54 protein-coding genes (2 of these 54 only partly in view) are annotated in these 55,507 nt (G+C 65.1%); 23 read left to right on the top strand and 31 right to left on the bottom strand.

Translation table 11 applies throughout. From position 1 onward, the window contains the following. From G9C89_RS12220 to G9C89_RS12205, 4 genes are all read right to left on the bottom strand, one after another. Positions 1 to 127, bottom strand: the 5' portion of a protein-coding gene (locus tag G9C89_RS12220) for a DUF1328 domain-containing protein (protein ID WP_013789335.1). It extends 38 nt beyond the left edge of the window; 127 of the gene's 165 nt are visible here — the first part of the coding sequence; it begins with the start codon at positions 125 to 127; its stop codon lies beyond the left edge, outside the window. Beyond that, complete coding sequence (locus G9C89_RS12215) at positions 121 to 411, bottom strand: hypothetical protein (protein ID WP_172148231.1); 291 nt, start codon at positions 409 to 411, stop codon at positions 121 to 123. Before G9C89_RS12215 ends, G9C89_RS12220 begins: the two co-directional genes overlap by 7 nt. Before the next feature lie 2 nt (positions 412 to 413). Then, positions 414 to 854, bottom strand: a complete 441-nt coding sequence (locus tag G9C89_RS12210) for a hypothetical protein (protein WP_172148229.1) — start codon at positions 852 to 854, stop codon at positions 414 to 416. Positions 855 to 1,013: 159 nt separating this feature from the next. Further along, the gene (locus tag G9C89_RS12205) at positions 1,014 to 1,850 is read right to left on the bottom strand and encodes a BON domain-containing protein (RefSeq protein ID WP_172148227.1); all 837 of its coding nucleotides are present in this window, start codon (positions 1,848 to 1,850) and stop codon (positions 1,014 to 1,016) included. Positions 1,851 to 2,082: 232 nt separating this feature from the next. On the opposite strand from G9C89_RS12205, the gene algB reads away from it, so the two are divergent. After that, positions 2,083 to 3,426, top strand: a complete 1,344-nt coding sequence (algB, locus tag G9C89_RS12200) for a sigma-54-dependent response regulator transcription factor AlgB (RefSeq protein ID WP_172148225.1) — start codon at positions 2,083 to 2,085, stop codon at positions 3,424 to 3,426. After that, a complete protein-coding gene (locus tag G9C89_RS12195; RefSeq protein WP_315852813.1) occupies positions 3,423 to 5,198 on the top strand; it encodes an ATP-binding protein in 1,776 nt (591 codons plus the stop codon). Before algB ends, G9C89_RS12195 begins: the two co-directional genes overlap by 4 nt. An 8-nt stretch (positions 5,199 to 5,206) precedes the next feature. On the opposite strand, the gene G9C89_RS12190 is transcribed toward G9C89_RS12195, so the two are convergent. Together G9C89_RS12190 and G9C89_RS12185 are read right to left on the bottom strand one after the other, a co-directional pair. Then, positions 5,207 to 5,983 (bottom strand): N-acetylmuramoyl-L-alanine amidase, encoded by a 777-nt coding sequence (locus tag G9C89_RS12190; RefSeq protein ID WP_172148223.1) that lies wholly within the window; start codon positions 5,981 to 5,983, stop codon positions 5,207 to 5,209. Next, the gene (locus G9C89_RS12185; protein ID WP_172148221.1) at positions 5,980 to 6,573 is read right to left on the bottom strand and encodes a MarC family protein; all 594 of its coding nucleotides are present in this window, start codon (positions 6,571 to 6,573) and stop codon (positions 5,980 to 5,982) included. The genes G9C89_RS12190 and G9C89_RS12185 overlap by 4 nt, the downstream gene beginning before the upstream one ends. 237 nt (positions 6,574 to 6,810) lie before the next feature. Here G9C89_RS12185 and G9C89_RS12180 point away from each other — a divergent pair, with 237 nt between their 5' ends. Beyond that, entirely contained in the window at positions 6,811 to 8,229 is a 1,419-nt protein-coding gene (locus G9C89_RS12180; RefSeq protein WP_172148219.1) for a DASH family cryptochrome, read from the top strand. An 8-nt stretch (positions 8,230 to 8,237) separates the two neighbouring features. Here the strand turns inward: G9C89_RS12180 and G9C89_RS12175 are convergent, their stop codons facing one another. The 5 genes from G9C89_RS12175 to G9C89_RS12155 form a co-directional block, all read right to left on the bottom strand. Next, on the bottom strand, positions 8,238 to 10,109 hold the full coding sequence (locus G9C89_RS12175; RefSeq protein WP_172148217.1) for a GGDEF domain-containing protein: 1,872 nt from the start codon (positions 10,107 to 10,109) through the stop codon (positions 8,238 to 8,240). Continuing rightward, complete coding sequence (locus G9C89_RS12170; protein ID WP_172148206.1) at positions 10,106 to 10,987, bottom strand: endonuclease/exonuclease/phosphatase family protein; 882 nt, start codon at positions 10,985 to 10,987, stop codon at positions 10,106 to 10,108. Before G9C89_RS12170 ends, G9C89_RS12175 begins: the two co-directional genes overlap by 4 nt. A gap of 22 nt (positions 10,988 to 11,009) precedes the next feature. Further along, complete coding sequence (locus G9C89_RS12165) at positions 11,010 to 11,636, bottom strand: thiol:disulfide interchange protein DsbA/DsbL (protein WP_172148204.1); 627 nt, start codon at positions 11,634 to 11,636, stop codon at positions 11,010 to 11,012. Positions 11,637 to 11,959: 323 nt separating this feature from the next. Continuing rightward, on the bottom strand, positions 11,960 to 12,565 hold the full coding sequence (locus G9C89_RS12160; RefSeq protein ID WP_172148202.1) for a c-type cytochrome: 606 nt from the start codon (positions 12,563 to 12,565) through the stop codon (positions 11,960 to 11,962). A 46-nt stretch (positions 12,566 to 12,611) separates the two neighbouring features. After that, on the bottom strand, positions 12,612 to 12,902 hold the full coding sequence (locus G9C89_RS12155; RefSeq protein WP_172148200.1) for a c-type cytochrome: 291 nt from the start codon (positions 12,900 to 12,902) through the stop codon (positions 12,612 to 12,614). 249 nt (positions 12,903 to 13,151) lie between these two features. Between G9C89_RS12155 and yihA the strand changes: the two genes are divergently transcribed. Beyond that, a complete protein-coding gene (gene yihA, locus G9C89_RS12150) occupies positions 13,152 to 13,805 on the top strand; it encodes a ribosome biogenesis GTP-binding protein YihA/YsxC (RefSeq protein ID WP_172148198.1) in 654 nt (217 codons plus the stop codon). A gap of 318 nt (positions 13,806 to 14,123) precedes the next feature. On the opposite strand, the gene polA is transcribed toward yihA, so the two are convergent. After that, a complete protein-coding gene (gene polA / locus G9C89_RS12145; protein ID WP_172148196.1) occupies positions 14,124 to 16,937 on the bottom strand; it encodes a DNA polymerase I in 2,814 nt (937 codons plus the stop codon). A gap of 74 nt (positions 16,938 to 17,011) precedes the next feature. On the opposite strand from polA, the gene G9C89_RS12140 reads away from it, so the two are divergent. Further along, positions 17,012 to 17,296 carry a DUF2782 domain-containing protein gene (locus G9C89_RS12140; protein ID WP_172148194.1) on the top strand — a complete coding sequence of 95 codons (285 nt, stop codon included), beginning with the start codon at positions 17,012 to 17,014 and terminating at the stop codon, positions 17,294 to 17,296. A 30-nt stretch (positions 17,297 to 17,326) separates the two neighbouring features. Continuing rightward, the gene (locus G9C89_RS12135; RefSeq protein ID WP_172148192.1) at positions 17,327 to 18,277 is read left to right on the top strand and encodes a homoserine kinase; all 951 of its coding nucleotides are present in this window, start codon (positions 17,327 to 17,329) and stop codon (positions 18,275 to 18,277) included. A gap of 19 nt (positions 18,278 to 18,296) precedes the next feature. On the opposite strand, the gene G9C89_RS12130 is transcribed toward G9C89_RS12135, so the two are convergent. Further along, the gene (locus G9C89_RS12130; protein WP_172148190.1) at positions 18,297 to 18,983 is read right to left on the bottom strand and encodes a TSCPD domain-containing protein; all 687 of its coding nucleotides are present in this window, start codon (positions 18,981 to 18,983) and stop codon (positions 18,297 to 18,299) included. 53 nt (positions 18,984 to 19,036) lie between these two features. Next, on the bottom strand, positions 19,037 to 21,178 hold the full coding sequence (locus tag G9C89_RS12125; protein WP_172148188.1) for an adenosylcobalamin-dependent ribonucleoside-diphosphate reductase: 2,142 nt from the start codon (positions 21,176 to 21,178) through the stop codon (positions 19,037 to 19,039). A 469-nt stretch (positions 21,179 to 21,647) separates the two neighbouring features. Between G9C89_RS12125 and G9C89_RS12120 the strand changes: the two genes are divergently transcribed. Then, positions 21,648 to 22,985 carry a ferredoxin reductase family protein gene (locus G9C89_RS12120; RefSeq protein ID WP_172148178.1) on the top strand — a complete coding sequence of 446 codons (1,338 nt, stop codon included), beginning with the start codon at positions 21,648 to 21,650 and terminating at the stop codon, positions 22,983 to 22,985. Between the two features lie 201 nt (positions 22,986 to 23,186). On the opposite strand, the gene G9C89_RS12115 is transcribed toward G9C89_RS12120, so the two are convergent. Beyond that, complete coding sequence (locus tag G9C89_RS12115; RefSeq protein WP_172148174.1) at positions 23,187 to 23,906, bottom strand: class I SAM-dependent methyltransferase; 720 nt, start codon at positions 23,904 to 23,906, stop codon at positions 23,187 to 23,189. A 294-nt stretch (positions 23,907 to 24,200) separates the two neighbouring features. Beyond that, positions 24,201 to 25,160, bottom strand: a complete 960-nt coding sequence (gene znuA / locus G9C89_RS12110; RefSeq protein ID WP_172148173.1) for a zinc ABC transporter substrate-binding protein ZnuA — start codon at positions 25,158 to 25,160, stop codon at positions 24,201 to 24,203. Between the two features lie 66 nt (positions 25,161 to 25,226). On the opposite strand from znuA, the gene G9C89_RS12105 reads away from it, so the two are divergent. The 7 genes from G9C89_RS12105 to G9C89_RS12075 all read left to right on the top strand — a co-directional run bounded on the left by G9C89_RS12105 (position 25,227) and on the right by G9C89_RS12075 (position 31,070). After that, complete coding sequence (locus G9C89_RS12105; RefSeq protein WP_172148171.1) at positions 25,227 to 25,712, top strand: Fur family transcriptional regulator; 486 nt, start codon at positions 25,227 to 25,229, stop codon at positions 25,710 to 25,712. Then, entirely contained in the window at positions 25,709 to 26,515 is an 807-nt protein-coding gene (gene znuC, locus G9C89_RS12100; RefSeq protein WP_172148169.1) for a zinc ABC transporter ATP-binding protein ZnuC, read from the top strand. Before G9C89_RS12105 ends, znuC begins: the two co-directional genes overlap by 4 nt. Further along, positions 26,508 to 27,296, top strand: coding sequence for a zinc ABC transporter permease subunit ZnuB (znuB, locus tag G9C89_RS12095; protein WP_172148167.1), 789 nt, complete (start codon positions 26,508 to 26,510; stop codon positions 27,294 to 27,296). Before znuC ends, znuB begins: the two co-directional genes overlap by 8 nt. Positions 27,297 to 27,515: 219 nt before the next feature. Beyond that, on the top strand, positions 27,516 to 28,349 hold the full coding sequence (locus tag G9C89_RS12090) for a hypothetical protein (protein WP_172148165.1): 834 nt from the start codon (positions 27,516 to 27,518) through the stop codon (positions 28,347 to 28,349). A gap of 171 nt (positions 28,350 to 28,520) precedes the next feature. Continuing rightward, entirely contained in the window at positions 28,521 to 29,528 is a 1,008-nt protein-coding gene (locus tag G9C89_RS12085) for a methionine ABC transporter ATP-binding protein (RefSeq protein ID WP_172148163.1), read from the top strand. After that, positions 29,528 to 30,214 (top strand): methionine ABC transporter permease, encoded by a 687-nt coding sequence (locus G9C89_RS12080; RefSeq protein ID WP_172148161.1) that lies wholly within the window; start codon positions 29,528 to 29,530, stop codon positions 30,212 to 30,214. The genes G9C89_RS12085 and G9C89_RS12080 overlap by 1 nt, the downstream gene beginning before the upstream one ends. Positions 30,215 to 30,293: 79 nt before the next feature. Continuing rightward, positions 30,294 to 31,070, top strand: a complete 777-nt coding sequence (locus G9C89_RS12075; RefSeq protein ID WP_172148159.1) for a MetQ/NlpA family ABC transporter substrate-binding protein — start codon at positions 30,294 to 30,296, stop codon at positions 31,068 to 31,070. Positions 31,071 to 31,249: 179 nt separating this feature from the next. On the opposite strand, the gene G9C89_RS12070 is transcribed toward G9C89_RS12075, so the two are convergent. Then, entirely contained in the window at positions 31,250 to 32,113 is an 864-nt protein-coding gene (locus tag G9C89_RS12070; protein WP_172148157.1) for a LysR substrate-binding domain-containing protein, read from the bottom strand. 110 nt (positions 32,114 to 32,223) lie between these two features. On the opposite strand from G9C89_RS12070, the gene G9C89_RS12065 reads away from it, so the two are divergent. Next, complete coding sequence (locus tag G9C89_RS12065; protein ID WP_172148155.1) at positions 32,224 to 32,649, top strand: VOC family protein; 426 nt, start codon at positions 32,224 to 32,226, stop codon at positions 32,647 to 32,649. A 23-nt stretch (positions 32,650 to 32,672) separates the two neighbouring features. On the opposite strand, the gene G9C89_RS12060 is transcribed toward G9C89_RS12065, so the two are convergent. The 5 genes from G9C89_RS12060 to G9C89_RS12040 form a co-directional block, all read right to left on the bottom strand. Further along, the gene (locus G9C89_RS12060; protein WP_172148153.1) at positions 32,673 to 33,308 is read right to left on the bottom strand and encodes an SCO family protein; all 636 of its coding nucleotides are present in this window, start codon (positions 33,306 to 33,308) and stop codon (positions 32,673 to 32,675) included. An 11-nt stretch (positions 33,309 to 33,319) separates the two neighbouring features. Further along, complete coding sequence (gene cyoE / locus G9C89_RS12055; RefSeq protein WP_172148151.1) at positions 33,320 to 34,219, bottom strand: heme o synthase; 900 nt, start codon at positions 34,217 to 34,219, stop codon at positions 33,320 to 33,322. 97 nt (positions 34,220 to 34,316) lie between these two features. Then, positions 34,317 to 35,411 (bottom strand): COX15/CtaA family protein, encoded by a 1,095-nt coding sequence (locus G9C89_RS12050; protein WP_172148149.1) that lies wholly within the window; start codon positions 35,409 to 35,411, stop codon positions 34,317 to 34,319. Positions 35,412 to 35,460: 49 nt separating this feature from the next. Beyond that, on the bottom strand, positions 35,461 to 36,045 hold the full coding sequence (locus G9C89_RS12045; RefSeq protein ID WP_172148148.1) for a hypothetical protein: 585 nt from the start codon (positions 36,043 to 36,045) through the stop codon (positions 35,461 to 35,463). Beyond that, positions 36,020 to 36,751 carry an SURF1 family protein gene (locus G9C89_RS12040; protein WP_172148349.1) on the bottom strand — a complete coding sequence of 244 codons (732 nt, stop codon included), beginning with the start codon at positions 36,749 to 36,751 and terminating at the stop codon, positions 36,020 to 36,022. The genes G9C89_RS12045 and G9C89_RS12040 overlap by 26 nt, the downstream gene beginning before the upstream one ends. A gap of 75 nt (positions 36,752 to 36,826) precedes the next feature. Between G9C89_RS12040 and G9C89_RS12035 the strand changes: the two genes are divergently transcribed. Further along, positions 36,827 to 37,030, top strand: a complete 204-nt coding sequence (locus G9C89_RS12035; protein ID WP_090500813.1) for a twin transmembrane helix small protein — start codon at positions 36,827 to 36,829, stop codon at positions 37,028 to 37,030. Positions 37,031 to 37,048: 18 nt separating this feature from the next. On the opposite strand, the gene G9C89_RS12030 is transcribed toward G9C89_RS12035, so the two are convergent. From G9C89_RS12030 to coxB, 4 genes are all read right to left on the bottom strand, one after another. Beyond that, the gene (locus G9C89_RS12030) at positions 37,049 to 37,936 is read right to left on the bottom strand and encodes a cytochrome c oxidase subunit 3 (protein WP_172148147.1); all 888 of its coding nucleotides are present in this window, start codon (positions 37,934 to 37,936) and stop codon (positions 37,049 to 37,051) included. A gap of 11 nt (positions 37,937 to 37,947) precedes the next feature. Beyond that, on the bottom strand, positions 37,948 to 38,499 hold the full coding sequence (locus G9C89_RS12025) for a cytochrome c oxidase assembly protein (protein ID WP_172148146.1): 552 nt from the start codon (positions 38,497 to 38,499) through the stop codon (positions 37,948 to 37,950). A gap of 82 nt (positions 38,500 to 38,581) precedes the next feature. Beyond that, positions 38,582 to 40,174, bottom strand: a complete 1,593-nt coding sequence (gene ctaD / locus G9C89_RS12020; RefSeq protein WP_172148145.1) for a cytochrome c oxidase subunit I — start codon at positions 40,172 to 40,174, stop codon at positions 38,582 to 38,584. Between the two features lie 4 nt (positions 40,175 to 40,178). Continuing rightward, on the bottom strand, positions 40,179 to 41,303 hold the full coding sequence (gene coxB / locus G9C89_RS12015) for a cytochrome c oxidase subunit II (protein WP_172148144.1): 1,125 nt from the start codon (positions 41,301 to 41,303) through the stop codon (positions 40,179 to 40,181). Positions 41,304 to 41,656: 353 nt separating this feature from the next. Between coxB and G9C89_RS12010 the strand changes: the two genes are divergently transcribed. Next, positions 41,657 to 42,313, top strand: a complete 657-nt coding sequence (locus G9C89_RS12010; protein WP_172148143.1) for a hypothetical protein — start codon at positions 41,657 to 41,659, stop codon at positions 42,311 to 42,313. 124 nt (positions 42,314 to 42,437) lie between these two features. On the opposite strand, the gene G9C89_RS12005 is transcribed toward G9C89_RS12010, so the two are convergent. The 4 genes from G9C89_RS12005 to G9C89_RS11990 form a co-directional block, all read right to left on the bottom strand. After that, positions 42,438 to 43,151: a carbonic anhydrase gene (locus G9C89_RS12005; RefSeq protein WP_172148142.1), complete on the bottom strand. Its 714-nt coding sequence runs from the start codon at positions 43,149 to 43,151 to the stop codon at positions 42,438 to 42,440. Between the two features lie 326 nt (positions 43,152 to 43,477). Then, positions 43,478 to 45,142, bottom strand: a complete 1,665-nt coding sequence (gene pgi / locus G9C89_RS12000; protein WP_172148141.1) for a glucose-6-phosphate isomerase — start codon at positions 45,140 to 45,142, stop codon at positions 43,478 to 43,480. Between the two features lie 32 nt (positions 45,143 to 45,174). Next, positions 45,175 to 46,116: a carbohydrate kinase family protein gene (locus G9C89_RS11995; RefSeq protein ID WP_172148139.1), complete on the bottom strand. Its 942-nt coding sequence runs from the start codon at positions 46,114 to 46,116 to the stop codon at positions 45,175 to 45,177. Positions 46,117 to 46,440: 324 nt separating this feature from the next. Next, a complete protein-coding gene (locus G9C89_RS11990; protein ID WP_172148137.1) occupies positions 46,441 to 48,030 on the bottom strand; it encodes a carbohydrate porin in 1,590 nt (529 codons plus the stop codon). A 167-nt stretch (positions 48,031 to 48,197) separates the two neighbouring features. On the opposite strand from G9C89_RS11990, the gene G9C89_RS11985 reads away from it, so the two are divergent. The 6 genes from G9C89_RS11985 (at position 48,198) to G9C89_RS11960 (ending at position 55,057) form a co-directional block, all read left to right on the top strand. Then, on the top strand, positions 48,198 to 49,472 hold the full coding sequence (locus G9C89_RS11985; RefSeq protein WP_172148135.1) for an ABC transporter substrate-binding protein: 1,275 nt from the start codon (positions 48,198 to 48,200) through the stop codon (positions 49,470 to 49,472). Between the two features lie 17 nt (positions 49,473 to 49,489). Then, a complete protein-coding gene (locus G9C89_RS11980; protein ID WP_172148133.1) occupies positions 49,490 to 50,455 on the top strand; it encodes a carbohydrate ABC transporter permease in 966 nt (321 codons plus the stop codon). After that, positions 50,455 to 51,297, top strand: coding sequence for a carbohydrate ABC transporter permease (locus G9C89_RS11975; protein ID WP_172148131.1), 843 nt, complete (start codon positions 50,455 to 50,457; stop codon positions 51,295 to 51,297). Before G9C89_RS11980 ends, G9C89_RS11975 begins: the two co-directional genes overlap by 1 nt. 25 nt (positions 51,298 to 51,322) lie before the next feature. Next, entirely contained in the window at positions 51,323 to 52,456 is a 1,134-nt protein-coding gene (locus G9C89_RS11970) for an ABC transporter ATP-binding protein (protein ID WP_172148129.1), read from the top strand. Positions 52,457 to 52,485: 29 nt separating this feature from the next. Continuing rightward, positions 52,486 to 53,967 (top strand): glycoside hydrolase family 32 protein, encoded by a 1,482-nt coding sequence (locus G9C89_RS11965; RefSeq protein WP_172148127.1) that lies wholly within the window; start codon positions 52,486 to 52,488, stop codon positions 53,965 to 53,967. A 97-nt stretch (positions 53,968 to 54,064) separates the two neighbouring features. Then, positions 54,065 to 55,057: a LacI family DNA-binding transcriptional regulator gene (locus G9C89_RS11960; protein ID WP_172148114.1), complete on the top strand. Its 993-nt coding sequence runs from the start codon at positions 54,065 to 54,067 to the stop codon at positions 55,055 to 55,057. A gap of 116 nt (positions 55,058 to 55,173) precedes the next feature. On the opposite strand, the gene G9C89_RS11955 is transcribed toward G9C89_RS11960, so the two are convergent. Next, on the bottom strand, positions 55,174 to 55,507 hold the end of the coding sequence (locus G9C89_RS11955) for a PA0069 family radical SAM protein (RefSeq protein WP_172148113.1). 728 nt of this gene lie beyond the right edge of the window; only the last 334 of its 1,062 coding nucleotides appear in the window; its start codon lies beyond the right edge, outside the window — the gene reads right to left on this strand; its stop codon occupies positions 55,174 to 55,176.

The raw sequence follows: 55,507 nt of genomic DNA, 5'->3' as shown, positions 1-55,507 counted from the left end.
TGAACATCACCAGGAACACCACGAACAGAATCTTCGCGATACCCGTGGCAGTGCCGGCGATACCACCGAAACCCAGTACGGCAGCGACGATGGCGATGATCAGAAAAGTTATGGCCCAGCTCAACATGGCGTTTCTCCTTGGTGCGTGAGGTCTCGCAGTATTTGACTCGAATTCAATAGTCGACGTTCCAGCTCGGGCATTGCCAGTGCCTGGCCAGCGCTGCCTGGCCCGCCGCCCCGTGCGCCGCACGGCTGACGCGGCTCGACATCCACCTTCGCGCGACTGCCCCACAGCGATTGGCCGGCCAGCACCGTACCGCCGAGCATCACGCCGGACAGAGCCAGCAAAACAACCAGCAGCAGGACGATCGCGCAAAAGGCCGCCTTGCTCGCCTGCAGCGCCATGAACATGCCTAGAAGACCCAGCCGGCGTGACGCGCAGGGTCGCTCCAGACCGGCGCCAGGCTATCGCTGCTGATCTGCTGCACCCGCCGGACCGCCGTCATACCACCCGGCGCGGCGCCTGTCGGTAGGGCTGGAGTCGTCAGCACGGCACGGGGCGCAGTCACATCGGTCTCCCGACTCAGCACCAGCCCAATCAGCGCCAGCAGCAACGCGCTGCCAACCAGCAAGCACTTATCGCTTAACGCGAGATCGAAATGACGGCGACTCATCCTGAAACTCCTCCCAGGCTTGTCTGGGTTGTCCGGTGCCCGGCCGGCATGGATGCTGGCGCTGGGTGCTTGCAGCCTGACTATTGCAGCGGACGTGCGCAGTAGGCATGCCATCCATACAGAAAATAAAATCATTAAAATCAACAAGATAAAAATAAATTCAGCAACGATTACGAGCATCCGCACGATCCCTCGCCGGCCGCCGGGCGTTTTGCACGACGGTCGGGGAGAAACATCCCTGTGGCGCCAACCGGCCAGGTCGACGGCCCGAGTTCACCCCTGCGTTCGGCCGGCGCACAACCCGGACAGAACCGGGCGCTCACGCCCGGCGGGCAACCTTTAGTCCGTGATGCTCAGGTCCGCGGCTTCCACCGCCTTTACGCCGCGGATGCTGCGTGCGGTCTCGATGGCCAGTTGCTTCTCGGCCTCGCTCTTCACGCTGCCACCGAGCGTGACCTGACCGGCCTTGGTCGCCACCGAGATATTCAGGCCGTCGACGTTGCGGTTGTAGAGCAGGCTGGATTTGACCTTGCTGCTGATCCAGGCATCGCTGATCGCCGCCCCGGTATCACTCGCGACGTTCTGTGCTTTGCCCGCAGTAGTGTCGGTGGCGCTGACGCTCAGCTGGTTATGCACCTGGCGTACGCCCTCGGTATTGGCCGCCAGGCGCCCGGCCAGTTCCTTGGCCGCCGCCGTCTGGGCGCTGCCACTGAGGGTCACCACACCGTTGTCGCTGGTCACCTTGATGTCCAGGCCTTCGGTGTTGCGGTTCCACAGCAGCTTGGATTTCACCGTGGCGACCAGGGTGGCGTCATCGAAACGCTGCGCCAGGGTCGGTTCGCTGCTGACCGCCGGTTCGATCTGCGGATCGACTTTCAGCTGGTTATCGACCTTGTTCACCCCTTCGATGCCCAATGCGACCTGTTCGGCCAGATCGCGCTCGACAGCGCTTTCCACGCTGCCGGTGAGCCGCGCGCTGCCGTTCTCGACATCCACATCGATCTTGAACGGGCTGAGGTGGCGGTTGAGGGCGAACGCCGTCCAGATCGAGCCTTCCTGGCGGGCTTCAGTGAGCTGGCTGCTCAGGTCGCCCTGCTCGGCGTAGGCCGCCAGGGGCATGAAGGCGAACAGACCGGCGGTCGCGGTGGCCAGGGCCAGAGTTTTCAACTGATGCATGGCAGTACTCCTGTCGAATCCACTTAAGAGCCGCCTGTGGCAGCTCGGTATGAGTGGACTCTTGCAGAGCCTGTGCCAGCCCATTGATTTAAATTTAACCGTTATATATCAATGCCTTATTAAATATAACCAAAAGTCCAAGCATGCACTTTGCAAGATCGCCGCATACTGGTCATGCAACTTGCACGAAATCGCCGGGACTAATCCTTATATGCAGCCTCTGGAGATGGACATGGACGCAGCACAACCGGGCGGGCGCATCCTGCTGGTCGATGACGAAGCGGCGATCCTGCGCACCTTCCGTTACTGCCTGGAGGACGCCGGCCATCAGGTTGCCACGGCCAGCAGTGCCAGTCAGGCTGAAACGCTGCTGCAACGCCAGGTGTTCGACTTGTGCTTCCTCGACCTGCGCCTGGGCGAGGACAACGGCCTCGAGGTACTGGCGCAGATGCGCGTGCAGGCGCCCTGGATGCACGTGGTGATCGTCACCGCACTGTCGGCGGTGGATACCGCGGTCGACGCCATCCAGGCCGGGGCGGCGGATTACCTGGTCAAACCCTGCAGCCCCGAGCAACTGCGCGTGGCGGCGGCCAAGCAGCTGGAAATGCGCCACATGTCCACGCGCCTGGAAGCGCTGGAAGGCCAGGTGCGCAACAGCAAGCAGGATCTCGATTCGAACAACCCGGCGATGATGGCGATCCTGGAGACCGCGCGCCAAGTCGCCGCTACCGACGCCAATATCCTCATTCTCGGCGAATCCGGTACCGGCAAGGGCGAACTGGCGCAGGCCATTCATGGCTGGAGCCGGCGGGCGAAAAAATTCTGCGTGACCATCAACTGCCCCTCGCTGACCGCCGAGCTGATGGAAAGCGAGCTGTTCGGTCACAGCCGCGGCGCCTTCACCGGCGCCAGTGAAAGCACCCGCGGCCGGGTCAATCAGGCCGACGGCGGCAGCCTGTTCCTCGACGAGATCGGCGACTTCCCGCTGACCCTGCAACCCAAGCTGCTGCGTTTCATCCAGGACAAGCAATACGAGCGGGTCGGCGACCCGGTGACGCGCCAGGCCGACGTGCGCATCCTTGCCGCCACCAATCGTATGCTGGACGACATGGTCAAGGACGGTCAGTTTCGTGAAGACCTGCTCTACCGCCTCAACGTCATCACCCTCAAGCTGCCACCGCTACGCGAGCGCAGCGAAGACCTGCTAACGCTGGCCGACCGTTTCCTCGCCCGCTTCGTCAAGGAATATGCCCGCCCGGTGCGGGGCTTCAGTGACGCGGCGCGCGCGGCGTTACTGGCCTACGCCTGGCCCGGCAACATCCGCGAACTGCGCAATGTGGTCGAACGCGCCAGCATCATCTGCACCCAGCCGCTGGTCGAGGTCAGCCACCTGGGGCTCGGCGAGCAGCCGAACGGCAACGGCCTGCGCATCGGCAGCGCGATGAGCCTGGAAGAGCTGGAAAAAGCCCATATCAGCGCCGTGCTGGGCAGTAGCGAAACCCTCGACCAGGCGGCCAAAACCCTCGGCATCGATGCCTCGACCCTGTACCGCAAACGCAAGCAGTTCAACCTGTGAAGCTGCGCAGCCGGCTCTTCCTCAACAGCAGTGCGCTGATCACCGTGGCCTTGCTCGGCCTGCTGCTGGGCATGTTCAGCGTGTTGCAGCTGACCAAGACGCAAAACCAGGCGATGACCCACAACCTGAGCATTCTCGACGCCACCCTCGGCCTGCGCCTGGAGCTGAGCAAGCAGCTGATCCTGCTGTTGCCGGAAAACCTCGACCACCAGGCCTTGCAGGCCTCCGACCGGCGTTTCAACGACTGGCTCGAGCAGACCCGCGCAGGCGCTCTGGACGACCGCGACCGCCAGGCCGTGGGCGAGATCCAGCGCGCTTATGCGCTCTACGAACAGCTGTTGGATAAACCCTTGCCGGTGCGCCAGGAGATGCTTGGTTCCGCTGCCTTCGGCCAGTCGGTGGAGGCCCTGCGCGAGCGCATCAATGCCGTACAAATGCGCTACTTCGCCGCGCTGCAAAGTTCCGAACAGCGTTCGCAGGAGCGCGCCACCCTGATTGCCGCGCTGCTCGGCCTGATCGGCGTGGCCGTGCTGCTGCTCGGTTTCGTCACCGCGCACAGCATCGCCCAGCATTTCGGCCAGCCTCTCGAGGCCCTGACCCTGGCGGTCGAGCGGATCAGCCAGGGCGATTTCCAGGTCCATCTGCCGCCTTCGCCGGTCGCCGAACTGTCGTCCCTGAGCCAGCGCTTCGGGGTGATGGCCGAGTCGCTGCGGCGCTTCAAGAACAGCGAAGTCGAGACCCTGCTCACCGAGCAACGGCGCCTGCAGGCGGTACTCGACAGCATCGACGACGGCCTGCTGATTTTCGACCGCAGCGGCCTGCTCGATCACTTCAATCAGGTTGCCCAGCGCCAGCTCGGCTGGTACGACCAGCCGCGCGGCGTGAGCATCAGCCAGGCCCTGCAGCGCCCGGGGCTGGACGAGCAGTTGCAACGGGTCATGCGCGGCGAAGGCCTGGAACAGGCGCCGGAAGACCTCGAGGTCGAAGCCGACGGCGAGGTCCGCCTGCTGACCTACAGCCTGACCCCGGTCAGCCTCAGCGACGAACGGGTTCACGGTGCGGTGATGGTGCTGCACGACGTCACCGAACAGCGCGCCTTCGAGCGCGTGCGCAGCGAATTCGTGTTGCGCGCCTCGCATGAACTGCGCACCCCGGTGACCGGCATGCACATGGCCTTCGGCCTGCTGCAGGAACGCCTGCACTTCCCGCCCGAGGCGCGCGAGAGCAAGCTGCTGCACACCGTCGACGAAGAAATGCGCCGCCTGCTCCGGCTGATCAACGACCTGCTGAATTTCTCGCGCTACCAGAACGGCCTGCAACAACTCGACAGGCGCCCCTGCGACCTCGAGCAACTGCTGCAGCAGGCGCAACAGCGCTTCGCCGCCCAGGCCGCCGAGCGCGGGGTCACGCTCAGCGTCGAGGTCGGCGGCGCGCTGCCGGAGATCGATCTGGATCGCCTGCAGATCGAGCGCGCCCTCGACAACCTGCTCGGCAACGCCCTGCGCCACAGCCACGCCGACGGGCAGATCCGTCTGCTGGCACGACGTCAGGGGCAGCGGATGATCCTGGCCGTCGAAGATGATGGCGAGGGCATTCCCTACAGCCAGCAGGCGCGGGTATTCGAGCCGTTCGTCCAGGTCGGCCGCAAGACCGGCGGCGCCGGCCTCGGCCTGGCGCTGTGCAAGGAGATCGCCCAGCTGCACGGCGGGCGCATCGGCGTGCAGTCGCGACCGGGACAGGGCGCGCGCTTCTATCTGGAGCTGCCGCTCTGATTCAGGGCTCAGGGCTGGCTGTTGAGCACCAGCAGCAGCGCCGCCGTCTCGGCATCCGGCTCACCGTCGTAGCGCGCCTGACGGTACTTCATCTGGAAGGCGGCCAGCACATTGCGCGTGGCCTCATCCAGCTCGCCATGCGCGGGCACCAGATAGCCCTGACGCTGCAGTTGCTGCTGAAACCAGGCCACCGTGGGCAGGCTCTGGCTGAACGAGGCCTGCTGCTGCGCCACGGCCTGGGCGTCCGGCCAGGGCAGCAGACCGGCGTCGGCCAGGCGTTTCCAGGGGAACAGCGGCCCCGGATCGACCTTGCGCTGCGGCGCCACGTCGCTGTGCGCGAGGATGCTGCCGGGGGGTAGCTGATGGCGGCGCACGATGTCCTTGAGCAGCTCGATCAGCGCGTCGATCTGCGCCGGGGCATAGGGTTGCCAGTAGCGTCCGGCAGGGCCCTCGTAATAGCCCTGGTTGACCAGCTCGATACCGATCGAGGTGCTATTGAGCCAAGTGCGCCCCTGCCACTGGCTGTCACCGGCATGCCAGGCACGGCGGTTTTCATCGACCAGGCGGTAGATGGTCGGCGGTGCAGCGCCGATCAGGTAATGGCTGCTGACTTCTTCCTCGGTCAGCAGGCGCAAGGAGCGCGGCAGATCGGTCGAGGTGTAGTGCAGGATGATGTACTGCACCCGGCTGTTCTGGCCGATCGCCGTGTAACGGCTGTCGATCCGCGGACCGCTGGCACAGCCGGCGAGCAGGGTGAGCAACAGGGCAAGACAAAGGGCTCTCATGGGCGGATATGCAACACGCTTTGCAGGTTATCCAGCAGCATGTCGACGCTGAGCATGATCAACAGCATACCCATCAGTCGCTCCACTGCGGTCAACCCGCGTGGGCCGAGGAAACGCTGCAGGAACGAGGCCTGCAACAGGATAAAGGCGGTCGCCGCCCACGCCAGGATGACGGCCAGGTAGAGTTCCCAGAGCGGCCCTTCATGGGTATTGCGCAGGGTCATCAGCACCGCCAGCGCCGAGGGCCCGGCCACCGCCGGGGTGGCCAGCGGCACCAGCATCGGCTCACCGTCCGGTACATCGCCGAGCACGCCCTGCGGGCCGGGAAAGATCAGGCGCATGGCAATCACGAACAGGATGATACCGCCGGCAATCGCGGTTGCCTCGCGCGATAGGCCGAGGGCGCTGAGTACTTTGTCACCAAAGGTAAGGAACAGCAGGAGCAAGGCCAGGGCACAGAGCAACTCGCGCCCCGCTATCCACAGCCGGCGCCTGGGCGCGACGTTCTTCAGCGCGGCGATAAAGATGGCGATATTGCCGAACGGGTCGGTCACCAGAAAGATCAACACCGCGATACCGAAAATGTCCATGCAGCACTCCTCGACAGGTCGCGACAGTCTAATGTTGTAGTAGGCATGAGAGCTTGTGAAAAAACTCTCGCCTACTGCGGTCGCCTGCAAACGCCCGCTGCGGCGTTCAATATTTTCACAACCTCTGAGTCTGTCGGCAAAACGCCTGCGTGAGGCGAATCGGCGGCAGTTGCACACTCGTTGCGCCATTATCTGTGACCCGGCCATTTTGCCAGACCGCCGCTCGAGGAACCCACCATGCGCGCACTGCTGTGGTTCAAACAGGATCTGCGCCTCGACGATCACCCGGCCTTGCAGGCCGGACTGAATGCCGAGTGCCTGCTGCCGGTGTTCGTCTTCGATCCAGCGCAGTTGCAGACTTGCGCCTTCGGCACCCGCCGGCTCGGCGTGCACCGGGCGCGCTTTCTCCTCGAGAGTCTGGTAGCGCTGGATGGCGCGTTGCGCCAGCGCGGCTCGCACCTGCTGGTTCTGCCGGGCGCGCCAGAGCAGGTGATCCCCCGGCTGGTCAGCCAGCTCGGCCTGGACCGGGTGCTGACCCTGGAGGAGATCGCCCCCGACGAACGCACGCAACTCGCCCGCGTGCAAGACGCGCTGGCCGGCGTCGCCCTGTTGCAAGCACCCGGCAACAACCTGTTGCACGCGGATGAGCTGCCCTGCGCCCTCGAACAGCTGCCGCATGTGTTTAGCCAGTTCAAGAATCTGCTCGAGGAACGCCTGCACGTGTTCCAGCCCCGCCCCGCGCCCCACCGGCTGCCGCCCTTGCCGGACGGCGCGCAGGCGCTACTGCAAGTGCTGCCCAGCCTGTCCCGGCTGGGCCTGGGCGAGCCGCTCAGTGTGCCGGCCAGCGCCTTCCCGTTCTCCGGCGGCGAAACCGCGGCGCAGGCACGCCTGCGCGATTACCTGTGGAACAGCCTGGGCGTGCGCCACTACAAAGACACGCGCAACGGCATGATCGGCAGTGAGTACTCGTCGAAATTCTCGCCCTGGCTGGCCAACGGCAGCCTCTCGGCGCGGCGGGTGGTGGCCGAATTACGCCGTCATGAGGCGCAATACGGGCGCAACGACTCAACCTATTGCTTGTGGCTGGAGCTGCTCTGGCGCGACTTCTTTCGCTGGACCCTGCTTCGCCACGGCAGCGCGCTGTTCAAGGCGGGCGGCCTGAAAGCCACGGAGCATGCCCCGCAACGCCTCGATCAAGGCTTCGAACGCTGGTGCCAGGGTCGTACCGGCATGCCGCTGGTGGACGCCAATATGCGCGAACTGGCCGCTACCGGCTTCATGTCCAGCCGCGGCCGGCAAGTGGTCGCCAGTTACCTGATCAACGACTTGCAACAGGATTGGCGATACGGCGCCGCCTGGTTCGAGGAACACCTGATCGACTACGACCCGGCGAGCAACTGGGGCAATTGGGCCTATCTCGCCGGGGCCGGCTCTGACCCGCGGCACAAGCGCACCTTCAACGCCCTGCGTCAGGCCCGCCAATACGACCCGGACGCCACCTACGTCAGTCTCTGGCTGCCGGAACTGCGCCATGTGCCCGAGCATTTGCGCCACACGCCGTTCCTGCTCTCGCCACGGCAACTGGAGGCGCTCAACTACCCGCGCCTGGAACAGATTCCCGAGACCTGGCGGCCCTATCTGCCCCGGGCGGCCTGAGGCCTTGCTCAGCCCACCTCGACGCAGTTGCGGCCACCGCGCTTGGCCCGGTACAGGGCCTGGTCGGCGCGCTCGAAGACCTGCTCGCCGCGCTCGGCGCTGGCGAAGGCACTGATCCCGGCCGACAGGGTAATAGTCACCCGCTCACCCCTGAAGTGAAACGGGCAGGCTTCGATGCCGGCACGCAGGGTTTCCAACAGTTGCAGGCCGCCGGCCAGGGGGGTCGCCGGGATCAACAGAGCGAACTCCTCACCGCCGAAGCGGGCGATGAAGTCGGTCTTGCGCAGGCGCTTGTGCAGTTCGCCGGCGATGATTTTCAGCACCTTGTCGCCGGCCAGGTGGCCGTACTCGTCGTTGATCCGCTTGAAGTGGTCGATGTCGACCACCGACAGCAGCAGTTCGCCGCCGTAGCGCTGCCAGCGCGCCAACTCCAGCGCCAGGCGCTCGTTCCAGGCCGCGCGATTGGGCAGGCCGGTGAGCGGATCGAGCAAGGCTTTCTGCCGTTGCTCTTCCAGGTGCTGACGGAAGCCCTTGGCTTCCTGCTCCATGTTCGCCACTCGTTCGACCAGGATTTGCAGGCGTCCGGCTACCAGGTGCTCACGCTCGTCACGCTGGCGCTGGTATTGCTCCATGGTACCCAGCAAACCGTTCAGGCGGTTCTCCACCAGCCCCTTGAGGCTGTGCAGCTCGGTTGCCTGCTGCACGCTGCTGTGCAGACCGTCGACCTGCTGGCGCAGTTCGCTATCCAGTTCGCGCGCGGCGCTGAGCGAATCGGCGTAGCCATCGTGGGCGTCTTGCAAGCCGCCCTGAAACGTCGCCAGACGCTCATTGAGCTGCTTGAGGTAACCCTCGAATTCACGCTGGCCGACATCGGCGATGGCCAGCATCAGCACGGCCAGATCGTCCAGCACCGGCACCAGCTCATACATATTCAGCCCGGCCAGAATCCGCTCGCGCAGCAGGTCGGCCTGGTCCTGGTGGCGCTCCGGCAAGGCCAACTCATCCAGCAGGCCGAGCAGGGTTGTCTCGACATGCTTGGCGATGGCGCTGTAACCGGGCTCTGGCGGCGCCGGCAGGGCGTACTCGGGATCGGCAGGTGCGAGGGGTTCTTCCGCGGAGCCCGGCTGTGCCGCCGGCGGTAACAGGCCGGCAGGTAGCGGCAGGCTGTCGAGCACGCTTGCCGGCGCAACCGGGGCCGGCACGTGGACGGCGTTCGCCGCGATCTGGCTGGCGGCAACTGCCGTTGCTTCGCCCACGGGGCGAACGGGCGCCGGCTCCGCCAAGGCCACTAGCGCCGGCTGCAGCGGCTGTGGCAGCGGCACGGATGCGGCCGCGGCCGCCTGCTCATGGATGGCCGTGGCGCGACCGGCGAACAGGCGCTGGAGCAAGCCCGGACGCTCGACCTGCTCGTGCCCCAGCACTGTCAGCGCCTGTTGCTGCAGGGCACTCAACTCGGCCAGCAGCAGCGGCAGCTCGCGCACCTGCTCGGCCCGGCTAGCGAGCTGCTTGGCATAGTCTTTCAGCGGCTTGCGCACTTCGCGTGGCAGATCCAGTTCGAGCAACTGATCAACCAACGCCACCAGCGCAGTGGCAACCTGCCCGACCCGCTGCTGGCGCCGCTGTTCGGAGTCCAGCACGGTTTTTTCCAGACGCGGAATCAGCGCCGAGAGTCCCGCATCCATATCGTCGCGGCGCAAGATCTCGCGCAGATCCTGCATGCACTGATCGACCGCTTTATCGGCCCCCTCGGCCGCCAGGCTGCTGCGCACCAGGCCCCGGCGCAGCAGATCGACCCGGGCATCCCAGCGCCGTTCGAGGACTTCCTGCTGTTCGAGGCCGGCCAGGTACTTGTCTTTCCAGCGCCGGGCGTCGTTGTTCATTGTGCATCGTCGCGGGCGGGCAGGCCCGACCCAGCCGGCTGCAGGCCGCCCAACGCCTGGGGCAGACGAATTTCCACGGCCACCGGCAGGTGATCGGAGATCGGCAGGGCCAGCACCTCGAAGCGCTCCAGCGCCAGGCCGGGGCTGAGCAGGATATGGTCGAGGCAGCGCTGCGGCCGCCAGCTGGGGAACGTCGCTTCGATCTGCGGCGCCACCAGGCCAAGGTCGCGCAAGGGCGAACTCAGCAGCAGGTCGCTGGCGTGGGTGTTCATGTCGCCCATCAGGATCTGATGCCGGTAGCCGCCGATCAATTCGCGGATATAGGCCAACTGGCGGGTGCGGGTCCGCACCCCGAGCGCCAGGTGCATCATCACCACCACGATGGCGTCCTCGCCGTCGCCAATTTGCAGCAGCATCGCGCCGCGGCCGCGCGGGCCAGGCAGCGGGTGATCCTCCAGCAGGCTTGGGCGCAGCCGGCTGAGTACGCCATTGCTGTGCTGGGCCAGGCGGCCCAGGTTGCGATTGAGCTGCTGGTACCAGTAGGGAAAGGCACCGAGGTGGGCCAGGTGTTCGACCTGGTTGACGTAGCCGGACCGCAGGCTGCCGCCATCGACTTCCTGCAGGGCAACCAGGTCGTAATCCGCCAGCAGATCGCCGATGCGTTGCAGATTGCCGGCGCGGCCGTTGTGCGGCAGCAGGTGCTGCCAGCTGCGCGTCAGGTAGTGATGGTAGCGCTGGGTGTTGATGCCGACCTGGATATTGAAGCTGAGCAGGCGCAGGCGCCCGCCGCAGGGCCAATCGCCGGCCGCAGTGCACTGCGGGTTGACCTGTGGATCACACAGGCCAACCTGGCGGCTGCTCGACCAACGACGCAGCATGCTCGGCGCTCGTGGCGGCCGCCTACTGCGCGGCGCGCTCTTTATCGATCAGGTAATCGGCCACCTGCAGGGCCTGCTTGGCACCGCCGGCGCTGCCGATGTCGAAGCGGTACTTGCCGTTGACGACCATCACCGGCACACCGTTGATCTGGTAGGCCATGGCCAGTTTCTTGGCCTTTTCCATCTGGCTCTTCACGCCGAAGGAATTGTAGGTCTTGAGAAAGGTGTCCTTGTCGACCCCCTGGGTGGCGAGGTATTCGGCCATTTCTTCTGCCGTCGCCAGCTTCTTGCCTTGCTTGTGGATGGCGTCGAATACGGCGGCATGCACCGCAGGCTCCACCTTCAGCGCTTGCAGGGTGATGAAGCCCTGACCATGGACGTTCCACAGGCCACCGAACAAGGCCGGGATGCGCACGAAATTGACGTCTTCCGGCAACTGCTCGACCCACGGATTGATGGTCGACTCGAACTGATAGCAATGCCCACAGCCGTACCAGAACAACTCGACCACCTCGATCTGCCCGGGCTTGGCTACCGGCACCGGGCTGGCGAGTTCGACATAGTTCTTGCCCGCTTCGGGTTCTGCCTGAACAGCCAGCGCGAACAGGCTGCTGATGGCCAGGGCGGCGCCGAGGATCAGTTTACGCATGGGGTACTCCTTGCTTGGATGTTAAGGGCCTGTCAATAAATAACTACGACCTCTTGCTGGTCTTTTCGTCCGCCTTCGGCGTTACAGCAAAGCTTACATAGAACGACTATGCGCGCCTTGCCGTGCCTTGAAGGCAAACGAAAATCCGGCGCAATACGTAGCAGTTATTTCTTTCCATGACCTAAGCGTCGCCCAGCGACGAGTCGGAAATCAGACTCTGCGCTGCGGGCCAGGTTCCAGCCATTGTAGCGGGCTGACAAACGAAAAAGGGTGGCCGCAGCCACCCTTTTCTTTGCAGGTTCTTACATCACCCGCGGCAAGGCTCAGTGCAGGCCCTGGATGAAGCTGGATACCGCTTCGATATCCTTGTTGCTCAGCTTGGCGGCGATGCCGCGCATGATCATGCTGTCGCCGTCGTTGGTCCGATTGCCTTCACGGAAATCGGTCAACTGCTTGGCCACATAACCGGCATGCTGGCCACCGATTTGCGGGAAGCCGGCAGCGTCGAGACCCGCACCATCGGGCGAATGGCAACCGGTGCAGGCGGGCATGCCTTCGTTCAACTTGCCGCCACGGAACAGTGCTTCACCGCGCGCGACCAGTTTCGGGTCGGCGGCGCCCACGCTCATCTTCTGGCTGGCGTAATACGCGGAAATATCGGCCAGATCCTGGTCGCTGAGGCTATCCAGCAGACCGGTCATTTCCACCACAGGCCGAGTACCCGACTTGATGTCGTTCAGTTGCTTGAGCAGGTAACGCTCGCCCTGACCGGCCAGTTTCGGGAAGTTCGGGGCAGCACTGTTGCCATCGGCACCGTGGCAAGCGCCACACACGACGACCTTGCCCTGACCGGCGGCAGCGTCACCAGCGGCCTGGGCCAAACCGGTGATGCCCAGGGTCAACAGCAGACTCACGAGTATTTTATTCATCAACTAATCCAACTACGGCTAAGAGAGAAAGAGTTATGGGCCGGATTTACTCGGTCATCCACTGTATGACGGCTTGGTAATCCTCGGCGGTGCAGTCCATGCACAAGCCACGCGGTGGCATGGCATTCAAACCATTGGTGACGCTCTGTACCAGCACGTCCATGCCTTTGGCCAAGCGAGGTTCCCAAGCAGCCTTGTCGCCTTTTTGCGGCGCCGTCGGCAGCTGGCCGTTATGGCAAGCGCCACAGGTACGAGCGTAGACAGCCTCGGGATCCTGGGCGGCATGGCTATTGAACGACAACATCAACACACCAGCGGCAAGCAGCATTTTTTTCATCAGATCGACCTCATCAGGGAGGAGGGAACGTGCTGCTTCTAAGGGCAGAGGTTCTCAATCGTTCCCATGAACACTTATCCTGCGAGTGGGACAAAGCGCACACAAAATCTGCGGCATTATATACTGGCGTCACTGAAACGGAAACGACGCCGCTTGCCGCGCCGCGTGGCGCCCGGCAGGATGTGCGCAAATGTCGCAAGGGCTGCGCACCTGCAATTTCCATTATGCCCGCCCTCACCGGATACCCTGATGCAAGCTAAGAACCCCATTATCGGCCTGTGCCAACAAGCCACCTTTCAGATCAGCGCCGCCAAGGTCGACCAATGTCCGGACGATCTGGGCCACGAAGTCGCCTTCGCCGGCCGCTCCAACGCCGGCAAGTCCAGCGCGCTGAACACCCTGACCCACGCCAGCCTGGCGCGCACCTCGAAAACTCCGGGGCGCACCCAGTTGCTCAACTTCTTCCGCCTGGACGATGACCGGCGCCTGGTCGACCTGCCGGGTTACGGCTACGCAAAAGTACCGATTCCCCTGAAGCTGCACTGGCAGAAGCACCTGGAAGCCTATCTGGGCAGCCGCGAAAGCCTGCGCGGGCTGATGCTGATGATGGACATTCGTCACCCGCTGACCGAGTTCGACATCCTGATGCTGGACTGGTCGACGGCCAGCGAGATGCCCATGCACATCCTCCTGACCAAGGCCGACAAGCTGGCCTTCGGCGCCGCCAAGACCGCGCTGCTCAAGGTGCAGCAGGACATCCGCAAGCGCTGGGGCGACCGGGTGAGCATCCAGCTGTTTTCCGCGCCCAAGCGCCAGGGCATCGAAGAAGCCCAGGCGGTGCTGGCCGAATGGCTGCAATTGGGTGAGTTCGCGCTGCCAGACGATGAGGAAGCCGAGGCCTGATTCGGCGCCGGGTACTTTCCGCCGGACAAAAAAAACCCCGAGCCTCATATGGGGAGAGAGAAGCTCGGGATCTAAAGGTCTGAACCGCTAGGGCGGGGTTCAGATATCTGCCAACACTTAACACAACAAGGAGCATCGAACGGCTTTCTGGGCCATTCGTAGACTCTGACTGCCGGTGCAAAGGCAAAGTTCAGTGGCGTCTTAGAATCTATTGGTCATAAAGCATCTGTCCTTGATGCCTGGCGGTTTTAAAAGCCGGCAACCCAGGCCGCGGCCGTCCCCCATCCGTTGCCTGATTCTCCCGGCCAAACCGCGGTTTTAGTGCGCCTCGTCCCAGTTATCGCCCACACCCACTTCCACCAGCAGCGGCACAGCCAGTTCGGCCGCACCGCTCATCAGCTGCTTGATCCGCTCGCGCACCTGCTCGAGCAGGTCTTCGCGCACCTCCAGCACCAGTTCATCGTGCACCTGCAGGATCACCTTGGCATCCAGCCCCGATTCGCTCAGCCAGTTGTCCACCGCGATCATCGCGCGCTTGATGATGTCCGCGGCGGTGCCCTGCATGGGCGCGTTGATCGCGGTACGTTCGGCGCCTTTGCGCAGTCCCTGATTGCTCGAGCGGATCTCCGGCAGGTACAGGCGGCGGCCGAACAGGGTCTCGACATAGCCCTGCTCGGCGGCCTGCTCTCGGGTGCGCTCCATATAGGCGAGTACGCCCGGATAGCGGGCAAAGTAAACGTCGATATAGGCCTGCGCCTGCTTGCGATCGCAGCCGATCTGCTTGGCCAGGCCGAACGCGCTCATGCCGTAGATCAGGCCGAAGTTGATCGCCTTGGCACTACGCCGCTGATCGCCGCTGACGGCGTCCAGTGGCACGCCGAACACCTCGGCGGCGGTAGCACGGTGCACGTCGCGGTCATGGCGGAAGGCATCCAGCAGGCCTTCGTCCTGGGCCAGGTGGGCCATGATGCGCAGCTCGATCTGCGAGTAGTCCGCCGCCAGCAGCTTGTAGCCGGCGGGCGCGACGAACGCCTGGCGAATGCGCCGGCCCTCGGCAGTGCGGATCGGAATGTTCTGCAGGTTCGGGTCCGAGGACGACAAGCGCCCGGTGGCCGCCACCGCCTGGTGATAAGAGGTGTGGATGCGCCCGGTACGCGGGTTGATCTGCTCCGGCAGGCGGTCGGTGTAGGTGCTCTTGAGCTTGCTCAGGGTACGGTACTGCATCAGTACCTTGGGCAGCTCGAAGTCCTGCTCGGCCAGTTCGGCGAGTACCGCTTCGGCGGTGGATGCCTGGCCCTTGGCGGTCTTGCTGATGATCGGCAGGCCGAGCTTCTCGTAGAGGATCACCCCGAGCTGCTTGGGCGATGACAGGTTGAACTCCTCGCCGGCGATATCGAAGGCCTGACGCTCCAGCGCCACCAGCTTGTCGCCCAGCTCGACGCTGTGCTGGCCGAGCAGCTTGGCGTCGACCAGCGCCCCCTGGCGCTCGATCCGCGCCAGCACCGGCACCAGCGGCATCTCGATCTCGCGCAGGACCCTGGCCAGGCTCGGTTCGGCTTCCAGCTTGGCCCACAGGGCCTGGTGCAGGCGCAGGGTCACATCGGCGTCTTCCGCCGCATAAGGCCCGGCCAGTTCCAGGGCGATCTGGTCGAAGGTCAGCTGCTTGGCGCCCTTGCCGGCGATGTCCTCGAAGCGGATGGTGCTGTGGTCGAGGTATTTCAGCGCCAGGCTGTCCATGTCATGGCGGGTCGCCGTGGAGTCGAGCACGTAGGACTCGAGCATGGTGTCGAAGGCCACTCCCTGCACCGCGATGGGCGTCGAGGCATTGGCGAGGATATTGATGTCGTACTTGGCGTGCTGGCCGACCTTGGCCTTGCGCGGATCCTCGAGAATCGGCTTGAGCGCCGCCAGCACCTGGTCGCGATCGAGCTGCGCCGGCACGCCCATGTAGGAGTGGGCCAGCGGAATATAGGCGGCTTCACCAGCCGTGACCGCAAACGACAGGCCCACCAGCTGCGCCTTCTGCGCGTCGAGGCCGGTGGTTTCGGTGTCGAAGGCGATCAGCTCGGCGCCTCTGAGCTTCTCCAGCCAGCGATCGAACTGGGCCTGCTCGAGAATCGTCAGGTAGCCAGACGGGGTCGGGATGATCAGGGCCGGCTGCGCTGGCGGCGCAGCGCTGGCGGCCAGGCTAAACAGGTCGGCGGCCGGCGCCGCGGCGCCGGCGAGCTTGCCGCCCTTGGCGGCCTGGCCTTGGTTCTGGCGCAACAGCTCATCGCGCCAGCTCTTGAACTCCAGCTCGTCGTACAGCTCGATCAGCGTCGGCACATCAGCGGCGCCGGGATGCAGCGCGTCGATTTCCAGGTTCAGGGGCACGTCCAGCTTGATGGTCGCCAGCTCGTAGGACAGGTAGGCCATGTCGCGGTGCTCGGTGAGCTTGGCCGCCAGGGTCTTGGCCCCACGGATCGGCAGTCCGGCCACCTGGTCGAGGTTGGCGTAGATCACGTCGAGGCCGCCACCGATGCCGACCAGCAGACCCAGCGCGGTTTTCTCGCCGACCCCCGGCACCCCCGGAATGTTGTCGACCTTATCGCCCATCAGCGCCAGGTAGTCGATGATCAGCTCAGGACCGACACCGAATTTCTCTTTCACGCCATCGATGTCATAGACGCTACCGGTCATGGTGTTGACCAGCGTAACGTGCGGGCAGACCAGCTGGGCCATGTCCTTGTCGCCGGTGGAAATCACCACGTCGCGACCTTCGCCGGCGCATTGGCGGGCCAGGGTGCCGATCACGTCATCGGCTTCGACGTTGTCGACGCAGAGCAGCGGAAAGCCCAGCGCCTTGACGCTGGCGTGCAACGGTTCGACCTGCACGCGCAGATCGTCGGGCATCGACGGCCGATTGGCCTTGTACTCGGCGAACAGCGCATCGCGGAAGGTGCCGCCCTTGGCGTCGAACACCACCGCGAAGGGGCTATCGGGATACTGCTTGCGCAGGCTTTTGAGCATGTTCAGCACGCCCTTCACCGCCCCGGTGGGCAAGCCCCTGGAGGTGGTCAGCGGCGGCAGGGCATGGAAGGCGCGGTAGAGGTACGAGGAACCGTCGACCAGGACGAGAGGGGCTTGGCTCATGAGCAGGATCAACCTTTTCGGCGGGGGCGGCGTTAGAATGACCGCACCATTGAAAACAAAGGGACAAGGTTATCATGCGCACACTCAATAGCTTGTTGCTGGCCAGCCTGTTGGCTGTCGCTTCGCTCGCCGCCTATGCCGATGATGCGCCGTCCGCCGATCCGGACGTGACCATCCGCCAGGAAGGCGACAAGACCATCGAGGAATACCGGGTCAACGGCTTCCTCTATGCAATCAAAATCACCCCCAAGACCGGCAAACCTTACTTTCTGGTGCGCGCCGACGGCAGTGACGGCAACTTCGTCCGTTCGGACTCTCCGGACATGCTGATTCCGGCCTGGGAAATTTTTAAATGGTAAGGCAGCACATGTTAAGTCGGCGGTTCTGATATGTCGGTATTCACCCCCCTGGAGCGTCACGAGTTGGAAGCCTTTCTCGCGCCCTATGGCCTGGGTCGCCTGCGCGACTTCCAGGGCATCGTCGCGGGCAGCGAGAACAGCAACTTCTTCGTCAGCCTGGAACAGGGCGAGTTCGTCCTGACCCTGATCGAGCGCGGCCCCAGCGCCGACCTGCCGTTCTTTATCGAACTGCTCGATGTCCTGCATGAGGCCGGCCTGCCGGTGCCCTATGCCCTGCGCACCGAGAGCGGTGAAGCGCTGCGCAGCCTGGCGGAGAAGCCGGCGCTGTTGCAGCCGCGCCTGCCGGGCAAGCACGTCAGCCTGGCCAACCCGCATCATTGCCAGGAAGTCGGCAACCTGCTGGCGCACATTCACCTGGCCACCCGCGCACATGTGCTGGAACGGCAGAGCGATCGCGGCCTGGACTGGATGCTCGAAGAGGGGCCGAGCCTGGCGCTGAAACTGCCGGAGACGCAATTGCCGCTGCTGCGCGATGCCCTGGCGGAGATCCATGCGCTCAAGCCGCGCATCCTCGCCTTGCCGCGGGCCAACCTGCACGCCGACCTGTTCCGCGACAACGTGCTGTTCGACGGCAATCACCTGGCCGGCGTGATCGACTTCTACAACGCCTGTGCCGGCCCGATGCTCTACGACCTGGCGATCGCCCTGAATGACTGGTGCTCGGACGCCGATGGCAGTCTCGATCCGCACCGTGCCCAGGCCCTGCTCGGCGCCTATGCCAGCCTGCGCCCCTTCACCCCGGCCGAGGCCGAACTGTGGCCGGCCATGCTGCGCATCGCCTGCGTGCGCTTCTGGCTGTCGCGGCTGATCGCCGCCGACTCCTTCGCCGGTCAGCAAGTGCTGATCCACGACCCCGGCGAGTTCCAGCACCGCCTGCTGCATCGCCAGCAGGTCGAGGTGGCGCTGCCGTTCGCCCTGTAACGGCCCCTAGGGTGCTGCCTCAACCACAGCGCGAATAACCGCAATTCAAGCAGGTGGCGCAACCTTCCAGGTGCACCACCGCCTGGGTCTGGCACTTGCTGCACAGCTGCGCACCGGGCGGGAAGCCCTCGCCCGGCTCCACCGCGCTGGCGTCCTGGCTGGCCTGGTAGACCGCCCACTTCTGCGCCAGCAAGCGGCGTTGCCCTTCATCCAGTTCGTGGCCCTTGAGCAGGCCGATGGCGGTCAGGTGGCGCTCCAGCACCGCGCCGATCTCGGCCACCAGCGACGGCATGTAGACGCCGCCGCGCTTGAGGTAGCCGCCGCGCGGATCGAACACCGCCTTCAGCTCCTCGACCAGGAAGGTGCAGTCGCCGCCCTTGCGGAACACCGCCGACATGATCCGGGTCAGCGCCACTATCCACTGGAAATGCTCCATGCCCTTGGAGTTGATGAATATCTCGAACGGCCGGCGCTGCTCGTGGGGCGTGCCGGCGTTGAGGACTATGTCGTTGATGGTGACGTAGAGCGCATGCTCGAACAGCGGCGACTTGATCTTGTAGGTGACGCCGAACAGGCTCTCCGGGCGCTGCAGGGTCTCGTCCATCTGCACCGGCACCGGCGTCTCGGCGGCGGCCGCGCGCTGCATCGCCTCGACCTCGTCGATCACCTGGAAACCCTTGATGCGCTGCTCGATCTTCACCACCATGACCCGCTCCCTGCGGGTGGCCGGCCACCGCTGAAGCGGCGCGGCAAACCCGCTCAATACTTGCCGTAATAGCCTTCCTTCAAAGCCTCGAACAGGTTGGCGGCGCTGTGCACCTCACCGTCGTACTCGACCTCCTCGTTGCCCGCCAGCTCCACCAGGCTGCCGTCCTCCAGCTCGAAGCGATAGCGGGTGCGCGCCAGGTCCGCCTCCTTGACCAGCACGCCCTGGAACGCCGCCGGGTTGAAGCGAAAGGTGGTGCAACCCTTGAGACCCTGGCGCCAGGCGTAACGGTAGATGTCCTTGAACGCCGCAAAGGGGTAATCGGCGGGCACGTTGGCGGTCTTGGAGATCGACGAGTCGACCCACTTCTGCGCCGCGGCCTGGATGTCCACATGCTCGCTGGGGCTGATGTCCTCGCTACTGACGAAGTAGTCCGGCAGCCGCTCGGCCGGGTCCTCCGCGCCGGGCCGGGCGCGCGGGTTGACCCGCGCGCGGTAGGCCAGCAGCTCGTAGCTGAGCACCTCGACCCGATCCTTGGCCTTGCGCCCGGCGCGGATCAGGTTGCGCGAATAGCGCTGGGCGAAGCTCGGTTCGATGCCGTTGGAGGCGTTGTTGGCCAGGCTCAGGCTGATGGTCCCGGTCGGGGCGATGGAGCTGTGGTGGGTGAAACGCGCGCCGCGCTCGGCCAGCGCCGCCACCAGTTGCGGCGCATGCTCGGCCAGGTGCTGCATGTAGCGCGAATACTTGGCGTGCAGCACCCGGCCCGGCAGGCGGTCGCCGACCTGATGGCCGTCGGCGACCATCTCCGGGCGCTGACGCAGCATCGCCGCGGTCACCTCGAACTCCTCGGCCAGCAGCGGCGCCGGGCCTTTCTCCTCGGCCAGCTCCAGGCCCACCTGCCAGCCGGTCAGGGCCATCTCGCGCGCCACCTCCTCGGTGAACGCGCAGGCCTGCGGGCTGCCATAGCGCAGCTTGAGCAGCGCCAATGCCGAACCCAGGCCGAGAAATCCCATGCCATGCCGGCGCTTGGCGAAGATCTCGGCACGCTGCGCTGCCAGCGGCAGGCCGTTGATCTCCACCACGTTGTCCAGCAGGCGGGTGAAGATGCGCACCACGCGGCGGAACCTGTCCCAATCGAAGCGCGCGTCGGCGGCGAACGGCGCCTCGACGAAGGCGGTCAAGTTGAGCGAACCGAGCAGGCAGGCGCCATAGGGCGGCAGGGGCTGTTCACCGCACGGATTGCTTGCGCGGATGTCCTCGCACCACCAGTTGTTGTTCTGCTGATTAACCCGGTCGATGAGGATAAAGCCCGGCTCGCCGTAGTCGTAGGTGGCCGCCATCAGCGCATCCCACAGCTCACGGGCAGGCAGCGTGGCGTAGACCTTGCAGGCCACCAGGCCGTCTTCGCGCACGCAATAGCCGTCGTGCAGCGGCCAGTCGCGCCAGCGCACCTGGGCCGGATCGTCGAGATCCAGCGCTGCGCGCTCCTTGGCATGCAGCGGGAACAGCAGCGGCCAGTCGGCGTCGGCCTCCACCGCGCGCATGAAGTCGTCGCCGACCAGCAGGCTCAGGTTGAACTGGCGCAGCCGGCCGTCCTCGCGCTTGGCGGCGATGAACGCGCGCACATCCGGGTGGGCGATATCGAAGGTGGCCATCTGCGCCCCACGGCGACCGCCGGCCGAGCTGATGGTGAAACACATCTTGTCGAAGATATCCATGAACGACAGCGGCCCGCTGGTCTGCGCCCCGGCGCCGGAAACCAGGGCGCCACGCGGGCGCAGGGTGGAGAACTCGTAGCCGATGCCGCAGCCGGCCTTGAGCGTCAGCCCGGCCTCGACCAGCTTGCCGAGGATGTCCTCCATGGAATCGGCGAGGGTGCCGGAGACCGTGCAGTTGATGGTCGAGGTCGCCGGCTTGTAGGCCTCGGCACCGGCATTGGCGACGATCCGCCCGGCAGGAATCGCGCCATTGCGCAGCGCCCAGAGAAACTCCGCATACCAATGCTCGCGCAGCGGCGGCGCCTCCACCTCGGCCAGGGCCCGGGCGATGCGCTGCCAGGTGCCATCGATATCGGCATCCAGCGGCTTGCCGTCACGATCGCGCAGGCAGTACTTCTGCGCCCAGATATCCAGCGCCGCCGCCTGCAGGGCAATCCCCGCGGCCGCCGCCGAACCGCCCGCCGCGCGCTTGGCCATCTTCCGTCCTCCTGCCGCCGAGGTGATAAGAGCGAATCCTGCCTTTCACCTTAGCAGCCCCTGCAGACACCACGCCGCCCGGCGAGTGTGGGCGCATGGATGGTAGTCGGCGGGCGCTGCTATGGGTGGCAGGGAAGGCGAAGAGCAGTCATCAGACAACCTGAATCCCTGGTCAGGCAGACGGCCGGATGTGACTATCTCCGCGAGGCCGATGGCCAACGCCGACCTCCTGTCGCGATGATCGGAGGCCATGGTGCCCTCTTCCCCGATCCGCAAACCTTGCCCGCCAATCGATCCCGGCGGCCATCCGCTGCGGGCTGGATTCGGCCGCCCCGAACCTTTGCAGGTGTCACCTTGCTGTGTGATTAATTGACCTGCAGCAGTGTTTTTATCGTTCGGGCGAAAACTTGTTCTGCGGTGGCTATTTTTGCTTGAGCATGTCCACCGTAGCCTTACCGCAGAGTCCGAAATGAAGAACATCAAGATAACCTTGTGGGCGTTGCTGATAGGGCTAACCCTGCTATGGGCACTGGCAGAGACCGTCCTGCCGAAGCCGCTGACCTATTTCTCGCTGCGTGCGGTGCTAGTGCAATACACCGGAGTCATCGCGATGGCGGCCATGAGCGTGGCAATGATGCTGGCGGTGCGCCCGCGCCGCCCCGAACCGCTGCTTGGCGGACTGGACAAGATGTACCGGTTGCACAGGTGGCTAGGCATCAGCGTGCTGGTGTTTGCCAGCGTGCACTGGGTCTGGGCCAAGGGGACCAAGTGGGCGGTCGGCTGGGGCTGGCTGAGCAAACCGGTCAAGGGGCGCGGTGCCGGCCCGGAACTTGGCACCATTGAGCAGTTGCTGCGCAGCCAGCGCGGGTTGGCCGAGACCCTCGGCGAGTGGGCGTTCTACGCTGCCGGGGTGCTGATCATCCTGGCGCTGGTCAAGCGCTTCCCCTACCGCTGGTTCGCCAAGACCCACATCATCCTGGCCGCGCTCTACCTGGTGCTGGTGTTCCACACTGTGGTGCTGGTCAAGTTCGCCTACTGGTCCGAGCCGGTCGGCATAGTCACCGCCCTGCTGCTGGTCGGTGGCACCCTGGCGGCGTTCCAGGCGTTGTTCAAACGCATCGGAGCCCGGCGCAAGGTTCAAGGTGAAATACAAACCCTGATTCAGTACCCGGAACTGAACGTGCTGGAAACCCACATCGCACTGCAAGCGGGCTGGCCCGGGCACAAGGCCGGTCAGTTCGCCTTCGTCACCTCGTCTGAATCGGAAGGCGCGCACCCTTATACCATCGCCTCGGCCTGGAACCCGCCGCAAACGCAGATCAGCTTCATCACCAAAGCCCTGGGCGACCACACCAGCCGACTGCCGCAGACCCTGCACGTGGGCGACCTGGTGACGGTGGAAGGGCCATACGGCTGTTTCACCTTCGAAGACCAGAACCAGCGGCAGATCTGGATCGGTGCCGGCATCGGTATCACGCCCTTTGTGGCGCGGCTCAAGCAACTGGCGCTGGAGCCTGATCGTCAGCACAACATCGATCTGTTCCATCCTTCCGGCGAGTACTCACCCCAAGCCATTGATAAGTTGCGTGCCGATGCGACCGCCGCGGGGGTCAGGTTGCACCTGTTGGTGGCCGGCCAGAACGGCCGCCTCAGTGGCGAACGCCTACGCAAGGAAATTCCGGACTGGCAGGATGCCAGCGTCTGGTTCTGCGGACCTACGGGCTTTGGCCAGTCCCTGCGCGATGATCTGGTGGCCCATGGTCTGAAGCCGGAAGACTTCCATCAGGAATTGTTCCAGATGCGTTAAGCACCATTCCAGGGGCCATTCAGTCGGAACAACAGGGCCGCGATATTGATGATACGCAGCGTCAGCCTGGGCCGTTTGCAGCCATTCGCATCAAACCGGCACAACCACATTGGTTGTGTCCCTGGGCAGGGGGCTCTCTGCGCACACAGAGCTTGCCGCCCTTAAGCACCGGCCAGGCGCGCCCAACGACTCCAGCGGCGTTCAGGTCGCCCTGAAATTGCAGGTCAGGTAGCGATTGCTGAAGCCGTAGCGCAGCATCGAGCGCAGGCGCAGCAGCAGGTACGCAGGATGCTTGCGGTAGTACTGCAGCACGGCGTTGCCCACCCCTTCGGAGCGGTGCTGCTTGATCGGGCGTTTGACGAACAAGCCCTTGAATTGCCACCTCTGGATCTGCTCGAAAGACTGGTCCGGGTGCAAACCATGGCGGCGGAACAGGGCGAGGAACGAGGCTTTGCTGAAGTCATGCAGGTGGTGCGGGTTGCCGTCCAGGGTCGGGGTGATGGGCACCGAGGCGATCACCTGGCCCTGCTCGGCCAACAGCGCGGCATAGTTGGCGACCAGGAGCCGCGGGTTTGGCAGGTGCTCGATGGTTTCCAGGCTGATGATGCTGTCGAAGCGCGGCTCGGCGCTGAAGCTCTGGGCATCGGCACAGCGGTAGCTGAGGTTGGGCAGGCGGTAGTGCTGCTCGGCATAGGCGATGGCGGCCGGGTCGATGTCCACCCCCAGCACAATCTTGTCCGGGTGCAACTCGGCCAGCAAGGCGGTGCCGTAGCCGCAACCACAGGCCATGTCGAGAATGCGCTCGCCGCTCAGGCAGGCCGCGGCGAACCGATAACGCTGCAGATGGATGCGCAGGGTGTTCTGGTCGTCGACATTGTTCTGGTCGAGTTGCTTGGGGTAGATGCGTTCAATGGTCAGCATGCGGGCCTTCCCTGGTGAACCAGCGACAGCGCTGATAACGCCTGACTATAGGCCAGTGCAGGCACTGGATATAGCGCTCGACCGATAAGACTGTTGCACCCTGGTGGCGGACCGATGCGCCGTGATCCAGCCGACCAAGGGTTGCGGGTTTGCACGGTTACGGGATGGGGCCGCGCGCAGGTGAGCATCGGCCGCCTTGATGGATTATCAGCCAGCCCTGGATCCCGCCGCCAAAGCCGGTCACGGCCCGAGTCCGCCGCCGACGTCAGCCGACATGCCCCTGATTGCGCAGGCTTACAGGGCGCCCAGGCACTCGACCAGGCCATTGGCCAGGTTGTCCAGCAGGGTCTCGTAGCCGTTGCCATCCACTGCCAGCGCGCCGCCCATGGTGTCCAGTTCGGCCAGGGTCACCGGCAGGCCGGCGGTCAGGGTCTCGGCCAGGCGTGGGCGCAGCGGCGGTTCGCTGAACACGCAGGCCGGGCCGGCCTGCTGCAGGCGGGTGCGCATGGCGGCGACATGCCGCGCGCCGGGCTGCACTTCGCTGGCCACGCTGAACACCCCGGCATGCTGGAGGCCGTAGGCGGCCTCGAAGTAGTCGTAGGCCTCGTGGAAGACGAAGTAGGGCTTGCCGGCCAGGCCGCCCAGGCGGGCTTGCAAACGCTGGTCGAGAGCCTCCAGGCGGGCGCCGAAGGCGGCCAGGTTGGCCTGATAACGCGCGGCGTTGGCCGGGTCGGCACCGCTCAGGTCGGCGGCCATGCGCGTGGCGATCACCCGCGCATTGGCCGGCAGCAGCCAGAGGTGCGCATCCAGGGCACCGGGACGGTGGGCCTGATCATGCTCGTGCTCGTCGGCGACCTCCTGGCCATGCTCGTCATGGGCCTGGTCGTGGTCATCGTCCTCGGCATGGCTGTCGCCGAAGTGGCGCAGGTGCATGCCGGGCAGGTCCTGCACGGCGACGCTCGGCTGGCTGCGACCGGCCAGCACCCGCGGCAGGAAGCTTTCCAGGTCGGGGCCGATCCAGTACAGCAGCGCCACGTCGCGCACCCGCCGCACATCGGAGGGACGCAGCGCGTAGTGGTGCGGCGAGGCGCCGGGTGGCAGCAGCACTGCGGGGCTGCCGACACCGTCCTGCACGGCCGCGGCGATCAGCTGCAACGGCTTGATGCTGGTCAGCACGCGCACCTCGGCAAGGGCGGCAGGGCTGGTGAGAAAAACGGCGCAGAACAGACTGACAGCAGAAAAAAGACGCAACACGGAGGGCACTCGGACTGGAAGGAACGGGTAATATAATAACGTCTCCAGTCTCCGCCGTCCCTGCCCATGACTCAGCCACCGCTCGCCTCACGTCCCCACGACCATTCCCACTGCGTCAGCCATGCCCTGGCCGAGGCCGAAAGCATCTGCACACAGCAGGGGCTGCGCCTGACCGCCCTGCGCAAACGCGTGCTGGAGCTGGTCTGGCAGAGCCACAAGCCGCTCGGCGCCTACGACATCCTCGCCGTGTTGAGCGAACAGGACGGCCGCCGCGCCGCGCCGCCGACCGTGTATCGGGCGCTGGATTTTCTCCTGGAAAACGGCCTGGTGCACCGCATCGCCTCGCTCAACGCCTTCGTCGGCTGCAGTCACCCGACCCATGCCCATCAGGGCCAGTTCCTGATCTGCCGCAGTTGTCACGCGGCCATCGAACTGGAGCACGCGGCGATCAGCGCAGCGATCGTCAGTGGCGCGCAGAGCGTCGGTTTCGTGGTCGAAGGGCAGACCGTGGAAGTGGTCGGCCTCTGTGCGGGCTGCCAGGAGGCCGCATGAGCGATGCGCTGATTCGCCTCGACGGGATTGGCGTCAGCTTCCGCGGCCAGAGCGTGCTGCAGGATGTGCAGCTGAGCGTCAAACCCGGCGAGATCGTCACCCTGATCGGCCCCAACGGCGCCGGCAAGACCACCCTGGTGCGCACCGTGCTCGGCCTGCTCAAGCCCGATAGCGGCAGCGTCTGGCGCAAGCCGAAACTACGCATCGGCTATATGCCGCAGAAACTCCATGTCGATGCCACCCTGCCCCTCAGCGTGCTGCGTTTTCTGCGCCTGGTGCCCGGCGTCGATCGCGCCAGCGCCCAGGCGGCGCTGGCCGAAGTCGGCGCCAGCCAGGTGATCGACAGCCCCTTGCAGAGCATTTCCGGCGGCGAACTGCAGCGCGTGCTGCTGGCCCGTGCCCTGCTGCGCGAGCCGCAGTTGCTGGTGCTCGACGAGCCGGTGCAGGGCGTCGACGTCAGCGGCCAGGCCGAGCTGTACCGCCTGATCACCCAGTTGCGCGACCGCCATGGTTGCGGCGTGCTGATGGTGTCCCACGACCTGCACCTGGTGATGAGCACCACCGACCAGGTGGTCTGCCTCAATCGGCATGTCTGCTGTTCCGGCCACCCCGAGCAGGTCAGCTTTGATCCGGCCTTCGTCGAACTGTTCGGCCAGGACGCCAAGAGCCTGGCGATCTACCACCACCACCACGACCACGAGCACGACCTGCATGGCGCCGTGGTCAGCGAACCGAGCGCCGGCCTGAACATCCAGGGCCCGCTGCAACCCCATGTACACGGAGATGGCTGCAAGCATGGCTGACTTTCTGCTCAACGCCCTGCTCGCCGGCCTGGCCCTGGCGATGGTCGCCGGCCCGCTCGGCTCCTTCGTGGTCTGGCGGCGCATGGCCTATTTCGGCGACACCCTGTCGCATGCCGCACTGCTCGGCGTCGCCCTCGGCCTGATGCTCGACGTCAGCCCGACCCTGGCGGTGACGGTCGGCTGCGTGCTGCTGGCGGTGCTGCTGGTGACCCTGCAGACCCGCCAGCCGCTGGCCTCGGACACCCTGCTCGGCATCCTCGCCCACAGCACCCTGTCGCTCGGGCTGGTGGTGCTGAGCTTCATGAAGGACGTGCGCATCGACCTGATGGGCTACCTGTTCGGCGACCTGCTGGCCGTCGGCCCCGGCGACCTGGCCTGGATTCTCGGCGGCAGCGCCCTGGTGCTGGTGCTGCTGGCGCTGCTCTGGCGACCGCTGCTGGCAATCACCGTGCACGAGGAACTGGCCCGGGTCGAAGGCCTGCCGGTGGCGGCGATCCGCCTGAGCCTGATGCTGCTGATCGCCGTGGTGATCGCCGTGGCGATGAAGATCGTCGGCGTGCTGCTGATCACCTCCTTGCTGATCATTCCCGCCGCCGCCGCCCAGCGCCACGCGCGCACCCCGGAACAGATGGCGTTTGGCGCCAGCCTGCTGGGCATAGTCGCGGTGTGCGGCGGCCTCAGCCTATCGTGGTTCCAGGACACCCCGGCCGGACCCTCGATCGTGGTGTCGGCCGCCAGCCTGTTCCTGCTCAGCTTCGCCTGGCCGCGGCGCACGGCCTAAGGCGGACCGCGCCGCGGCGGCAGGACAGCACTCATCCTGTAGGAGCGGCGGGGACGCCTAGTCCCATGGCCGCGATGAGCCTACTCACGCAGAGCGTGGGTACGCTCAGATTCCCCGGATTGCATCCGCAATCCACCGACCCATCGCAGCAAGGTTTGGTTGCGCCCGGCCCGGCGGTGTAGAATTGCACGTTTTTTGCCCGACATGAGACTCGCAGTAATGATCTCGTTCGCCTCACGTTGTCTTTCCATCCTTGCTCTTGCGCTGCTGTTGGCTGCGTGCCAGAGCACGTCGCAGGAGCCCGGCGCGGCCACCGACGAGCTGCTCGGCGACTTTCGCCTGCTCGAACAGAGCCTGGCCAGCGGCCAGTTGAGCGAAGCCGAAAGCCGGCTCAACGCCCTGCAGTTGCGCGCCAGCGACGACGCCCGCCTGGAGGTCTATCAGCGCCAGCTGGCCGAGGCCTATCTGCAGCAGGGACAAACTGCCCTGCAGACCGGCGATCTGGACCGTGCGGCCAAGGCCCTCAGCCAGGCGCGCCAGCTGATGCCGCAGGCTCCCGCGCTGACCACCGGGCTGGGCGGCGCGATTGCCCAGGTTCGGCAAACCGAGCTGGATGCGGCGGATCTTGCGAGCACCGCCGCCGAACAGGCAGCCGCCCAGGCCCAAGCCGCACGGGGTGAACAGGCGCGCCAATTGCGCCAGGCCGCCGCGCGTCAGGCAGCGGCGCTCAGGGCGATCCAGTTGCCCGAAGAGACGCCGGCGCCGCCCGCCCAACTGATCGACCCGGCCGCCCCCAGCAGCATGATTGCCCTGCCGATGCTGGACAGCCGGGACAACCAGGGTCTCTACCGTCTGCTCGATACGGTCGCCGCGGAGGTGGTCAAGTGCCGCTGCACAGTGGCTATCCAGGTCCGCCAGGCCGGCGACTATCTGTGGCTCGCGCCGTTGCTCAAGGCGCGGATCGAACGTCTCGACCCAGACTTCAGCCCGGCCATGAGCCAGCGGCTCGAGCCCAACCAGACCCCGCAACTGTTGCTCAGCCCGCAACGCTAGCCCGGCAGCGGTCTGTCGCCACGACCTGCGCAGGCGCTTGGCCCTGCGCATGTACATGCGATCTGGCTATAACCATAGGTCTACAAAGATTTTTGCGGCCTAAAGAGTGCCGGGTAGACTAAGCGCCTTTATGCCTACCCGGCTGCTCGACAAACCCAAAAGGTTTAACGCGTGATCAACTTTCACCAAGTCCGCAAGGCGTATCGCGTCAACGGCCAAGATATCCCTGCCTTGCAGCCGAGCGACCTGCAGATCGCCCGTGGCGAAGTGTTCGGCATCATCGGTCATTCCGGTGCCGGCAAGAGCACCCTGTTGCGCCTGATCAACCGTCTGGAAGAGCCTTCCGGCGGCCGCATCCAGATCGACGGCGAAGACGTCACCGCGCTGGACGCGGCTGGCCTGCGACGCTTCCGCCAGCGGGTCGGGATGATCTTCCAGCACTTCAACCTGCTCTCGTCGAAGACCGTCGCCGCCAACGTCGCCCTGCCGCTGAAGCTGGCCGGGGTGCTGTCGCGCAGCGCCATGGAGACACGGGTGGCCGAACTGCTGGCGCGGGTCGGCCTCAGCGAACACGCCAACAAATACCCGGCACAGCTCTCCGGTGGACAGAAGCAGCGGGTCGGCATCGCCCGCGCCCTGGCCACCGAGCCGAAGATCCTGCTGTGTGACGAGGCCACCAGCGCCCTCGACCCGCAGACCACCGCCTCGGTACTGCAACTGCTGGCGCAGATCAACCGCGAGCTGAACCTGACCATCGTCCTGATCACCCACGAGATGGACGTGATCCGCCGGGTCTGCGACCGCGTGGCGGTGATGGACGCCGGCGTGATCGTCGAGATGGGCTCGGTGGCCGATGTCTTCCTGCATCCGCAGCACGCCACCACCAGACGCTTCGTCCAGGAAGCCGAGCAGGTCGACGAAGGCGAACTGCATGACGACTTCGCCCATGTCGCCGGACGCATCCTGCGCCTGACCTTCCAGGGCCAGGCCACCTACGCGCCGCTGCTCGGCAGCGTGGCGCGCGAGACCGGGGTGGATTACAGCATCCTCGCCGGGCGCATCGACCACATCAAGGACACCCCCTACGGCCAGCTGACCCTGGCCCTGACCGGCGGCGACCTGGACGCCGCGCTGGCGCGCCTCAAAGCCGCCGACGTGCACCTGGAGGTGCTGCGCTGATGGACGCCCTGACCCGTCTGCTGCACTCTTTGTTACCAAATGTCGATTGGGCGGAAATCGGCTACGCCAGCCTCGACACCCTGAGCATGCTCGGCGGCTCGCTGCTGTTCACCGTGATCCTCGGCCTGCCCCTGGGCGTGCTGCTGTTCCTCACCGGCCCGCGGCAGATGTTCGAGCAGAAGGCGCTGTACGGCGTGCTGTCGCTGCTGGTGAACATCCTGCGCTCGGTGCCCTTCGTCATCCTGCTGATCGTGATGATTCCCTTCACGGTGCTGGTCACCGGCACCTCGCTGGGCGTGGCCGGGGCCATCCCGCCGCTGGTGGTGGGCGCCACGCCGTTCTTCGCCCGCCTGGTGGAGACCGCGTTGCGCGAAGTCGATCGCGGCATCATCGAGGCGACCCAGGCGATGGGCGCAAGCACCCGCCAGATCGTGGTCAACGCCCTGCTGCCCGAGGCGCTGCCGGGCATCTTTGCCGCCGTGACGGTGACCGCCATCACCCTGGTGTCCTACACCGCCATGTCCGGCCTGATCGGCGGTGGCGGCCTCGGCGACCTGGCGGTGCGCTACGGCTACCAGCGCTACCAGCCCGACGTGATGCTGGTCACCGTGGTCCTGCTGCTGGTGCTGGTGCAGATTCTGCAAAGCGCCGGCGACAAGCTGGTGGTGCACTTCTCCAGAAAATAAACAGCACCCGCAAATAATTGCGCTTTATTGAATCGCGGCTATCCGCCGAATCCGCATCAATCCCACAAGGAGCTTCATGATGAAAAAATTGCTGACCGCCATCGCCGTCGTCGCTGCGTTTTCCAGCGCGGCCCAGGCCGAAACCCTGAGCGTGGCGGCCACCGCCGTACCCCACGCGGAAATCCTCGAGTTCGTCAAACCGGCCCTGGCCAAGGACGGCGTCGAGCTGAACGTCAAGGTCTTCACCGACTACGTGCAGCCCAACGTACAGGTCGCCGAGAAGCGCCTGGACGCCAACTTCTTCCAGCACCAGCCGTACCTCGACGAGTTCAACAAGAGCCGCGGCACCGAGCTGACCAGCGTCGTCGGCGTGCATGTCGAGCCTTTCGGTGCCTACTCGAGCACGATCAAGGACCTCAAGGATCTGCCGCAGGGTGCCAACGTGGTCATCCCCAACGACGCCACCAACGGCGGCCGCGCTCTGTTGCTGCTGCAGAAGGCCGGGATCATCACCCTCAAGGACGCCAGCAACATCCTCGCCACGCCGAAAGACATCGCCGAGAACCCGAAAGCGATCAAGCTGCGGGAACTGGAAGCAGCGACCCTGCCGCGCGTGCTGACCCAGGTCGACCTGGCATTGATCAACACCAACTATGCCCTGGAAGCCAAGCTCAACCCGACCGAGGATGCGCTGATCATCGAAGGCAGCGACTCGCCCTACGTCAACATCCTGGTCGCCCGCCCGGACAACAAGGACAGCGCCGCCATGCAGAAACTGGCCAAGGCGCTGAACAGCCCTGAAGTCAAAGCCTTCATCCTGGAGAAGTATCAGGGTGCGGTGGTACCAGCGTTCTAAGTTGTCGCTTTTCCGCTAGTCACACGAGCCCGCTCCCGCAGCGGGCTTTTTCTTGCCGCCTAGGTCGTGCGCACCAACTGTGTAGGGTGGATGACGCCTTTTTCATCCACCATCGCGATTTGGTGGATGGATAAAGCGTCATCCACCCTACGAGATCGCAAGCCGTGCAGATATAGGATCTACTTTGCCGTTTCGCGCAGGCAGTCGAGCAGACAGTCCAGCGCCGGCTGGCGCTGCGCCCGGCGCAGCACCGCGATCAGTTCGCGGTGGAAGGTCAGTTCGCCCAGTTCGAGTACCCGCAACTGGGTCGGGCGTTGCAGCCACAAGCCGGCGCGCGGGATCAGCGATACGCCGAGGCCGCACTCGACCATGCGCACGATGGCCTCCAGCTCGTCCAGTTCCAGCGCCTCGTGCACGCTCAGGCGCTGCTCGCGAAGGAACTGGCTGACCCGGCGGCCACCGAAAGAGCGGCGGTCGTAACGCACGAACGGCTGCTCGGCGAGGATCTGCAGCGGGTCCTCGCCGGCAACGCTCACGGGCGTGATCAGCACGAAGGGCTCGCGCGCCAGGCCGATTTGCAGCAGTTCCTTGGGCAACTCGAATGGCGGCTGGATCAGCAGCGCCAGGTCCAGTTCGCCCGCATCCACCCGGCTCAGCAGATCGAGCGACACGCCGGGCACCAGCTTCAGTTCGACCCGTGGCGCCAGTTCCCGAAAGCGCGGCAGGGCGTCGGGCAGCACGCCGGTCTGCACGCTGGCGATGGCGCCGACCCTCAACTCGCCCTGCCACTCGGCCGCCGCAGTCGGCAGGGCCATCTGTGCATAGAGCGCGAGCATCTGCTCGGCCAATGGCAGGGCATGCCGACCGGCGGCGTTGAGCAGCGCGGCACGGCCGCTACGGTCGAACAGCCGCACACCCAGGCCCTGCTCCAGCACGCGCATCTGCGCGCTGACCGCCGACTGGGTCAGGCCAACCTGCTGACCGGCGGCGGCGAAGGTGCCATGCCGGGCGACCATCACGAAGGTTCTCAATTCGCGCAACATCACCGCCCCGACTGATCAATTTTATTTGTGCTGACGAACAAGGATATTCGCTTTCAATCAGTATTACTGTTGCTGAGAATCAGCGGACATTGACCATCAGGAGTCTCGCCATGGCACTCGCCCCCTTCCACCTGGCCATTCCCGTCCACGACCTGGCTGCGGCCCGGCACTTCTACGGAGAGGTATTCGGCTGCGCCGAAGGCCGCAGCAGCGCGCACTGGGTGGACTTCGACTTCTTCGGCCACCAGTTGGTGATCCACCAGGCGCCGCAGATGGACTATCAAAGAGCCGCGCACAGCAACCCGGTGGACGGCCACGAGGTGCCGGTGCCGCATTTCGGTGTGGTGCTGGGCTGGGAAGATTGGCAGCAACTGGCCGAGCGCCTGAAGGCCAGGCACACCCGCTTCGTCATCGAACCCTATGTGCGCTTCGCGGGCCAGGTTGGTGAGCAGGCCACCCTGTTCCTCCTCGACCCCTGCGGCAACGCCCTGGAGTTCAAGGCGTTCAAGGATATTTCCCAGCTGTTCGCCCAATAGCGCCGGCGAGTGATTTTCATCGATCAATCCAGCGGATTGATCAAGCCCGGCAACTGTGCCGCCAGTTTTGCGTTGTTCAACGGCGCACGGATGAAGCCGCGCTGGGTGCCGTCCGGGCCGATGATCACCAGGTTGCCACTGTGGTCGACGGTATAGTTTTCCTTGCTGGTATCGGCCGGGATATAGGGAATGCTCAGCGCATTGGCGAACTTCTGCAGGGTGGCTTCCTCACCGGTCAGACCGATGAAGCCGGCATCGAAGTAGGCCAGGTATTTCTTCAACTGCTCCGGGGTGTCGCGGTTGGGGTCGACGCTGACCAGCACCACCCGCAGCTTGGCGCGGGTTTGCTCCGGTAGCTGGCCTTGCAGCTGGCGCAGTTGGGCGAGGGTGGCGGGGCAGATGTCCGGGCAGAAGGTGTAGCCGAAGAACAGCAGGCTCCACTGCTCCTTGAGCTGGTCGACCGCGACCGTCTGGCCGTCCTGATCGATCAGGCTCAGCTCGGGCAGCGTGCGGCTTTGCGGCAGCAGCACGATGCCGGCATCGAGCAGCGCGGTCGGGTCGTTCTGCCCTTTGCTGTTGAGCACTTTGTTGACGGTCAGGCCGAGCACCAGCGCGACTATGGCTACGAGAACGAAAACGGTGATCTGGGTACGGGTCATGACACCAACGATTACAGGTTGAGCAGCAGGTAATGGTCGACCAGCAGGGCGATAAACAGCAGGAACAGGTACCAGATACTGTACTTGAAGGTGTTGATCGCCGCGTGCGGTTTGCTGTCACGGTACAGCACCCAGGCCCAGTGCAGAAAGCGCGCGCCCAGGCCGATGGCGCAGACCAGGTAGAGCAGGCCGCTCATGTGGATGGCGTAGGGCAACAGGCTGACGGCGAACAGCGCGCCGGTGTAGAGCAGGATATGCACCTTGGTGTAGTGCTCGCCGTGGGTCACCGGCAGCATCGGGATGTTGGCCTTGGCGTATTCGGCCTTGCGGTGGATGGCCAGGGCCCAGAAATGCGGCGGGGTCCAGGCGAAGATGATCAGCACCAGCAGCAGCGGCTCGGCGGTCAGCTCTCCGGTGACCGCGACCCAGCCGAGCAGCGGCGGAGCGGCGCCGGCCAAGCCGCCGATGACGATGTTCTGCGGCGTGGCGCGCTTGAGAAAGCCGGTATAGATCACCGCATAGCCAAGCAGCGAGGCGAGGGTCAGCCAGGCGGCCAGCTCGTTGGTGAAGACCAGCAGCAGGCTGAGGCCGGCGACCGCCAGCAGCAGGGCGAAGCTCAGCGCCGCCAGCGGGGTGACCCGGCCTTCGGCCAGCGGGCGCTTGTGGGTGCGCGCCATGATCGAGTCGATGCGCCTGTCCACCACGTGGTTGACTGCCGCCGCCCCTCCGGCGCACAGGCCGATGCCCAGGTTGCCGAAAATCAATACCGTCCAGGGCACGCCGGCGCGGGTAGCGAGGAACATGCCGACCAGCGAGGTGATCAGCATCAACACCACCACCTTGGGCTTGGTCAGCTCCAGGTAGTCGCGCCAGCTGGCGTGAGCATGTTGTTCGCGCAGTAGAGTAGCCATCGGGTCTCTCCTTTTTTGTTATTTCGTAGCCGGAATAAGCCGAAGGCCGTAATCCAGCGTCTAACTCGACTCCAGGTGGGATTAGGCCGCGGTGCGTCTAACCCACCCGGCGGAACTCTTCATGGCTCAGAGCCGTAGGAGCGACGGGGGCGCCTAGCCCATGCCCGCGATATTCCGCGGCGCCCGTTTCGCGGGCATGGCCCGCTCCTACAGAAGATGCCCGCAGCCGGTAGTTGACCAACACCATCGTCAACAGCAATAGCGCGCCACCGGCGTTGTGCGCCACCGCCAGCACCAGGGGCAGATGGAAAACCACGTTGCTGATACCCAGGCTGATCTGCACGCCGAGCGCCAGCAGGAGCAAGCCGGCCAGGCGCGACAAGCCGGCGCGACGCAGTTGCCAGGCCAGCAACAGCAGCACCAGGGTCAGCGCCAGCGCGCCCAGGCGATGGGTCATGTGGATGGCCGTGCGCGCGTCGCTGTCGAGCTGGCCGCCGAGGTAATTCGGGCCGATATGCTGGGTCAGGTGAAAGCCGTTGGCGAAATCCATCGCCGGCCACCATTCGCCGTGACAGGTCGGCAGGTCCACGCAGGCGACTGCCGCGTAGTTGCTGCTGACCCAGCCGCCAAGGGCGATCTGGCCGATGACCAGCAACAGGCCGAGCGCAGCCAGGCTGCGCAGGCGCGCGGAAAGCCCGGGCAACGGCGCGGCTGCACCGGACAGGCGCAGGCTCAGCAGGAACAGCAGGCTGAGGGTGGCAAAGCCGCCGAGCAAATGGCCGGTCACCACTTGCGGCCAGAGTTTCAGGGTGACCGTCCACATGCCGAAGGCCCCTTGCAGGATCACCAGCCCGAGCAGCAACAGCGGCAGTTTCAACGGTTGTCCCGGCTCGCCGCGACGGCGCAGTGCCTGCGCCGCCAGGCCCAGGATCACCAGGCCGAGGCTGCCGGCAAAATAGCGGTGGATCATCTCGTACCAGCCCTTGGCCACCTCCACCGGCGCCTCGGGGAAGCGCACCTCGGCCAGCGTCTGCTGGTGCTCGCTCATGGGCACCGCGAGAAAGCCGTAGCAGCCCGGCCAATCGGGGCAACCCAGCCCCGCGTGGGTGAGCCGGGTATAGGCGCCGAGCAGCACCACCACCACCGCCAGCAGGGTGGCGAACAAGGCAAGACGGTAACCGGGTTTGCCCATCGTGAAGCTCCTTGTTCCGACGCAGGATGGGGGCACCCCATCCTGCGCGTCAGCCAATCTGGGAAATCTTCAGCAAATGCCGCAGGTCGTTGAGAATCGCCTTGCCCTTGCTACGGCTGTCGTAGCGCAGCACCAGATTGCCATGCGGATCGACTATCCAGAGTTGCGCGCCTTCGGCTTTGCCGGCGGTTTCGGCATAGGCCTGGGGTTCCAGTCGATAGCGGGTCAACTGCGGAAACTCGCGATGCAGCAGCGCGTCATAGTCAGCGGCCAGGGGCTGGGTGCTGGCCAGGGCATGGGAGGCCCGTGCGGTATCCCGATTGAGGCCGATATGAATCTGCCGGGCGAGAAACACCAGCTGCTTGCAGTCCGCATCGCAGGCCCCCGCCACTGTCACCAGCAACTGCCAGCGCAGCTCCTGCGCGCCGCTCACGCCGAGATCCGCGCGGGTCTGGCCGTTGCCGATCAGCTCGCCGTGGTAGCTGCGGGTTTCCGGGACCCAGAAACGCCACTGGTACATGGCGCTGGCCAGGATCATCGGGCCGATAACCACGGCGAGCAGCATGATCAGCTGCAGGCGCCCGCGGCGACGGCGGCTGGGCGACACTTCAGGCAGAGTGATGGCTGGGTTCATGGCGAGTCTCCCGCGCGTTATGCAAACCGAAATAGATGAACAGGCCGAGCAAAGCCGTTGCCAGAGCGAACCATTGAACAGCATAGCCCAGGTGTTTATCCGGGCTCATGACGACCACCGGCCAGTCGACCCGCAAAGACCCGGGGCCGGGCTCCAGGCGCAGCTCATGTGGCAGGCCCGTACGCCCCAACTGCTGCCAGAGCTCGTCCGGCTTGACCGCACCTATCACGCGCGGCCAGGTACTGGACTGCGGTCCCTGCTGCAGTTGCAGGCCATCGCCCAGCGGCACGTACACCGTGGCCTGCAGCCGCAGCGGCGTAGCGGGGGTGGCGAAAGTCGGGGTTATCCGGCGATCCGGCCAGGGCAGCCAGCCGCGATTGAGCAACAGCCAGAGACCGCTGGCCTGGTCATGAAAGGGTTGCAGGACTTCGACGCCCGCCTGGCCATCACGGGTGCGGTTATCCAGCAGCAAACTGTGCTGCGCATCGAAGTAGCCCTGCAGCTGGACCCGCACATAGGCAGGCTTCGCAAGGTTTGCGAGCTCGGCGATAGCGATAGGTGCGGCCAGCTGCTGGGCCTGATGGGCCGCCAGCAATTGGCGCTTTTCTTCGGCACGCGCCAGCTGCCAGAAACCCAGGCCGATCAGCGCGGGAAACAGCATCAGCACCAGCAGACTGGGCAGCCAGCCGGGGCGAAAGGCGTTCATCGCGCACGCGCCGAAGCGCGGGCCAAGCTGGTTATACTGCATCTGCAGGACATTCCTCTCCCCCCGGAGTTACGCATGCTCAAGGTCGCAATCGTCCTCTTGTTACTGGCCACCGTGGTCAGCTTGTTCAGCGGCTTGTTCTTCCTGGTCAAGGACGAGGGTCGTTCTTCCCGGGTGGTCAATTCCCTGACCGTTCGGGTCACGCTCACCGCCCTGACTGTCGCCCTGATTGCCTGGGGCTTCTACAGCGGCCAACTGGTGCCCCAGGTGACCTGGTAAGTAGCTTTGCCGCGAGTGTCAGAGCACATAAACGAAGGTGAACAAGCCGATCCACACTACATCGACGAAGTGCCAGTACCAGGCGGCCGCCTCGAAGCCGAAATGATGCTCGGGGCTGAAGTGGCCACGCATGACGCGAACCAGCATCACCGTCAGCATGATCGCCCCCAGGGTGACGTGGGCGCCGTGAAAACCGGTGAGCATGAAGAAGGTCGCGCCATAGATGCCCGAACCGAGGGTCAGGCCCAGTTCGGTGTAGGCATGGATGTACTCCTCGGCCTGGAACACCAGGAACGCCGCGCCGAGAATCAGGGTCAGCGCCAGCCAGAGGGTCAGCGGCTTGCGCTGGTTCTTGCGCAGGGCGTGGTGGGCGAAGGTCAGGGTGAAGCTGGAGCTCACCAGCAGCACGGTGTTGAGCAAGGGCAAGCCCCAGGCGTCGATGATCCCGCTGGGGGTCGGATAGAGCTTGGGATCCGGGGTGTTGAGCAACGGCCAGCTGTACTCGAAGCCCGGCCAGAGCATGTTGGCGATCCCCTTGTCGCCCTCGCCGCCCAGCCAGGGCCCGGCCCAGGTGCGCACGTAGAACAGCACGCCGAAGAAGGCGGCGAAGAACATCACCTCGGAGAAGATGAACCAGCTCATGCCCCAGCGGAACGAGAGGTCCATCTGCGCGCTGTACAGGCCGGAACGGCCTTCCTTGATCACGGTGCCGAACCAGCCGAACAGCATGTAGGCGAGAAACAGGCCGCCAACGAAGAAGATCAGCGGGCCGTTGGAGTCGGCCCGTTCGGCCTTGAGGTCGTTGAACCAGGTGCCGAGCCCGACGACCGTGGTCAGCAAGCCGAGGGTGGCGATAATCGGCCACTTGCTCTGGGCGGGAACGTAGTACTGCTCATGAGCTGCCATCTTTGTTCTCCTTATTGGCCCACCTGGGCTACAGGCGGTTTACTCGCAGTGATATCGAACAGGGTGTAGGCCAGGGTCAGGTGGCGTACATCTGCCGGTAGATCGCGATCGACGATGAAACGCACCGGCATTTCGATACGCTCGCCGGGCTGCAGCACCTGCTGGGTAAAGCAGAAACACTCGGTCTTGTGGAAATACGCCGCCGCCTTGGAAGGCGCGACGCTGGGAATCGCCTGAGCGGTCATCGGCCTGTCCGTAGGGTTGTGCGCGACGAACACCATCTGCGTGCTGTCGCCCGGGTGCACTGCCACTTCATCGGCCATAGGGCGAAACTCCCAGACCATATCGGCGGCGTTGGTGGCAAGAAACTGCACGCGCACCTGGCGCGATGCATCCACGCCCTGTTCCCCGGCCTCGTAGGCACCGGCGGTCTTGCCGTTGATGCCGAAGGCCTGGCACATCACGTCGTAGATCGGCACCAGGGCGAAACCGAAGCCGAACATCGCCACCACCACCAATGACAGACGGATAACCAGGCGGCGGGTGCTCAGGCTTTCGTTCATGCCAGCACATCCCCGCAGGAACGCACCTGCCCGCGAAGGGGACGCCGGATCGCGAGCAAGCTCGCGCCTGCAAAAGCGCACATCACTTCACTTCCGGCGGGGTCTGGAAGGTGTGGTAGGGCGCCGGCGACGGCACCGTCCACTCCAGTCCTTCGGCACCGTCCCAGGGCTTGGCCGCGGCCGGCTGGCCACTACGGATGCACTTGATGACGATGAACAGGAACAGCAACTGGGTCGCGCCGAACATGAAGGCGCCGATGCTCGAGACCATATTGAAGTTGGCGAACATCATGTTGTAGTCGGGGATGCGCCGCGGCATGCCGGCCAGGCCGACGAAGTGCATGGGGAAGAACGCCATGTTCATGCCGACGAAGCTCATCCAGAAATGCAGCTTGCCGAGGGTCTCGTCGTACATGTGCCCGGTCCACTTCGGCAGCCAGTAGTAGGCCGAGGCGAAGATGCCGAAGATCGCCCCCGGCACCAGCACGTAGTGGAAGTGCGCCACCACGAAGTAGGTGTCGTGGTACTGGAAGTCCGCCGGGGCGATGGCCAGCATCAACCCGGAGAAACCGCCGATGGTGAACAGGATGACGAAGGCCACCGAGAACAGCATCGGCGTCTCGAAGGTCATCGAGCCCTGCCACATGGTGCTGGCCCAGTTGAACACCTTCACCCCGGTCGGCACGGCGATCAGCATGGTGGCGTACATGAAGAACAGCTCGCCGGTCAGCGGGATGCCGACGGTGAACATGTGGTGCGCCCACACGATGAACGACAGGAAGGCGATCGAGGCCGTGGCGTAGACCATCGAGGTGTAGCCGAACAGCGGCTTGCGGGCGAAGGCCGGAATGATCGCACTGACCGCGCCGAAGGCCGGCAGGATCATGATGTACACCTCGGGATGGCCGAAGAACCAGAACACGTGCTGGAACAGCACCGGATCGCCACCGCCGGCGGCGCTGAAGAAGCTGGTGCCGAAGTGGATGTCCATCAGCATCATGGTCACGCAACCGGCCAGTACCGGCATCACCGCGATCAGCAGGAAGGCGGTGATCAGCCAGGTCCAGACGAACAGCGGCATCTTCATCAAGGTCATGCCGGGGGCGCGCAGATTGAGGATGGTGGCGACCACGTTGATCGCCCCCATGATCGAACTGATGCCCATCAGGTGCACGGCGAAGATGAAGAAAGTCACGCTTTCCGGCGCGTAGGTGGTGGACAGCGGCGCGTAGAAGGTCCAACCGAAGTTGGGCCCGCCGCCTTCCATGAACAGGGTGCTGACCATCATGCTGAAGGCCGCCGGGAGCAGCCAGAAGCTGAAGTTGTTCATCCGCGGCAGGGCCATGTCCGGCGCGCCGATCATCAGCGGGATCATCCAGTTGGCCAGGCCGACGAAGGCCGGCATCACCGCGCCGAAGACCATGATCAGGCCGTGCATGGTGGTCATCTGGTTGAAGAACTCCGGCTGCACGATCTGCAGGCCCGGCTGGAACAGCTCGGCGCGAATCACCATGGCCATGGTGCCGCCAAGGAGGAACATGGCGAAGCTGAACCACAGGTACATGGTGCCGATGTCTTTGTGGTTGGTGGTCAGTACCCAGCGCATCAGGCCCTTGGCGGGGCCGTGATGATGGTCGTGTCCGGCATGACCATGCGTATCGATCACTGCACTCATGTCCTTACTCCTGAGCCTTCTTGAACTCTAGAATGTCTTTGGGCGTGACCATGTCACCGACTTTATTGCCCCAGGCATTACGTTCGTAGGTGATGATCGCGGCCAGATCGACTTCCGACAGTTGCTTGCCGAAGGCGGCCATGGCGGTACCCGGTTTGCCGTTGACCACGATGCCGATATGGCCGGCGGCGGCACCGGTGGCGATGGCGGAGCCCTTGAGCGCGGGGAACATCGGTGGCAAGCCTTCACCCGTCGGCTGGTGACAGGCGGCGCAGGCGGTGTTGTAGGCCTTCTCGCCACGCGCCATCAGCTCATCCAGGGTCCATTCCTTACTGGTCAGTTCCTTCTCGGTGGCCGCGAGCTGTTTGCGCTCGGCCAGCCAGGTGGCGAAATCTACTTTCGACTTGGCCTCGACCACCACCGGCATGAAGCCGTGATCCTTGCCGCACAGCTCGGTGCACTGGCCGCGGTAGATGCCGGGCTCGTCGATGCGGGTCCAGGACTCGTTGATGAAGCCGGGAATGGCATCCTTCTTCACCGCCAGGGCCGGCACCCACCAGGAGTGGATCACATCGGCGGCGGTGATAAGGAAGCGCACCTTGGTGCCAACCGGCACCACCAGCGGCTCATCGACCTCCAGCAGGTAATGCTCGCCTTTGACGGCCAGGTTGTTGATCTGGTCTTGCGGCGTGGTCAGGTTGCTGAAGAACTCGACGTCCTGGCCCAGGTATTTGTAGTGCCACTTCCACTGGTAACCGGTGACCTGGATGTCCAGTTCGGATTCCGAGTTGTCGTAGATTTCGATCAGGGTCTTGGTCGCCGGGATGGCCATCAGCACCAGAATCACCAGCGGCACCACGGTCCAGAGGATCTCCACCGTGGTGCTTTCGTGAAAGTGTGCAGGCTGCTGCCCGGTTGAGCGGCGGTGGACCAGCATCGACCAGAACATCGCGCCGAACACCACCACGCCGATCACGACGCAGATCCAGAAAATGGTCATGTGCAGGTCGAACACCGAGCGACTGACCTCAGTAGCTCCGGGCGCCATGTTGACCGTCCAGCTGGCGTGAGCCGAGCTGAATGCCAAACACAGCAGGAGGCTCATCCAAACGCGTGGATGTCGCATCATTGCGGGTTCCCCTTATCGTTCTTGTTATCCCGCCGGCGGAGCATGCAGCAAAAGGATCAACGGCCATGACAACTGTCGAAACCTCTCCGTGCCGAAGCCCGTCCGGTGTTATCAGGTACTGTCTTTCGAACTCGAGTATAGACGGCGACTTCGACCTGGCAACGTCAAAACGAAAATCGCCAACGCCGCGCAAGCCTCGCGCTAAACGCCACGGCGGGTGTAGCCCGGCTAGAATCAGTGGTAGCGCGTTATAGCGCTCTCGCATAAGCATGAAAAAATTATGACAATCGCGTCTGAGCAATGGCCTTCAGCCAGCTAAGGTTCACCTCCATGTCCTCATTTCAGGAGTAGTCATGAATACCCTCGCATTGCGCGAACTGATTCAGCGCGCTCACCAGCACGAAGCCAGCAGCAAGCAACTCTCTGCGCAACTGGGTGAGCAACTGGAGCGCCTGCATCCCTCCATCCGTCTGCCCGACACCGACACCCTGGGGGTGCTCACGCGCTTTGTCAGCGCCTATATCGAACAGGTACCCGATGTATTGGACGCGGCCAATGAGGTCGCCCGCGAAGCCGGAATAGAGGAGCAGATCAAGCCGGTGCTGAAAGTCGCCGAGGAGTTCTTTCTCCAGCCGCCCGCGCTGATCGCCGGACATGACGGCCTCGACAGCCTGCTCGACGAAGCCTACCTGGCCCACCGCCTGGTCGAGGAGGTCAACGACCGCTACATCAAGCATCTTGGCCGGCCACTGATTCCGCTGGACACCACGGTGGCCAACCTGATCGCCCACCAGTTGATCGGCGAGCCCTTCGCCAATCAGCTGGATGAAGCCGTGCATCACGCCGTGGATGGCATGCTCGACGAGGCCGGCTTCGACCAGGCCTCCGTGCGCGCCTATCGCGAGCGCTTGAGCGACCCGCACACCGAAGCCGCCTGGAAACGCTGGCCCTGCCTGTCAGGCCAACTGGGGGTAGAGCTGCAGCTGGATGAATCGCGCGCGGCGGGCTGAGCGTCATCAGGCCCAACCGGTTGATGCTGTTGGGCTTCGTTTCGCAGCCTCGGCGGCCCGGCCCAACCTGGTATTTGTAGCCCATTGCGACTGCCGTACAGGCGCCCGAAGCAGCTGCCTGCTGTCAGACCTGCAAATAACGTGGCCGCGGCGTGGCCATCGGCAGCGGGCCGTCGCCGATCTGGCGGAATTCGCCTTTCTCGGCGTCATAGGCTTTGATCTCGCTGGTCTCGATGTCGTACACCCAGCCATGGATGAACAGCTGACCGCTGGCCAGGCGCGAGGCCACCGAGGGATGGGTGCGCAGGTGGTCGAGTTGGGCCACCACGTTCTCCTCGGTGAGGATGCCCAGGGTGTTGTGGTCGGCGCAGCCGCAATTGTCCGCCACCACGATCTTGGCCACTTCGGCATGGCGCAGCCAGGCTTTTACCGTCGGCATGCGCTCCAGCTCTTCGGGGTTGAGCACCGCCTTCATCGCGCCGCAGTCGGAGTGCCCGCAGATGATGATGTGCTGCACGCCGAGGGCCATCACCGCGTATTCGATGGCGGTGGACACCCCGCCCATCATCTGCCCGTAGGGCGGCACCACGTTGCCGACATTGCGGGTGACGAACAGGTCGCCGGGATCGCTCTGGGTGATCAATTCGGGAACGATGCGCGAATCCGCGCAGGTGATGATCATCGCCCGTGGCGTCTGCTCATGGGCGAGCTTCTTGAACAGCGCCTGCTGCTGCGGAAACACCTCCTGACGAAAGCGCTGGAAGCCTTCGATGATATGCCGCAGCGCGTCCTCGGCGCTTTCCACCACGCGGCTGTTCTGCTGCTCTTGCTTGTCCATAGGGCTGACCTCGATATCTGCGGGCTTGCATCCTCCTGGCTCGGAAAATATCCCGCGTCAGAGATTGCGCACCTTTACTGGACACTCGACGCGCACCTTGGGTCACCACGAACCCAGCCAATGGCCGCCGGACGGGTCGCCTGTTCGATCAGCAGCAATTCGCGTTCCAGTTGCGCCAGCCAACGCGCGGACGGCAGAAATAACCCGCCCAGGGTATGTGGCCGGGTTGTCGGCATGCCTGTGCTACCTGGCGATCACCACCGGTATTCGACCTGCGCGCCGAAGTGCGAGCCATGCTGCACACTGCCGAAGGCGCCGCTGCCCGATCAGCCGCGATGACGGCCGCGGAAGAAGTCGATCAGGCCCTGGGTCGAGCCGTCCTCGGCAGCGTCTTTCGCGCTGCCGACCAGCCGCGCATACACGCCCTGGCCCAGCTGCTTGCCCAGTTCCACGCCCCACTGATCGAAGGCGTTGGTACCCCAGATCGCGCTCTGGGCGAACACCTTGTGCTCGTACAGGCCGATCAAGGCGCCCAGGCGTCCCGGGCTGACGCGCTCGAGCACCAGGGTGTTGCTCGGCCGGTTGCCGGGGATCACCTTGTGCGGCGCCAGGCGCTGCACCTGGTCTTCGCCGAGGCCCTGGCTGCGCAGCTCGGCCTCGGCTTCGTCGCGGGATTTGCCGAGCATCAGTGCCTGGCTCTGCGACAGGCAGTTGGCGAACAGCCACTGGTGATGGTCGGCGACCGGGTTGTAGCTGCTCACCGGCACGATGAAATCCGCCGGAATCAGTTGGGTGCCCTGGTGCAGCAACTGGTGATAGGCGTGCTGGCCGTTGCAGCCGACGCCGCCCCAGATCACCGGCCCGCTGGCCGTGGTCACCGGGCTGCCGTCCTGGCGCACGCGCTTGCCGTTGGACTCCATGTCCAGCTGCTGCAGGTGCTTGGTGATGTTCCTCAGGTAATGGTCGTAGGGCAGGATCGCCTGGCTCTGCGCGCCCCAGAAATTGCCGTACCAGATGCCGAGCAAGGCCAGCAGCACCGGCATGTTGCGTTCGAAGGGTGCGCTCTGGAAGTGCTCATCCATGCGGTAGGCGCCGGCCAGCAGCTCCTTGAAGTTGGAGATGCCGATCGACATGGCGATCGGCAGGCCGATCGCCGACCACAGCGAATAGCGCCCGCCGACCCAATCCCACATCGGCAGGATGTTCTCCTCGCGGATACCGAAGGCCATGGCCGCCTCACGGTTGCTCGATACAGCCATAAAGTGCCGATGCAGCTCGGCCTCGCTGCCGCCCTGGGCCAGGTACCAGCTGCGCGCGGCCTGGGCGTTCTTCAGGGTTTCCAGGGTGTTGAAGGTCTTCGACGAGACGATGAACAGGGTGGTTTCCGCGCGCAGCTTGGCCGCCAGCTCGTGGAACGAGCTGCCGTCGATATTGGCCAGGTAATGGCAGCGCACGCCGCGCTGGGCGAACGGCAGCAGCGCCTCGGAGACCAGCTGCGGGCCGAGGAAGGAGCCGCCGATGCCGATATTGACCACGTCGGTGATCGGCTTTTCCGTATAGCCGCGCCACAGGCCGTTGTGCACCTTGCCGACCAGCTCGCTCATGCGGTTGAGCACGCGCTGCACCTCCGGCATCACGTCGACCCCGTCGACCAATACCCGGTCGCCGATCGGCCGGCGCAGGGCGGTGTGCAGGGCCGGGCGCCGTTCCGAAGCGTTGACCAGGGCGCCGTCGAACAGATCGCGGATCGCCTGCGCCAGGCCCGCCTCCCTGGCCAGGCCGACCAGCAGTTCGCGGGTGCGGCTGTCGATCAGGTTCTTCGAGTAGTCGAGAAACAGCCCGCAGTCGTTCAGCGAGAACGTGGCGAAGCGCTGCGGATCCTCGGCGAAGGCCTGGCGCAGGCTGAAATCGTCGAGCTGGTCGCGGTGCGCGGCGAGAGCCTGCCAACTGGCCAGGCGGGTGACGTCAATGGATGAGGGAGAGTGCGGCATAACGGCTCCAGTGGGCGAGGCGGGCGGGTCGATCAAAACGCGTCGAGTTCATGCCCATAGGGCAGGTCCGGGCCGACCCGCGAACAGGTCAGTGCCGCGGCCCCGACCGCCAGCCTGAGCATGGCGTCGAGCTGTTCGCGGGAAATCCCGGCCAACCCTTGCGGGCTGTCCAGGCCATGGCGGGCCAGGTAGGCGAGCAAGGCGGCCTGGAAGGTATCGCCGGCGCCGACCGTGTCGCGGGTCTGCACCGCCCGGGCCGGTACCGACCAGTGGCCGTGCCGGCGGCTGTGCACGCTGGCACCGTCGCCGCCATGGGTCAGGCACACCAGCTGGCAGCGCTGACCGAGCCACTGACGGGCAACGTCCTGGGGATCGCGCTGCGGGTAGAGCAACTGCAGATCCTCCTCGCTGACCTTGATCAGGTGGGCATGGGCGGCAAATGCCTCGATACGCCGACGCCACAGCGCGATATCCGGCTCGACGTTGAGCCGCACGTTGGGGTCGAGGCTGATCAGACGCCGCTCGCATTCGCGGCCGACCAGCTCGAACAGGGTGCCGGCGACTGGGGTGACCACCAGCGAATAGGAGCCGACATGCAGGCCGCGCACCCGCGCATCCAGTACGGGCAGATGCTCGAGGCGCAGCTGGCGGTCGGCGCAACCCTCACCGCGGAACGAGTACTGCGGCGAACCCTGGGCATCCACGCCGACCATGGCCAGGGTGGTCGGCGCATCGCTGGCAATCAGGTAATCGCCGCACACCCCTTCCTCGGCCAACACCCGGCGCAGGCGGGCGCCGAGGTAGTCGCTGGAAATCCCGCCGAACAGCGCCGCATCGCAACCGAGACGGCGCAAACCGACCGCGACGTTGAACGGCGAACCGCCGGCCAGCGCCTTGAACGCCAGCTCGCTGCTACGCGCGCCGGGCGCCAGGCTGAAGAAATCGAACAGGGCTTCGCCACAGACCAGATACATGGGGTGTCTCCACATCGACAGATAATTGGCAAGGCTATGTCTCCATTGCGTGTTGCAAGGCGATCAGCCGTTGGGCCGGGGGGCGTAGCCTGAGGAGCAAAACGACGAAGCCCAACGAGACATGTCACTGCCTGTTGGGCTTCGCTGCGCTCAGCGCCTACCTACCCGCGTGCGCTCGGCCCCAGACCTACACTGGTGCGCACGGCGCACCCTACCCATGCATGCAACAGTTAACGAGTACATGACCACTGGAAAACAGCTGCGCTCGGCCAGGGCGCAGCGCCTTGGGCTTTTTCGCCGTCCGTGGCGCCACGGGCGTGGGTGTTAGAACCAGGTTTCCATCTGCACGCCGAACTGCCAGAGACCACCTGCCTGGAAGCCATCCTCGCCGAAGGCGTCGGTGTTGCTGTAGTTATCCAGATCCGCCGACCAGTCCATCAGGCTGGCGAACACCCGCAGCTCGGGGCGGGTGAAGAAGCCGCCCATGTCGGGCTTGAACGTCGGCGCCACGGTCAGTTTCCAGAAGCTGCCATCGACCGCATTGCGCTGCTGATAGCCTTTGGGGTCGAGGTCCATGGTTTGCCAGCTCATTTCATAGACCATCTCGAAGTTGCTGCTGACTTCCTTGGCCAGGCGCAGATTGAGGGTCATCCAGCGATAATCGTCGCCGCCGACGTATCTGTCCTGGCTCTGCTCGGCCAGCAGGCTGGGGGCGATCCGCCAGCCACGGGCCAGCGGCGTCTGGCCATAGAGCGCCAGGCGCAAGGCCTTGGCGTCGTCGAGCAACTCGCCATCCGAGCCCAGGTTCTTGACCTCTGCACCGAGGCCCTGGCCGTAGAGCAGCGCCGTCTTGAAGAAGCCTTCGCGACCGAAGAAGTCCTTCTGGTGATGGGCCAGCATGCTTTGCACGCCGGAGTCGGCGGGGGTCAGCCCGGCGGCGTTGCTGCGGGTATCGTTCTTGTTCGAGCCGATGGCATTGACCATCCACTGCCAGCGGTCTTCGGCGAAGAACTGGTTGGACGTGAGGATGTAGCTTTCCACGTCGTCGTCACCGTCAGTGGCGCTGAAGTCGCCGTAATCGCGGCCCATCAGGGAGAAGTTGGAACTCCAGTTGTCGCCGAGCTGCAGGTCGTAGATACCGCCGCCGGTACCGGCCAGATAGACCACGTCCGAGTCCAGCCAATGGATGTCGAAGGTATCCCGGTCGTAGCGCTTGCCCGCCCACAGGCTGGCATTTTCCAGCATGGGGTTGCCCTTGAACGCCGCTATATGGTCGAGGGCGGCATAGGCCTGGCGCACGTTCAGGCTGCTTTCTTCGGCCGTCCAGTCGTTGGAGGTTTCCACCCCGTCGGCAATCGAAACGGTGACTTTGGAACGGGTACCGTTCTCGGCATGCAGCTCTTTCGCCAGGTCGATACGCATATAGGTATCGTCTTCGTTGCCGAGCCGCCCGACGGCGCCGCCGACCGAACCGGCCGGCGTAATATAGGGGCCACCATGTCCGCCGCTCAGCCCTTCGCCGACCAGCAGCCCGGAGCGGGCATAGCCATTGAAGCTGAAACCGTTGGTGAGCTTGCTGGGGTTCTGCCGCTCGCTGCGACCGAGTTTTTCCAGGGCCTCCTGGCGGGCTTCGACTTTTGCCAGACGGGCGTCCAGGACGGGAGCCGTGGTCGTTGCCTGTGCGGCAGGGGAAGACGCAGAAAGGGCGGGGCTGCCACCCTTGAGCTGCTGCAACTCCAGGGCGATGGCGTGGGCTTGTTGTTCGGCAGCGGACGCACGCATTTCAGCGGCGCTGGCTCTGGCCTCCAGCGCGACCATGCGCTCTTCCAGGGTCATGGGAGTGGCGGCCTGGGCCAGCACGGTTGCCGAACTGCTGAGCAGACCGGCCAGTAGCCATCGTGATGCATGCTGCATGGGGACTTCCTCTATTTGTTTTTATTGTGTGTTCCAGTCCGCCCTCAATCCGGTGATCGGGAAATCTCCGGGCAGCGGGGAAATGGGGGTGTACATCTGCGGATGTGCTGTTATATTAGCGATGTTAACGTTATCTTCAACAAAAAAACAAGAATGAAGAGGTTTTTATGTCAAGACTGAAAGCGGTTCTCCCCCTGGCGTTGCTGGCGATCTGCAGCGGGCTGCCCGCGCTGGCCGGCGCGGCCAACCTGACCATTTCCTGCGGCGCCGTGGGTGCGGAATTGCAGCTATGCAAGGACGGCGTCGAGGCCTGGTCGAAACAGACCGGCCACACCGTCGAGGTGGTGTCGACGCCCAACTCGGCGACCGAGCGGCTGTCCTTCTATCAGCAGATTCTCAGCGCCCAATCGGCCGACATCGACATCATTCAGATCGACGTGGTCTGGCCGGGCATGCTCGCCAACCATTTGCTGGATCTGCGCGAGGTGCTGCCGGCCAACGCCACCCAGGGCTATTTCCAGGCGCAGCTGGATAACGCCACGGTCGACGGGCGGCTGGTGAGCATGCCCTGGTTCACCGATTCTGGTCTGCTGTATTACCGCCAGGATCTGCTGGAAAAGCACGGTAAACCGGTGCCGCAAACCTGGGACGAGCTGACCGTCACCGCCCGCGAGATCCAGCAGGCCGAGCGCGACGCCGGCAACGCCAATCTGTGGGGTTATGTGTTCCAGGGCCGCGCCTACGAGGGCCTGACCTGCAACGCCCTGGAGTGGATCGGCAGCCAGCCGGGCGGCGACTTGATCGATGCCCAGGGCAATATCCAGGTCGACAGCCAGGCCACGCGCACCGCGCTGACCCTGGCCAAGAGCTGGGTGGGCGACATCTCTCCACCCGGCGTGCTCAATTACACTGAAGAAGAAGGCCGTGGCGTGTTCCAGTCCGGCAATGCGCTGTTCATGCGCAACTGGCCCTACGCCTGGGCCCTGGTGCAGAGCCCGGACAGCGCGATAAAGGACCAGGTCGGGATTGCCCCGCTGCCCAAAGGCGGCGAAAACGGCAAGCACGCCTCGACCCTCGGCGGCTGGGGCTTGTCGGTGTCGCGCTACAGCGCCGAGCCCAAGCTCGCCGGCGAGCTGGTGGCCTACCTGACCAGCGCCCAGCAACAGAAGCACCGGGCCCTGGTCGGCGCCTATAACCCGGTGATCGAGTCGCTCTACGACGACCCCGAGCTGCTCGCGGCCATGCCGTATTACAGCCAGCTGCGCACTATTCTCGCGGATGGCGTGATGCGCCCGGCGGCGGTCACCGCCGACCGCTACCCACGGGTTTCCAATGCGCTGTTCGACCGCGTGCACGGCATGCTCTCCGGCGCGGCCCCTGTCGATCAGGCGGTGACCGAGCTGGGCAACGACCTCAAGCGCATCAAGCGCCGCCACTGGTAAACCGCCAAGGAATCGCCATGACTAGCTCTATCTCCCGAGCCCAGCCGTTCTACGACGAGCTCCTGGCCGTCAAGGAAACGCCCGTGCAGCGTCGCCGCGTGCGGGCCGCCTGGCTGTTTCTGACGCCGATGCTGCTGTGCCTGCTGCTGGTGGCCGGCTGGCCGTTGCTGCGCACCTTCTGGTTCAGCCTCACCGATACCAGCCTGAGCGACGCCGGGGCCGGGGCTTTCGTCGGCCTGAGCAACTACCTGGCGCGCGATGGCGATGTCTGGACCGGCATCCTGGTCGACCCGCTGTGGTGGCAGGCGGTGCGCAACACCCTGCACTTCACCCTGGTGTCGGTCGGCCTGGAGATCAGCATCGGCCTGGCCGTGGCCCTGCTGCTCAACGTGCAGTTCACCGGGCGGGCCCTGGTGCGCGCGATGATCCTGATCCCCTGGGCGATTCCCACCATCGTCTCGGCGAAGATCTGGGCGTGGATGCTCAACGACCAGTTCGGCATCATCAACCACCTGATGCTCGGCCTCGGCCTGATCGACGCGCCCCTGGCCTGGACCGCCGACGCCAGCCTGTCGATGTGGGCGGTGATCATGGTCGATGTGTGGAAGACCGTGCCCTTCGTCGCGCTGCTGATGCTGGCCGCCTTGCAGATGCTGCCGGGCGATTGCTACGAGGCGGCCCGGGTCGACGGCGTGCACCCGCTCAAGGTGTTCTGGCGGGTCACCCTGCCGCTGCTGATGCCCGCGCTGCTGGTGGCGGCGATCTTCCGCATCCTCGACTCGCTGCGGGTGTTCGACGTCATCTACGTGCTGACCTCGAACTCGTCATCGACCATGAGCATGTCGATCTACGCCCGCCAGCAACTGGTGGAATTTCAGGACGTCGGCTACGGCAGCGCCGCCTCGACCCTGCTGTTCCTGATTGTCGCGGTGATCGCCGTGCTCTACCTCTATCTCGGCCGCCGCCAGATGGAGGTGCGCTGATGAACCTGCGTCTACTGAAAAAAGCATTGCTGCGCCTGGGCTTCTGCGGCGCGATCGGGGTACTGCTGCTGTACGCGGTATTCCCCTTCTACTACGCCGTGCTGACCTCGCTGAAGCCGTCCAGCGCCTTGTTCCAGGTGAGCTACTGGCTCGATAAGCCGGACTTCTCCAACTACGCCGCGGTGCTGCAGCAGGCGTCGTTCCTGCAGGCCATCGGCAACTCGGTGTTCGTCGCCGTCTGCGTGGTGGCGCTGGCGCTGTTCCTCAGCCTGACCGCCGCCTACGCCCTGGGCCGGGTCAAGTTCCGCGGCCGCGCCACGGTGCTGCTGCTGGTGCTGGGCGTGTCGATGTTCCCCCAGGTCGCGGTGCTCTCCGGGCTGTTCGAGGTGATCCGCGCCCTCGGTCTGTACAACAGCGCCTGGGCGCTGATCCTCAGCTACACCATCTTCACCCTGCCGTTCACCGTCTGGGTGCTGACCACCTTTATCGGGCAACTGCCCGGCGAACTGGAAGAGGCGGCGATCATGGACGGCGCTTCGCCCTGGGTGGCGCTCACCCGGGTGCTGCTGCCGCTGCTCTGGCCGGCGCTGGTGACCACCGGCCTGCTGGCGTTCATCGCCGCCTGGAACGAGTTCCTCTTCGCCCTGACCTTCACCCTGACTGACCAGGAACGCACGGTGCCAGTGGCGATCGCGCTGATTTCCGGCGGCAGCCAGCACGAGCTGCCCTGGGGCCTGCTGATGGCCGCCTCGGTCATGGTCACCGTGCCCCTGGTGCTGCTGGTGCTGGTGTTCCAGCGGCGCATCGTCTCCGGCCTCACCACCGGCGCGCTCAAGGGCTGACCCCACAAGAACAAGGAACAACAGCATGAGCAAGTTGAAACTCGACAAAGTGAACAAGCAACTGGGCGGCCTGCGCATCCTGCGCGATATCAGCCTGGAGATCGCCAGCGGCGAGTTCGTGGTGTTCGTCGGCCCCTCGGGCTGCGGCAAGTCGACCCTGCTGCGGCTGATCGCCGGGCTGGAGTCGATCTGCGCCGGCGACCTGCTGATCGACGGCCGCCGGGTCAACGACCTGGAGCCGCGCGAGCGTGGGGTCGGCATGGTCTTCCAGTCCTATGCGCTGTACCCGCACATGAGCGTCTACGACAACATCGGCTTCGGCCTCAAGCTGGCCAAGACCGAGAAGCGCAGCCTGCGCGAGCGGGTGCTGGAAACCGCACGGGTGCTGCAGCTGGACAAGCTGTTGCAGCGCAAGCCCAAGGAACTCTCCGGCGGCCAGCGCCAGCGCGTGGCCATGGGCCGGGCGATGGCCCGCGAGCCGGACATCCTGCTGTTCGACGAGCCGCTGTCCAACCTCGACGCGGCCCTGCGCGTGCAGATGCGCAACGAGATCGCCCGGCTGCACGCCAGCCTGGGCACCACCATGATCTACGTGACCCACGACCAGGTCGAGGCGATGACCCTGGCCGACAAGATAGTCGTGCTCAATGCAGGGCGCATCGAACAGGTCGGTTCGCCGCGCGAGCTCTACGAGCGGCCGGTGAGCCGTTTCGTCGCCGGCTTCCTCGGCTCGCCGAGGATGAACTTCCTGCCGGCGCGCCTGCTCGCCCCCGGCGCGCACAGCCTGATCGAGACGCCGGCGCTCGGCCGCCTGGCGGCCCTGCCCTTCGACAGCAGCGCGCTGGCGGCCAACAGCCCACTGAGCCTGGGTATCCGCCCCGAGCACCTGGCCCTGCAGAAGGCGCCAGGCGACGCCGGCTTGCGCGTGGTCGGCGTCGAGTACCTGGGCTGCGAAACCTATGTGCACCTCGATGTTGGCGAGGACGAGCCGCTGATCTGCCGCTGCGCGGCGACTGCCGAATGGCGCCAAGGCGACCGCGTCGAACTGCAGCCGGAGCTTGCCAACCTGCATCTGTTCGATGCCGACGGCAACGCCTTGCCGCGCCACCCCACGCCCGACGCCGCTACCCTGCGCGCCCTCGCCCAGGGCTATGCATGAGCCACTTCACGACGCCAACGAGTAATTGCATGCCTGTTTTCCTCGACCTCGCCCAGCGCCCGCTGAGCGAGGGCAGCGCCCTCCTGACGCCCGATTATCGGCCCGGTTATCACCTCGCCCCCAAAACCGGCTGGATGAACGACCCGAACGGCGTGGTGTACTTTCGCGGCGAATACCATGTGTTCTATCAACACCACCCCTTCGATCCGAGCTGGGGGCCGATGTACTGGGGGCACGCCAAGAGCCGCGACCTGGTGCATTGGCAGCACCTGCCCATCGCCCTGCAACCGGGCGACGACTTCGACCGGCACGGCTGCTTCTCCGGCAGCGCCGTGGTCTGCGGCGACAGCCTGGCGCTGCTCTACACCGGGCATACCTGGCTCGGCGAGGTGGGCGACGAGCGCAGCATCCGCCAGGTCCAGTGCCTGGCCACCAGCGACGACGGCGTGCACTTCGCCAAGCAGGGGGTGGTCATCGACGCCGCCCCGGATGCCGCGATCATGCATTTTCGCGACCCCAAGGTCTGGCGCGAAGGCGAGTACTGGTACCTGATCGCCGGCGCGCGCCTGGGCGACGTGCCGCTGCTGCCGCTGTACCGCTCCAGCGACCTGCGCACCTGGGAGTTCCTCGCCTACGTGAGCCGCGGCGGCGAGGGCGACGGCTATATGTGGGAGTGCCCGGACCTGTTCCGCCTGGATGGCCAGGACGTGCTGCTGTATTCCCCCCAGGGCATGCAGCCTGAGGGTTTCGAGCGGCTGAACAAGTTCCAGACCGGCTACCGGGTCGGCCAGCTCGACAACGATTGGCACTTCACTGGCGGGCCCTTTATCGAGCTGGACAACGGCCACGATTTCTACGCCGCGCAGACCCTGCTGGCCTCCGACGGCCGGCGTCTGCTCTGGGCCTGGCTGGACATGTGGGACAGCCCGATGCCGAGCCAGGCCCAACACTGGTGCGGCATGCTCGGTGTTCCGCGCGAACTGCAACTGCATGGGGAGCGCCTGCACAGCTACCCCGCACGCGAACTCGCGGCCCTGCGCCAAGCCCCCTTGCTGGCGGACGGCGCGCTCTGCTGGGACGGCTCGGGCAGCTGCGCGCTTGCCGCGTTGAGCGGCGACCGGCTGGAACTCGAGCTGCAACTGGATCTGGCCGACTGCCGCGACGGGCGTCTGGGCATCGCCTTGCGCTGCAGCGCCGATGGCCAGGAGCAGACCCTGCTCTACTACGACGCGCAGCTGCAGCGCCTGGTGCTCGACCGCAGCGGCTCGGGCGCGGGGGTCGGCGGTCAGCGCAGCGTGACGCTGGCGCCCGCCCGGGAACCCCTGCTGCTGCGGCTGTTCCTCGACCGCTCCTCCATCGAGGTGTTCGCCGCAGACGGCAGCTTCAGCCTCAGCAGCCGCATCTACCCGCAGCCGGACAGCCTGGGGCTGAAGCTGTTCGGCGCGGGCAGCGGGCGTGTCGCGATCCGCCAGGCCTGGCACCTGGCCTCGGGGTGGGTGGACAGCCTTTGAACCAACGCGCGCCTGCTGCGACCGCCTCCGGTTGCCCGTCGCGGCAGGCGGCGGCGCTGTGGCATGATTCGCGACTCACCCTGCCTGGTTGCTTTGCATGACTTCAGTGAAAGACGTTGCACGGCTGGCCGGCGTGTCCCTGATGACGGTCTCGCGGGCGCTCAACAGTCCGGAAAAGCTCAGTCCCGAGACCTACCAGCGGGTGCGCCGCGCCATCGATGAACTGCAATTCGTGCCCAGCATGTCGGCACGCAAGATCCGCGGCGACAACCTGCAGAGCCGAACCATCGGCGTGTTCGCGCTGGATACCGCGACCACGCCGTTCGCGGTCGAGCTGCTGCTGTCCATCGAACGGACCGCGCAACAGGCCGGCTGGAACGTGTTCGTGCTCAACCTGCTGAGCGACCCGCCCAGCGAGCAAAGCATCGACCTGATGCTCGCGCACCGTCCCGACGGCCTGATCTTCAGCGCCATGGGCCTGCGCCGGGTGAGCATTCCCGAGCGGCTGAAGAGCAAACCGCTGATCCTGGCCAACTGCCTGGCCGAGGACCGCAGCCTGGTCAGCTACGTGCCGGATGACGAAGCGGGGCAATACCGCGCCGTGCGGTACGCCCTGAGCCAGGGTTATCGACGCCCGCTGTGCATCAACCTGCCGAACCAGAGCCTGGCCTGGGAACTGCGCCAGAAAGGCATGCAACGGGCCTTTGCGGAGTTCGGTCTGGCGCCCGAGGACCTGCTGCAATACGACCTTTCGAGCCATGATGCCTATGGTGAGACGCCGGAGATCCTCGATCGGCACATCATCGAGGGCCGTGCGCAATTCGACATCCTCATCTGCGGCAACGACCGCATCGCCTTCTGCGCCTACCAGGTGCTGCTGGCCCGTGGCCTGAAGATCCCCGCTGACGTCGCCGTGCTCGGCTACGACAACATGATCGGCATCGCCGAGCTGTTCCTGCCGCCGCTGACCACGGTGCAGCTGCCCTACTACGAGATCGGCCAGCGCGCCGCGCGTCATCTGATCGAGGCCCTCGACGTATCCGGGACTCAGCGGGTGGACTGTCCGCTGGTCATCCGCGCCTCGCTTTGATGGCGGTCTGCGCGGGCGCTTGCTGACGGCCTGCGACGTCCCTCGAAGGTTTCACCCCCGCGGCCCCCAGCAGCGCGGGCATAAGCGCAGATTGCCAGGTCGCCCGGGCGAACGCATCAGAGCAGGCTCAGCTGCGCCCCCGGCGGGCAGAACTGGGAGCAGTCCAGGCCCTGGGTGTCACGGCGATCCAGGCCCAGCTTGCGACTGGCGAGGCGAAAGCGCTGGGCCAGCAGTTCGGCGAACGGGCCTTCGCCGCGCATGCGGCTGCCGAAGCGGCTGTCGTAGTTCTTGCCGCCGCGCGACTGGCGGATCAGGCTCATCACATGCACGGCGCGCTCGGGGAAATGCGCCTGCAGCCACTCCTCGAACAGCTCGGCGATTTCCAGCGGCAGGCGCAGCAACACATAGCCGGCCGAGCGTGCACCGGCATCGCGGGCGGCCTCGAGCAGG

It is taken from the genome of Pseudomonas tumuqii, from assembly GCF_013184545.1.
GTDB classification, from domain to species: domain Bacteria; phylum Pseudomonadota; class Gammaproteobacteria; order Pseudomonadales; family Pseudomonadaceae; genus Aquipseudomonas; species Aquipseudomonas tumuqii.
This window is presented reverse-complemented; position numbering and strand designations above follow the sequence as displayed.

Coding starts and splice junctions, on each gene's coding strand:
- G9C89_RS12045 (WP_172148148.1), bottom strand. CDS start 36,045: ATGAACCCAGCCATCACTCTGCCTGAAGTGTCGCCCAGCCGCCGTCGC.
- G9C89_RS11975 (WP_172148131.1), top strand. CDS start 50,455: ATGAACCTGCGTCTACTGAAAAAAGCATTGCTGCGCCTGGGCTTCTGC.
- coxB (WP_172148144.1), bottom strand. CDS start 41,303: ATGATGCGACATCCACGCGTTTGGATGAGCCTCCTGCTGTGTTTGGCA.
- G9C89_RS12155 (WP_172148200.1), bottom strand. CDS start 12,902: ATGAAAAAAATGCTGCTTGCCGCTGGTGTGTTGATGTTGTCGTTCAAT.
- pgi (WP_172148141.1), bottom strand. CDS start 45,142: ATGCCGCACTCTCCCTCATCCATTGACGTCACCCGCCTGGCCAGTTGG.
- cyoE (WP_172148151.1), bottom strand. CDS start 34,219: ATGGCTACTCTACTGCGCGAACAACATGCTCACGCCAGCTGGCGCGAC.
- G9C89_RS12080 (WP_172148161.1), top strand. CDS start 29,528: ATGGACGCCCTGACCCGTCTGCTGCACTCTTTGTTACCAAATGTCGAT.
- G9C89_RS12090 (WP_172148165.1), top strand. CDS start 27,516: ATGATCTCGTTCGCCTCACGTTGTCTTTCCATCCTTGCTCTTGCGCTG.
- G9C89_RS12040 (WP_172148349.1), bottom strand. CDS start 36,751: ATGAACGCCTTTCGCCCCGGCTGGCTGCCCAGTCTGCTGGTGCTGATG.
- G9C89_RS11960 (WP_172148114.1), top strand. CDS start 54,065: ATGACTTCAGTGAAAGACGTTGCACGGCTGGCCGGCGTGTCCCTGATG.
- G9C89_RS12170 (WP_172148206.1), bottom strand. CDS start 10,987: ATGCTGCGTCGTTGGTCGAGCAGCCGCCAGGTTGGCCTGTGTGATCCA.
- G9C89_RS12010 (WP_172148143.1), top strand. CDS start 41,657: ATGAATACCCTCGCATTGCGCGAACTGATTCAGCGCGCTCACCAGCAC.
- G9C89_RS11985 (WP_172148135.1), top strand. CDS start 48,198: ATGTCAAGACTGAAAGCGGTTCTCCCCCTGGCGTTGCTGGCGATCTGC.
- G9C89_RS12115 (WP_172148174.1), bottom strand. CDS start 23,906: ATGCTGACCATTGAACGCATCTACCCCAAGCAACTCGACCAGAACAAT.
- G9C89_RS11990 (WP_172148137.1), bottom strand. CDS start 48,030: ATGCAGCATGCATCACGATGGCTACTGGCCGGTCTGCTCAGCAGTTCG.
- G9C89_RS12185 (WP_172148221.1), bottom strand. CDS start 6,573: ATGGACATTTTCGGTATCGCGGTGTTGATCTTTCTGGTGACCGACCCG.
- G9C89_RS12125 (WP_172148188.1), bottom strand. CDS start 21,178: ATGGCCAAGCGCGCGGCGGGCGGTTCGGCGGCGGCCGCGGGGATTGCC.
- G9C89_RS12070 (WP_172148157.1), bottom strand. CDS start 32,113: ATGTTGCGCGAATTGAGAACCTTCGTGATGGTCGCCCGGCATGGCACC.
- G9C89_RS12215 (WP_172148231.1), bottom strand. CDS start 411: ATGTTCATGGCGCTGCAGGCGAGCAAGGCGGCCTTTTGCGCGATCGTC.
- G9C89_RS11965 (WP_172148127.1), top strand. CDS start 52,486: ATGCCTGTTTTCCTCGACCTCGCCCAGCGCCCGCTGAGCGAGGGCAGC.
- polA (WP_172148196.1), bottom strand. CDS start 16,937: ATGAGCCAAGCCCCTCTCGTCCTGGTCGACGGTTCCTCGTACCTCTAC.
- G9C89_RS12190 (WP_172148223.1), bottom strand. CDS start 5,983: ATGAGAGCCCTTTGTCTTGCCCTGTTGCTCACCCTGCTCGCCGGCTGT.
- G9C89_RS12050 (WP_172148149.1), bottom strand. CDS start 35,411: ATGGGCAAACCCGGTTACCGTCTTGCCTTGTTCGCCACCCTGCTGGCG.
- G9C89_RS12060 (WP_172148153.1), bottom strand. CDS start 33,308: ATGACCCGTACCCAGATCACCGTTTTCGTTCTCGTAGCCATAGTCGCG.
- algB (WP_172148225.1), top strand. CDS start 2,083: ATGGACGCAGCACAACCGGGCGGGCGCATCCTGCTGGTCGATGACGAA.
- ctaD (WP_172148145.1), bottom strand. CDS start 40,174: ATGAGTGCAGTGATCGATACGCATGGTCATGCCGGACACGACCATCAT.
- G9C89_RS12165 (WP_172148204.1), bottom strand. CDS start 11,636: ATGCGTAAACTGATCCTCGGCGCCGCCCTGGCCATCAGCAGCCTGTTC.
- G9C89_RS12130 (WP_172148190.1), bottom strand. CDS start 18,983: ATGGTGGTGAAGATCGAGCAGCGCATCAAGGGTTTCCAGGTGATCGAC.
- G9C89_RS12035 (WP_090500813.1), top strand. CDS start 36,827: ATGCTCAAGGTCGCAATCGTCCTCTTGTTACTGGCCACCGTGGTCAGC.
- G9C89_RS12065 (WP_172148155.1), top strand. CDS start 32,224: ATGGCACTCGCCCCCTTCCACCTGGCCATTCCCGTCCACGACCTGGCT.
- znuC (WP_172148169.1), top strand. CDS start 25,709: ATGAGCGATGCGCTGATTCGCCTCGACGGGATTGGCGTCAGCTTCCGC.
- G9C89_RS12140 (WP_172148194.1), top strand. CDS start 17,012: ATGCGCACACTCAATAGCTTGTTGCTGGCCAGCCTGTTGGCTGTCGCT.
- G9C89_RS12180 (WP_172148219.1), top strand. CDS start 6,811: ATGCGCGCACTGCTGTGGTTCAAACAGGATCTGCGCCTCGACGATCAC.
- G9C89_RS12205 (WP_172148227.1), bottom strand. CDS start 1,850: ATGCATCAGTTGAAAACTCTGGCCCTGGCCACCGCGACCGCCGGTCTG.
- G9C89_RS12160 (WP_172148202.1), bottom strand. CDS start 12,565: ATGAATAAAATACTCGTGAGTCTGCTGTTGACCCTGGGCATCACCGGT.
- G9C89_RS11995 (WP_172148139.1), bottom strand. CDS start 46,116: ATGTATCTGGTCTGTGGCGAAGCCCTGTTCGATTTCTTCAGCCTGGCG.
- yihA (WP_172148198.1), top strand. CDS start 13,152: ATGCAAGCTAAGAACCCCATTATCGGCCTGTGCCAACAAGCCACCTTT.
- G9C89_RS12210 (WP_172148229.1), bottom strand. CDS start 854: ATGCTCGTAATCGTTGCTGAATTTATTTTTATCTTGTTGATTTTAATG.
- G9C89_RS12075 (WP_172148159.1), top strand. CDS start 30,294: ATGAAAAAATTGCTGACCGCCATCGCCGTCGTCGCTGCGTTTTCCAGC.
- G9C89_RS12105 (WP_172148171.1), top strand. CDS start 25,227: ATGACTCAGCCACCGCTCGCCTCACGTCCCCACGACCATTCCCACTGC.
- G9C89_RS12005 (WP_172148142.1), bottom strand. CDS start 43,151: ATGGACAAGCAAGAGCAGCAGAACAGCCGCGTGGTGGAAAGCGCCGAG.
- G9C89_RS11970 (WP_172148129.1), top strand. CDS start 51,323: ATGAGCAAGTTGAAACTCGACAAAGTGAACAAGCAACTGGGCGGCCTG.
- G9C89_RS11980 (WP_172148133.1), top strand. CDS start 49,490: ATGACTAGCTCTATCTCCCGAGCCCAGCCGTTCTACGACGAGCTCCTG.
- G9C89_RS12135 (WP_172148192.1), top strand. CDS start 17,327: ATGTCGGTATTCACCCCCCTGGAGCGTCACGAGTTGGAAGCCTTTCTC.
- G9C89_RS12025 (WP_172148146.1), bottom strand. CDS start 38,499: ATGAACGAAAGCCTGAGCACCCGCCGCCTGGTTATCCGTCTGTCATTG.
- G9C89_RS12175 (WP_172148217.1), bottom strand. CDS start 10,109: ATGAACAACGACGCCCGGCGCTGGAAAGACAAGTACCTGGCCGGCCTC.
- G9C89_RS12030 (WP_172148147.1), bottom strand. CDS start 37,936: ATGGCAGCTCATGAGCAGTACTACGTTCCCGCCCAGAGCAAGTGGCCG.
- znuB (WP_172148167.1), top strand. CDS start 26,508: ATGGCTGACTTTCTGCTCAACGCCCTGCTCGCCGGCCTGGCCCTGGCG.
- G9C89_RS12120 (WP_172148178.1), top strand. CDS start 21,648: ATGAAGAACATCAAGATAACCTTGTGGGCGTTGCTGATAGGGCTAACC.